Origin of the sequence: Streptomyces griseomycini, from assembly GCF_014203535.1 — a bacterium.
GTDB lineage: Bacteria > Actinomycetota > Actinomycetes > Streptomycetales > Streptomycetaceae > Streptomyces > Streptomyces griseomycini.
In genome coordinates, this window is the sequence record NZ_JACHJI010000004.1 from 1 (window position 1) to 57493 (window position 57493).

At 72.1% G+C, this 57493-nt stretch carries 46 protein-coding genes, 1 tRNA gene, 1 rRNA gene and 1 pseudogene (1 of these 49 cut by a window edge); 31 read left to right on the forward strand and 18 right to left on the reverse strand.

The genetic code is table 11. The features are described from left to right. Positions 1-160 precede the first annotated feature (160 nt). From rrf to FHS37_RS11990, 3 genes are all read left to right on the forward strand, one after another. A 5S ribosomal RNA gene (rrf, locus tag FHS37_RS11980) occupies positions 161-277 on the forward strand. 115 nt (positions 278-392) lie between these two features. Then, positions 393-1055, forward strand: coding sequence for a DegT/DnrJ/EryC1/StrS family aminotransferase (locus FHS37_RS11985; RefSeq protein WP_184821107.1), 663 nt, complete (start codon positions 393-395; stop codon positions 1053-1055). A gap of 76 nt (positions 1056-1131) precedes the next feature. After that, positions 1132-1204, forward strand: a tRNA-Thr gene (locus tag FHS37_RS11990). 61 nt (positions 1205-1265) lie between these two features. On the opposite strand, the gene FHS37_RS11995 is transcribed toward FHS37_RS11990, so the two are convergent. Next, entirely contained in the window at positions 1266-4019 is a 2754-nt protein-coding gene (locus FHS37_RS11995; protein WP_184820069.1) for a SpoIIE family protein phosphatase, read from the reverse strand. A 441-nt stretch (positions 4020-4460) separates the two neighbouring features. Here FHS37_RS11995 and FHS37_RS12000 point away from each other — a divergent pair, with 441 nt between their 5' ends. From FHS37_RS12000 to FHS37_RS12045, 10 genes are all read left to right on the forward strand, one after another. Further along, positions 4461-9653, forward strand: coding sequence for a HAMP domain-containing protein (locus tag FHS37_RS12000; RefSeq protein WP_184820071.1), 5193 nt, complete (start codon positions 4461-4463; stop codon positions 9651-9653). Between the two features lie 304 nt (positions 9654-9957). Beyond that, a complete protein-coding gene (locus FHS37_RS12005; protein ID WP_184820073.1) occupies positions 9958-10635 on the forward strand; it encodes a response regulator in 678 nt (225 codons plus the stop codon). A 206-nt stretch (positions 10636-10841) separates the two neighbouring features. After that, on the forward strand, positions 10842-13607 hold the full coding sequence (locus FHS37_RS12010) for a DNA translocase FtsK (protein ID WP_184820075.1): 2766 nt from the start codon (positions 10842-10844) through the stop codon (positions 13605-13607). A 252-nt stretch (positions 13608-13859) separates the two neighbouring features. Beyond that, on the forward strand, positions 13860-14693 hold the full coding sequence (locus FHS37_RS12015; RefSeq protein ID WP_184820077.1) for a helix-turn-helix domain-containing protein: 834 nt from the start codon (positions 13860-13862) through the stop codon (positions 14691-14693). 93 nt (positions 14694-14786) lie between these two features. After that, entirely contained in the window at positions 14787-16262 is a 1476-nt protein-coding gene (rimO, locus tag FHS37_RS12020; protein ID WP_184820079.1) for a 30S ribosomal protein S12 methylthiotransferase RimO, read from the forward strand. Then, positions 16259-17092 carry a CDP-diacylglycerol--glycerol-3-phosphate 3-phosphatidyltransferase gene (gene pgsA / locus FHS37_RS12025; protein WP_184820081.1) on the forward strand — a complete coding sequence of 278 codons (834 nt, stop codon included), beginning with the start codon at positions 16259-16261 and terminating at the stop codon, positions 17090-17092. The genes rimO and pgsA overlap by 4 nt, the downstream gene beginning before the upstream one ends. Next, positions 17089-17634, forward strand: coding sequence for a CinA family protein (locus tag FHS37_RS12030; RefSeq protein WP_184820083.1), 546 nt, complete (start codon positions 17089-17091; stop codon positions 17632-17634). The genes pgsA and FHS37_RS12030 overlap by 4 nt, the downstream gene beginning before the upstream one ends. 109 nt (positions 17635-17743) lie before the next feature. Next, entirely contained in the window at positions 17744-18124 is a 381-nt protein-coding gene (locus FHS37_RS12035; RefSeq protein WP_003993396.1) for a helix-turn-helix domain-containing protein, read from the forward strand. A 181-nt stretch (positions 18125-18305) separates the two neighbouring features. Continuing rightward, positions 18306-18776 carry a Dps family protein gene (locus tag FHS37_RS12040; RefSeq protein ID WP_184820085.1) on the forward strand — a complete coding sequence of 157 codons (471 nt, stop codon included), beginning with the start codon at positions 18306-18308 and terminating at the stop codon, positions 18774-18776. 151 nt (positions 18777-18927) lie between these two features. Beyond that, the gene (locus FHS37_RS12045; protein WP_184820087.1) at positions 18928-19212 is read left to right on the forward strand and encodes a hypothetical protein; all 285 of its coding nucleotides are present in this window, start codon (positions 18928-18930) and stop codon (positions 19210-19212) included. 34 nt (positions 19213-19246) lie between these two features. Here FHS37_RS12045 and FHS37_RS12050 read toward each other — a convergent pair whose 3' ends face one another. Both FHS37_RS12050 and FHS37_RS12055 read right to left on the reverse strand, forming a co-directional pair. Continuing rightward, positions 19247-20074, reverse strand: coding sequence for an Fpg/Nei family DNA glycosylase (locus FHS37_RS12050; RefSeq protein WP_184820089.1), 828 nt, complete (start codon positions 20072-20074; stop codon positions 19247-19249). Positions 20075-20143: 69 nt separating this feature from the next. Further along, positions 20144-25084, reverse strand: a complete 4941-nt coding sequence (locus FHS37_RS12055) for an ATP-dependent helicase (RefSeq protein WP_184820091.1) — start codon at positions 25082-25084, stop codon at positions 20144-20146. Between the two features lie 103 nt (positions 25085-25187). Between FHS37_RS12055 and FHS37_RS12060 the strand changes: the two are divergent. From FHS37_RS12060 to FHS37_RS12070, 3 genes and pseudogenes are all read left to right on the forward strand, one after another. Further along, positions 25188-26045: pseudogene (locus tag FHS37_RS12060) on the forward strand (AraC family transcriptional regulator); the annotation flags it as partial. Between the two features lie 8 nt (positions 26046-26053). Next, positions 26054-26803 carry an AzlC family ABC transporter permease gene (locus FHS37_RS12065; RefSeq protein ID WP_184820095.1) on the forward strand — a complete coding sequence of 250 codons (750 nt, stop codon included), beginning with the start codon at positions 26054-26056 and terminating at the stop codon, positions 26801-26803. After that, positions 26800-27108, forward strand: coding sequence for an AzlD domain-containing protein (locus tag FHS37_RS12070; protein ID WP_184820097.1), 309 nt, complete (start codon positions 26800-26802; stop codon positions 27106-27108). Before FHS37_RS12065 ends, FHS37_RS12070 begins: the two co-directional genes overlap by 4 nt. 60 nt (positions 27109-27168) lie before the next feature. Here the strand turns inward: FHS37_RS12070 and FHS37_RS12075 are convergent, their stop codons facing one another. Beyond that, positions 27169-28116: a hypothetical protein gene (locus FHS37_RS12075; RefSeq protein WP_184820099.1), complete on the reverse strand. Its 948-nt coding sequence runs from the start codon at positions 28114-28116 to the stop codon at positions 27169-27171. Between the two features lie 79 nt (positions 28117-28195). On the opposite strand from FHS37_RS12075, the gene FHS37_RS12080 reads away from it, so the two are divergent. The 4 genes from FHS37_RS12080 (at position 28196) to recX (ending at position 32085) form a co-directional block, all read left to right on the forward strand. After that, a complete protein-coding gene (locus FHS37_RS12080; protein WP_159536105.1) occupies positions 28196-28390 on the forward strand; it encodes a DUF3046 domain-containing protein in 195 nt (64 codons plus the stop codon). A gap of 59 nt (positions 28391-28449) precedes the next feature. Continuing rightward, complete coding sequence (locus FHS37_RS12085) at positions 28450-29712, forward strand: AI-2E family transporter (RefSeq protein WP_184820101.1); 1263 nt, start codon at positions 28450-28452, stop codon at positions 29710-29712. Between the two features lie 438 nt (positions 29713-30150). Then, positions 30151-31269, forward strand: coding sequence for a recombinase RecA (gene recA / locus FHS37_RS12090; protein ID WP_184820103.1), 1119 nt, complete (start codon positions 30151-30153; stop codon positions 31267-31269). A gap of 3 nt (positions 31270-31272) precedes the next feature. Next, positions 31273-32085: a recombination regulator RecX gene (recX, locus tag FHS37_RS12095; RefSeq protein WP_184820105.1), complete on the forward strand. Its 813-nt coding sequence runs from the start codon at positions 31273-31275 to the stop codon at positions 32083-32085. A 64-nt stretch (positions 32086-32149) separates the two neighbouring features. Here the strand turns inward: recX and FHS37_RS12100 are convergent, their stop codons facing one another. The 8 genes from FHS37_RS12100 to FHS37_RS12130 all read right to left on the reverse strand — a co-directional run bounded on the left by FHS37_RS12100 (position 32150) and on the right by FHS37_RS12130 (position 38674). Further along, complete coding sequence (locus tag FHS37_RS12100; protein WP_184820107.1) at positions 32150-32569, reverse strand: rhodanese-like domain-containing protein; 420 nt, start codon at positions 32567-32569, stop codon at positions 32150-32152. Beyond that, positions 32566-33114, reverse strand: coding sequence for a cupin domain-containing protein (locus FHS37_RS12105; protein WP_184820109.1), 549 nt, complete (start codon positions 33112-33114; stop codon positions 32566-32568). Before FHS37_RS12105 ends, FHS37_RS12100 begins: the two co-directional genes overlap by 4 nt. 79 nt (positions 33115-33193) lie before the next feature. Next, positions 33194-33307 carry a putative leader peptide gene (locus FHS37_RS41000; protein ID WP_373304269.1) on the reverse strand — a complete coding sequence of 38 codons (114 nt, stop codon included), beginning with the start codon at positions 33305-33307 and terminating at the stop codon, positions 33194-33196. Between the two features lie 84 nt (positions 33308-33391). Then, positions 33392-35023: an FAD-dependent monooxygenase gene (locus tag FHS37_RS12110; protein ID WP_184820111.1), complete on the reverse strand. Its 1632-nt coding sequence runs from the start codon at positions 35021-35023 to the stop codon at positions 33392-33394. A 301-nt stretch (positions 35024-35324) separates the two neighbouring features. Next, a complete protein-coding gene (locus FHS37_RS12115; protein ID WP_184820113.1) occupies positions 35325-36227 on the reverse strand; it encodes an amino acid ABC transporter permease in 903 nt (300 codons plus the stop codon). Beyond that, positions 36224-36889 (reverse strand): amino acid ABC transporter permease, encoded by a 666-nt coding sequence (locus FHS37_RS12120; RefSeq protein ID WP_184820115.1) that lies wholly within the window; start codon positions 36887-36889, stop codon positions 36224-36226. The genes FHS37_RS12115 and FHS37_RS12120 overlap by 4 nt, the downstream gene beginning before the upstream one ends. An 84-nt stretch (positions 36890-36973) precedes the next feature. Continuing rightward, positions 36974-37816 (reverse strand): glutamate ABC transporter substrate-binding protein, encoded by an 843-nt coding sequence (locus FHS37_RS12125; protein WP_184820117.1) that lies wholly within the window; start codon positions 37814-37816, stop codon positions 36974-36976. An 81-nt stretch (positions 37817-37897) separates the two neighbouring features. Then, positions 37898-38674, reverse strand: coding sequence for an amino acid ABC transporter ATP-binding protein (locus FHS37_RS12130; RefSeq protein ID WP_184820119.1), 777 nt, complete (start codon positions 38672-38674; stop codon positions 37898-37900). 285 nt (positions 38675-38959) lie between these two features. Here FHS37_RS12130 and FHS37_RS12135 point away from each other — a divergent pair, with 285 nt between their 5' ends. Next, a complete protein-coding gene (locus tag FHS37_RS12135) occupies positions 38960-39646 on the forward strand; it encodes a response regulator transcription factor (protein WP_184820121.1) in 687 nt (228 codons plus the stop codon). Positions 39647-39655: 9 nt separating this feature from the next. Continuing rightward, positions 39656-41089, forward strand: coding sequence for a HAMP domain-containing sensor histidine kinase (locus tag FHS37_RS12140; protein WP_184820123.1), 1434 nt, complete (start codon positions 39656-39658; stop codon positions 41087-41089). On the opposite strand, the gene FHS37_RS12145 is transcribed toward FHS37_RS12140, so the two are convergent. Then, entirely contained in the window at positions 41068-42063 is a 996-nt protein-coding gene (locus FHS37_RS12145) for a TAXI family TRAP transporter solute-binding subunit (protein ID WP_184820125.1), read from the reverse strand. The genes FHS37_RS12140 and FHS37_RS12145 overlap by 22 nt on opposite strands. A 119-nt stretch (positions 42064-42182) precedes the next feature. On the opposite strand from FHS37_RS12145, the gene FHS37_RS12150 reads away from it, so the two are divergent. Further along, positions 42183-42611, forward strand: a complete 429-nt coding sequence (locus tag FHS37_RS12150) for a pyrophosphohydrolase domain-containing protein (RefSeq protein WP_184820127.1) — start codon at positions 42183-42185, stop codon at positions 42609-42611. A gap of 933 nt (positions 42612-43544) precedes the next feature. Here FHS37_RS12150 and FHS37_RS41005 read toward each other — a convergent pair. Next, positions 43545-43670 (reverse strand): hypothetical protein, encoded by a 126-nt coding sequence (locus tag FHS37_RS41005; protein WP_373304270.1) that lies wholly within the window; start codon positions 43668-43670, stop codon positions 43545-43547. Between the two features lie 675 nt (positions 43671-44345). On the opposite strand from FHS37_RS41005, the gene miaB reads away from it, so the two are divergent. Together miaB and FHS37_RS12160 are read left to right on the forward strand one after the other, a co-directional pair. Beyond that, positions 44346-45872, forward strand: coding sequence for a tRNA (N6-isopentenyl adenosine(37)-C2)-methylthiotransferase MiaB (gene miaB, locus FHS37_RS12155; RefSeq protein ID WP_184820129.1), 1527 nt, complete (start codon positions 44346-44348; stop codon positions 45870-45872). Positions 45873-45923: 51 nt separating this feature from the next. Further along, positions 45924-46649: a class III extradiol dioxygenase subunit B-like domain-containing protein gene (locus FHS37_RS12160; protein ID WP_184820130.1), complete on the forward strand. Its 726-nt coding sequence runs from the start codon at positions 45924-45926 to the stop codon at positions 46647-46649. 75 nt (positions 46650-46724) lie between these two features. On the opposite strand, the gene FHS37_RS12165 is transcribed toward FHS37_RS12160, so the two are convergent. Beyond that, positions 46725-46994 (reverse strand): antitoxin, encoded by a 270-nt coding sequence (locus tag FHS37_RS12165; RefSeq protein WP_184820132.1) that lies wholly within the window; start codon positions 46992-46994, stop codon positions 46725-46727. A gap of 23 nt (positions 46995-47017) precedes the next feature. Continuing rightward, the gene (locus tag FHS37_RS12170) at positions 47018-47302 is read right to left on the reverse strand and encodes a hypothetical protein (RefSeq protein ID WP_184820134.1); all 285 of its coding nucleotides are present in this window, start codon (positions 47300-47302) and stop codon (positions 47018-47020) included. Between the two features lie 182 nt (positions 47303-47484). Between FHS37_RS12170 and miaA the strand changes: the two genes are divergently transcribed. The 6 genes from miaA (at position 47485) to hflX (ending at position 55850) form a co-directional block, all read left to right on the forward strand. Further along, complete coding sequence (miaA, locus tag FHS37_RS12175; RefSeq protein WP_184820136.1) at positions 47485-48423, forward strand: tRNA (adenosine(37)-N6)-dimethylallyltransferase MiaA; 939 nt, start codon at positions 47485-47487, stop codon at positions 48421-48423. A gap of 107 nt (positions 48424-48530) precedes the next feature. After that, positions 48531-49034, forward strand: coding sequence for a hypothetical protein (locus tag FHS37_RS12180; protein ID WP_184821109.1), 504 nt, complete (start codon positions 48531-48533; stop codon positions 49032-49034). 59 nt (positions 49035-49093) lie between these two features. Next, on the forward strand, positions 49094-49972 hold the full coding sequence (gene dapF / locus FHS37_RS12185; RefSeq protein WP_184820138.1) for a diaminopimelate epimerase: 879 nt from the start codon (positions 49094-49096) through the stop codon (positions 49970-49972). Positions 49973-50264: 292 nt separating this feature from the next. Beyond that, on the forward strand, positions 50265-52427 hold the full coding sequence (locus tag FHS37_RS12190) for a RelA/SpoT family protein (RefSeq protein ID WP_184820140.1): 2163 nt from the start codon (positions 50265-50267) through the stop codon (positions 52425-52427). A gap of 154 nt (positions 52428-52581) precedes the next feature. Beyond that, on the forward strand, positions 52582-54153 hold the full coding sequence (locus FHS37_RS12195) for a M1 family metallopeptidase (protein WP_184820142.1): 1572 nt from the start codon (positions 52582-52584) through the stop codon (positions 54151-54153). Between the two features lie 203 nt (positions 54154-54356). Further along, the gene (hflX, locus tag FHS37_RS12200; RefSeq protein ID WP_184820144.1) at positions 54357-55850 is read left to right on the forward strand and encodes a GTPase HflX; all 1494 of its coding nucleotides are present in this window, start codon (positions 54357-54359) and stop codon (positions 55848-55850) included. Positions 55851-55918: 68 nt separating this feature from the next. On the opposite strand, the gene FHS37_RS12205 is transcribed toward hflX, so the two are convergent. Together FHS37_RS12205 and FHS37_RS12210 are read right to left on the reverse strand one after the other, a co-directional pair. Beyond that, entirely contained in the window at positions 55919-57136 is a 1218-nt protein-coding gene (locus FHS37_RS12205) for a trypsin-like serine peptidase (RefSeq protein WP_184820146.1), read from the reverse strand. Between the two features lie 132 nt (positions 57137-57268). Next, on the reverse strand, positions 57269-57493 hold the final stretch of the coding sequence (locus FHS37_RS12210; RefSeq protein ID WP_184820148.1) for a trypsin-like serine peptidase. The gene runs 996 nt beyond the window's last position; 225 of the gene's 1221 nt are visible here — the last part of the coding sequence; its start codon lies beyond the right edge, outside the window; its stop codon occupies positions 57269-57271.

A 57493-nucleotide genomic window follows, 5' to 3' on the forward strand; every position in this document is an offset into this window, starting at 1 on the left:
GGTTGATAGGCCGGATATGGAAGCACGGTAACGTGTGGAGTTGACCGGTACTAATAGGCCGAGGGCTTGTCCTCAGTTGCTCGCGTCCACTGTGTTGGTTCTGAAACCACGAACGATCGGGCCCGTAGGGGCCGGCCGGTTGTTGTCTGTTTCATAGTGTTTCGGTGGTCATAGCGTAGGGGAAACGCCCGGTTACATTCCGAACCCGGAAGCTAAGCCTTACAGCGCCGATGGTACTGCAGGGGGGACCCTGTGGGAGAGTAGGACGCCGCCGAACAATTCTTCAGAAGGGTTGGACCCCGAACTTCGGTTCGGGGTCCAACCCTTTTTTGTTCTGCGTCACTTGAAGTTCACGTTGCGCAACGAGCATCCACCCCATGGGTACTGCTGCGCTGCTCAGGGCCGCTGGTGTCGGAGTCGGTGACGAGGTCGTCGTACCGGCCTTCGGGAACGTGGAAGTCGCCGATGCCGTGACGACGGTGGGCGCGCTGCCGGTGTTCGCCGACATAGACCCGGTGTCGTACTGCCTCGAGCCGGCCGCCGCGGAGGCGGCCGTAACTCCCCGGACGGCGGCCGTCGTTGCCGTACACCGCTTCGGCAGGCCCGCCGATCTCGAGCGGTTGCACGCCCTCGGCCGACGGCACGGACTGCTGGTACTGGAACGGGGGGAGTCCGAGGCGCCGTACGACGAGATAGCCCAGCGCAGGGAGCGGGCGGCGTTCCTCGACGCGAAGCTGAGGGGGGTGCGGACGCCCGAGGGCGGGGCCGGCCACACCTATCAGCAGTACGTCGTGCGGGTGCCGGGGAACGGACGACCTGATCGGGACGCCTTCGCACGGGCGGTACGCGCCAAGGGCGTTGACTGTCGGGTGCCGGTGAAGACGCCCGTGCACCGCCTGCCCGAATTCCGGCGGTGCGTGTCCCTGCCCGAGACCGAGCGGGCCGCCGACGAGACGCTCGCGCTCCCGGTGGACGCCTCGCTGACCAAGCGGGACATGCAGCGGATCGCGTCCGCGTGCAATGCGCTGGGCGGGCTGCTGCAGCCGGCTCTGTGAGCGTGGTTGGGAGCACGGCTCTGTTCGGGGTATGATCTATTCCGTTGCCGCGGGGGAAACCTCGGAACAGCAACAGGCCCCTATAGCTCAGTCGGCAGAGCGTCTCCATGGTAAGGAGAAGGTCAACGGTTCGATTCCGTTTGGGGGCTCGAACAGAAAGGCCCCGCCCATTCGGGCGGGGCCTTTCTCGTGCCCGGGTTCCGACGCCTTCTAATCCTTGTGCAGGCCCGGAACGCGCATGGCCAGAATGGCCATGTCGTCGGACGGAGCGTCGGAGGCGAAGCGTTCCACGGCGCGCATGATGCGGGCCGCGACGGCGCCGGCCGTCAGGCCCGTGCAGGTCGTCAGGACGTCGGCGAGGCCGTCGTCGCCCAGCATGCGGGTGCCCTCACGGCGTTCGGTGACGCCGTCCGTGACGCAGAGCAGGACGTCACCGGGGTCGAGGGTGACCGTCTGCTCGTACAGCTCCAGGTCCTCCAGGACGCCGAGGAGCGGCTGGGGCTCGGCGGCCGGTTCCACCGTGCCGTCCTGGCGCAGGCGCAGCGGAAGGGGGTGGCCGGCGCAGACCACCTTCAGTTCCGCGCTGCCGTCCTCCTGCGGGCGCAGCTCGCCGTAGAGCAGCGTGAGGAAGCGGCTGCGGGCGCCCTCGTCGAGGATCGCGGAGTTCAGGCGCTCCAGGACCGCGGGACCGCTCAGGCCCTCGCGGGCCAGCAGCCGGAGTGCGTGCCGGGCGAGGCCGGTGACGGCCGCCGCGTTGGGGCCCGTACCGCAGACGTCGCCGATGGCGAAGCCGTAGGCGCCGTCGCTGATGGGGAAGAGGTCGTAGAAGTCGCCGCCGACCTCGTTGCCCTCGCCGGCCGCGCGGTAGATGACCTCCACCTCGACGCCCTCGATCGTCGGCAGCTCAGGGGGCAGGAGGCTGCGCTGGAGGGACTGGCTGATCGCCGTGCGCTCGGAGTAGAGGCGGGCGTTGTCCAGGGCCAGGGCGGCCCGTCGGGAGAGGTCCTCGGCGAGTTCCAGGATTTCCTGGCGGAAGTGCTCGTCGGTCGGCTTGCCGAGGGTCAGCATGCCGATGACGCGGTTGCGGGCGACCAGGGGGAGGACCACGATCTCGCCGCCGACGGCGGAGGCCGTGGCGAGGGTCGGGCCGATGCCCGGGGTGACCTGGCGGGTCGGGCCGCCGCTGAGGCCGAGGCTGCGCATGGAGGTGCGCAGGGCCGCCTGGTGGGCGACCTCCGTGGGGGCCGACCAGACGCGGGCACCGGGAGTGGGGACCGGGTCGGGCGGGGGGATCTTCGACAGCAGGGACTTGATGCCGTCGATGAGCTCCTCGTCCTCGTGCAGCACGTAGGACAGGTACGGCTCGGAGGCCTGGTCGGCGATCGTGTAGACGGCGCACCAGGTGGCGAGGGTCGGGACCGTCATCTGGGCCATGAGGGCCAGCGTCTGGTCCCTGTCCAGGGTGCCGGCCAGCAGGTCGGAGGCCTCGACGAGGAAGCTGAGCGAGCCCCGGCGCAGACGCTCCAGCTCGCCCAGGCGGGCCGACTCGACGGCGAGCGCGATGCGGTCGGCCGCGAACTGCAGGCGCAGGGCCTCCTCGTTGGAGTACCTGCGGGGGGCCTCGGCGGCGACACCGAGGGAGCCGGTGAGGCGACCCTCGACCTTCAGCGGGACGGTGACGACCGAGCGCATGCCGGTGCCGTTGAGCAGGGGGACCGCGCCGGGCACGGCGGTGAGGTCCTCGTGGACGGCCGGCATGCGGGCGGACCCGTAGCGGCCGGAGCCCGCCTCGACGGGGACGCGGGCGAAGCGCTGGCGGGCCGAGGGCAGACCGGTGGAGGCGCGGACCTCCAGTTCCGTCTCGTCGTCGGTGGCGAGGAGCAGGAAGGCGGAGTCGCCGTCGAGCATGTCGCGGGCGCGTTCCACCGTGCGCTGGAGCAGGCCGTCGAGGTCGTCCGGGGCGGGGGAGCCGATGAACACCTCGAAGGGGTCGGTGCTCTGGCCCTCGGAAGCGCTGGAGGTCTCGGAGGCCGGACCGCGCAGGGGGGTCTGCAGAACCGCCCGTTCGTGGTCCCTCACCAGGAGGCAGACCGTTGACGGATCGCCGTCGGTGTCGCGGACCCGCAGGTGGGAGGCGTACACCGGGATCACGCGGCCGTGGGCGCCCCTGATGCCGTAGCTGCCCTCCCAGCGGGAGAGCTGGAGCGCCTCGGCGATGCCGGTGCCGGTGCCCGGGGTGTGCGGCCAGGCGGCGAGGTCGGTCAGGGGCTTTCCGGTGACCTGCTCGGCCGTGTAGCCGAAGAGTTCCTCCGCGTCCTCGTTCCAGGCGGTGATGGAACCGATCCGGTCGATCTGGACGACGGCCACGCGGACCCGGGTGTCGGCGAGCGGGAGGAGGTCGACGGGCAGGGACGGGCCGGCGGCGCGGGTCCCCACCGGGCGTTCGGGAAGGCCGAGCTGGAACCAGACGGTCTTGTGGGTGGGGGTGTACTCCACTCCCCAGCGGCCGGCCAGGGCCGCGCACAGCTGGAGGCCGCGGCCCCCCTCGCGGTCGGGGCTGCCCATGTTGACGGCCGAGCCCTGGACGGGGACCTCGCGCTCCGGATACCGGTCGGCCACCTCGATCCGCACGCCGTCGTCGCCGCGCAGGCACAGCAGGTCGGCGGAGGTGCCCGCGTGGACCACGGCGTTGGTCACCAGTTCGCTGGTGAGGACCACCGCGTCGTCCACGATGTCGCCGAAGCCCCAGCCCTGGAGGGTGTCGCGGACGAAGGAGCGGGCGCTCGCGACCGATCGTCCGACGGGCTCGAAGCTGGCGGCCGCGCGCGCGGTGATCACAGAACTCCTCGACCGGTTGTCGGCGGGCATGGTTCCATGGCCGTCGGGCTCGTGCCGCTGTTGCGGCAGGCCACCCGTCGGCCGTGGTTCCGGGGGCTGCTCCCCGGGGATCAGTCCGGTGGTCATGTGTGCGGCCGCCCCTCCGATGCCCGCTCGTCTCCGTGCCACCGCCCAGGCCGGACGGACCGGCGCGGCTGGACAGCCGGATGCAAGGTTACTTACCTTCGCGGCCCCAGCGGATGCCGGTCTGCTGTGTTTCCGTCCGGAGGTGTCTCACGTCCGGAGGGTGTGCGGACGATGTGCGAAGCTGCCGAACTGTTATGGCCTGGTTCGGCAGGGGTGAAACACTGGGCAGGCTTGCCGTGAGGTCCGGGCGGGCCGAGTGTCCTCCTCGTCGGGTGGGCAGCAGCCGCCTGGCGGCGTCCTGGTACACCGGACGGACATCGCAGCAGATCGCAGTGGTGCGACGTCACAGTCGTACAGGGAACAGGCAGTAACAACCGGTACCGCTCCTGGGGGCGGTACCCGAGCACAGCAGTAACGGTCGACCCCTGCGGGAGGGACACAGTGGAGTCTGGCGCAGCGACGCGGGGCACGAAGACGCGCGCGAAAGGCGGACAGTCCCTGAGTAACCCACGCAAGGCGCGGGGCGGGACCACCGTGGTGGACACGGCGGCCCTGAACCGGCTGCTGGCGGCTCTCGTGGCGATGCGGGACGGGAACTTCCGCAAGCGGCTCACGGTGGCCGGCGACGGCGTGATGTCGGAGATCGCGGCGGTCTTCAACGAGGTGGCCGACCGCAATCTGCACCTGACGGGTGAGCTGGCGCGGGTGCGGCGCATGGTCGGACGTGAGGGAAAACTCACCGAGCGGCTGGAGACGGGGGCCTCCGAGGGCTCCTGGGCGACGGCGATCGACCACTCGAACGCGCTGGTGGACGATCTCGTGCGGCCCGTCTCCGAGGTCAGCCGGGTGCTGTCCGCGGTGGCCGAGGGCGATCTGTCGCCGCGCATGGAGCTGCGGACGCAGGGGCCGGACGGGACCGGGCATCCGCTGCGCGGCGAGTTCCTGAAGGTCGGGCGCACCGTCAACAACCTGGTCGACCAGTTGTCGACGTTCACCGACGAGGTCACGCGCGTGGCCAGCGAGGTGGGCACCGAGGGCAAGCTGGGCGGCCAGGCCCGGGTGCGCGGCATGTCCGGCTCGTGGAAGGACCTCACGGACTCCGTCAACACCATGGCGGAGCGGCTGACGGCACAGGTGCGCGACATCGCGCTGGTGACGACGGCCGTCGCGCGCGGTGACCTGTCGCGCAAGGTCACCGTGCACGTCGAAGGCGAGATGCTCGAGCTGAAGAACACCGTCAACACGATGGTGGACCAGCTCTCCGCGTTCTCCTCCGAGGTGACCCGGGTCGCGCGCGAGGTGGGTACCGAGGGCGCGCTGGGCGGCCAGGCGCAGGTGCCCGGGGTGGACGGGGTCTGGAAGGAGCTCACCGACTCCGTCAACACCATGGCCGGGAACCTCACGGCGCAGGTGCGCGGGATCGCCGAGGTGACGACCGCGGTCGCCAACGGTGACCTGTCGCGGAAGGTGACGGTGCCCGCGCGCGGCGAGGTCGCGCAGCTCGCCGAGACGATCAACCAGATGACCGAGACGCTGCGGATCTTCGCGGACGAGGTCACACGGGTCGCCAACGAGGTCGGCGCCGAGGGCCGGCTGGGCGGTCAGGCGAACGTGCCGGGTGCCGCGGGCACCTGGAAGGACCTGACGGATTCCGTCAACACGGTGTTCCGGAACCTGACCACCCAGGTGCGGGACATCGCCGCGGTGACGACGGCGGTGGCCAACGGTGACCTGTCGCAGAAGGTCACCGTGGACGTGGCCGGCGAGATGCTGGAGCTGAAGAACACCGTCAACACGATGGTCGACCAGCTGTCCTCCTTCGGCGCGGAGGTCACGCGCGTGGCGCGCGAGATCGGTGTCGAGGGTGAGCTGGGCGGTCAGGCGCAGGTGCCGGGGGCGGCGGGGACGTGGAAGGACCTGACGGACTCCGTCAACACGGCGTTCCGCAACCTCACCGGACAGGTGAGGAACATCGCCCAGGTGACCACGGCGGTGGCCAACGGTGACCTGTCGCAGAAGGTCACGGTCGACGTGTCCGGCGAGATGCTCCAGCTGAAGAACACCGTCAACACGATGGTGGACCAGCTGTCGAGCTTCGCCGATCAGGTCACGCGGGTGGCCCGCGAGGTGGGCACGGAGGGGCGTCTGGGCGGTCAGGCGCAGGTGCCGGGGGTCGCCGGTGTGTGGCGGGACCTGACGGACTCCGTGAACGGCATGGCCGGCAATCTCACCGCGCAGGTCCGCAACATCGCCCAGGTGGCGACCGCGGTGGCCCGCGGCGACCTGTCGCAGAAGATCACCGTGGACGCGCGCGGGGAGATCCTGGAGCTGAAGAACACGCTGAACACGATGGTGGACCAGCTGTCGTCGTTCGCCCAGGAGGTCACGCGGGTGGCCCGTGAGGTGGGTACGGAGGGCATCCTCGGCGGTCAGGCCGAGGTGCAGGGCGTCTCCGGCACCTGGAAGGACCTCACGCAGTCCGTGAACGGCATGGCGAACAACCTGACCCTGCAGGTGCGCAACATCGCCGAGGTCACCACCGCGGTCGCCAAGGGCGACCTGTCGAAGAAGATCACCGTCGACGCCAAGGGCGAGATCCTCGAGCTGGTCACCACCGTCAACACGATGGTGGACCAGCTGTCGTCGTTCGCCGAGCAGGTGACCCGGGTGGCCCGTGAGGTGGGCACCGAGGGCATCCTGGGAGGTCAGGCGCACGTGCCCGGCGTGACGGGCATCTGGAAGGACCTGAGCGACAACGTCAACCTGATGGCCAAGAACCTGACCACTCAGGTACGGAACATCTCCCAGGTCTCCGCCGCCGTCGCCAACGGCGACCTGACGCGGCAGGTCAGCATCGAGGCGCGCGGTGAGGTGGCGCAGCTCGCCGACACCATCAACATCATGGTGAAGACGCTGAGCGCGTTCGCCGAGCAGGTCACCAAGGTGGCCCGCGAGGTGGGCACGGACGGCATCCTGGGCGGCCAGGCGCACGTGCCCGGCGTGGCCGGCACCTGGAAGGACCTCACCGAGTCGGTGAACCAGATGGCGTCCAACCTGACCGGTCAGGTGCGCAACATCGCCATGGTGACGACGGCCATCGCCAAGGGCGACCTGACGAAGAAGATCGACATCGACGCGCGCGGGGAGATCCTCGAGCTGAAGACCACCATCAACACGATGGTGGACCAGCTCTCCTCCTTCGCGGAGGAGGTCACGCGGGTGGCCCGCGAGGTGGGTACGGAGGGCCAGCTGGGCGGCCAGGCACGCGTGCGCGACGTCGACGGCACCTGGCGGGACCTGACCGAGTCCGTGAACGAGATGGCCGGGAATCTGACCCGGCAGGTGCGGGCCATCGCGCGGGTGGCGACCGCGGTGACCCGCGGCGACCTGAACCTGAAGATCGACGTGGACGCGTCCGGGGAGATCCAGGAGCTCCAGGACTACATCAACAAGATGATCGCCAACCTGCGCGACACCACGATCGCCAACAAGGAGCAGGACTGGCTCAAGGGCAATCTCGCCCGGATCTCCGCGCTGATGCAGGGCCGCCGCGACCTGGAGGACGTGGCCTCGCTGATCATGAGCGAGCTGACCCCGGTGGTCTCCGCGCAGCACGGCGCGTTCTTCCTCGCCATGCCGCTGGTCGACGGCGAGGACGTGAGCGCCGAGGACGACGACCAGTTCGAGCTGCGCATGCTCGGCTCGTACGGCTACTCCATGGGTTCCATGCCGACGTCGTTCCGGCCCGGTGAGGGGCTCATCGGGACCGCGGCGGTGGAGAAGCGCACGATCCTCGTGGGGAACGCGCCCAGCGGCTACCTGAAGATCTCCTCGGGGCTCGGGGAGGCGCCGCCGGCGCAGGTGATCGTGCTGCCGGTGCTGTTCGAGGGGAAGGTGCTCGGCGTCATCGAGCTGGCGTCGTTCACGCCGTTCACGGCGATCCAGAAGGACTTCCTCAACCAGATCGCCGAGATGATCGCGACGAGCGTCAACACCATCTCGGTCAACACCAAGACCGAGCGGCTGCTGGCGCAGTCGCAGGAACTGACCGAGCAGCTGCGCGAGCGGTCGGCGGAGTTGGAGCAGCGGCAGAAGGCGCTCCAGGCGTCCAACGCCGAACTGGAGGAGAAGGCCGAGCTGTTGGCCCGGCAGAACCGCGACATCGAGGTGAAGAACACCGAGATCGAGGAGGCGCGTCAGGTCCTGGAGGAGCGCGCCGAGCAGCTCGCGGTCTCCATGCGCTACAAGAGCGAGTTCCTGGCCAACATGTCGCACGAGCTGCGCACACCGCTCAACTCGCTGCTGATCCTGGCCAAGTTGCTCGCCGACAACGCGGAGGGGAACCTCTCGCCGAAGCAGGTCGAGTTCGCCGAGACCATCCACGGCGCCGGGTCCGACCTGCTCCAGCTCATCAACGACATCCTCGACCTGTCCAAGGTCGAGGCGGGCAAGATGGACGTCTCCCCGACGCGCATCGCGCTCGTCCAGCTCGTGGACTACGTGGAGGCCACCTTCCGGCCGCTGACCGCGGAGAAGGGCCTGGACCTGTCCGTACGCGTGTCCCCGGAGCTGCCGGCCACCCTGCACACCGACGAGCAGCGGCTGCTCCAGGTGCTGCGGAACCTGCTGTCCAACGCGGTGAAGTTCACCGATTCCGGATCGGTCGAGCTGGTCATCCGGCCGGCCCGGGACGACGTCCCGCAGGCCATCCGGGAGCAGCTGCTGGAGGCCGGTTCGCTGACCGAACCGGACGCGGACCTGATCGCGTTCTCGGTGAGCGACACGGGCATCGGCATCGCGGCCAGCAAGATGCGGGTGATCTTCGAGGCGTTCAAGCAGGCCGACGGGACGACCAGCCGCAAGTACGGCGGTACGGGGCTGGGGCTGTCCATCTCGCGGGAGATCGCGCAGCTGCTCGGCGGTGAGATCCACGCGCAGAGCGAGCCGGGCCGCGGCTCGACGTTCACGCTGTACCTCCCCCTGCACCCGAGCGAGCTGCCCCCGCACGGCTACCAGCAGCCCATGCCCGCCCTGGAGGCCGGTGACCTCGTGGCGTCGGCCGAGCCGGCGGGGCCGGAGGCCGGGACACCCGCCGAGGTGACGTCGTACCGGGAGACCCAGAACGGTCCGGCCGCGTTGTTCCGGCGCCGTCGCAGGATCCTGCCCCAGCCGGAGCAGCGGCCCGCGCCGGAGCCGGAGCTGTGGTCGGGCGCGGAGCAGCAGGAGCCGGCGTCCCGGCCGCACCGCGGCATCCGCTTCGGCGGGCAGAAGGTGCTGATCGTCGACGACGACATCCGCAACGTCTTCGCGCTCACCAGCGTCCTGGAGCAGCACGGCCTGTCCGTGCTGTACGCGGAGAACGGCCGCGAGGGCATCGAGGTGCTGGAGCAGCACGACGACGTGGCGGTCGTGCTGATGGACATCATGATGCCCGAGATGGACGGATACGCGACGACCACGGCGATCCGCCGGATGCCGCAGTTCGCCGGGCTCCCGATCATCGCGCTCACCGCGAAGGCGATGAAGGGCGACCGGGAGAAGGCGATCGAGTCGGGCGCCTCCGACTACGTCACCAAGCCGGTCGACCCCGATCACCTGCTGTCGGTGATGGAGCAGTGGATGCGGGGGGAGTGAGGGCGGCGCCGGAGGGGCGTACGACGTGCCGGGGCTTCGGCGTTCGCACGGAGTCGCTCATGAGGTGTGCGCGAAGCCGTGTAGAAGTGCGGGATTCGGGGAACCTTCTGGTCTCCCGCCGCGTTTCTGCTACGTGCACAGTGACATCACGGTGACAGGGTGTGGCGACGGGCGGGGTGCGGCTACGATGACCGGCACAAGGACGGGCGGCGCAAGGGAGTCGTCCCCTGGGGCGGCACCCACCGGTGCTTCCCCAGGTCCTGCGGACAGGGGAGGCCCCACGCCGGGGCGAGGAGGGCGGGCCATGGTGCAGAAGGCCAAGATCCTCCTGGTCGATGACCGGCCGGAGAATCTGCTGGCGCTGGAGGCGATCCTCTCGGCGCTCGATCAGACGCTGGTGCGGGCATCGTCCGGGGAGGAAGCGCTCAAAGCACTGCTCACGGACGACTTCGCGGTCATTCTGCTGGACGTCCAGATGCCGGGCATGGACGGTTTCGAGACCGCCGCGCACATCAAGCGGCGGGAACGGACCCGGGACATCCCGATCATCTTCCTCACCGCGATCAACCACGGTCCGCACCACACCTTCCGCGGTTATGCGGCGGGTGCGGTCGACTACATCTCCAAGCCGTTCGACCCGTGGGTGCTGCGGGCGAAGGTCTCGGTGTTCGTCGAGCTGTACATGAAGAACTGTCAGCTGCGGGAGCAGGCGGCGCTGCTGCGGCTCCAGCTGGAGGGCGGCGAGAAGGACGCGGACGAGTCGAAGGAGTCGGTGGGACTGCTCGCCGAGCTCTCGGCGCGGCTCGCGGCCGTCGAGGAGCAGGCCGAGGCGCTCACCAAGCAGCTCAACGACGAGTCGACCGACGCGGCCGCGGTGGCCACGGCGGCGCACCTGGAGCGCAAGCTCACGGGGTTGCGGCGGGCGCTGGACGCGCTGGAGCCGGGGACCGGCAGCGCCTCGTCGGTGCCGTCGCAGAACTGAACCCGGACGCAAGGACTTTGCCCCGCCTCCGGGCGGGGCCCGGGAGTGATGCCGTGTCAATTCCGCGGGTCCCCGCGCCTCTCCGTGCCTTTCCGTGTCCGTCTGCGGCCCTCGACGTCAGCTTCGCGCCGCTGTGAGGGCGACACGAACGGGTGAAGCATCCGTCACGCGTGTCCCCCGCCCCCTCCACCGGTAATCTCACACCCATGGCCTCACGTCCCTCCGCAGCCAAGAAGCCGCCCGTGAAGAAGGCGGCCGCTTCCGCGAAGGCTCCGGCGAGGAAGGCCGCCGCCAAGAAGACCGCGGTGAAGAAGGTTCCCGCCAAGAAGGCCCCTGCCAGGAAGGCGACGGCGAAGAAGCCCGCGCCCCCGCCGGCACCGAGCCCGACCGGGGGCGTCTACCGCCTCGCGCGCGCCCTGTGGCTGGGACTGGCGCACGCCGTCGGCGCGGTCTTCCGCGGCGTAGGGCAGGGCGCCCGGAACCTCGACCCCGCGCACCGCAAGGACGGTCTGGCGCTGCTGCTGCTCGGCATCGCGCTGATCGTCGCCGCGGGCACCTGGGCCGATCTCGAGGGACCGGTCGGCGACCTCGTGGAGATCCTGGTCACCGGCGCCTTCGGCCGACTGGACCTGCTTGTGCCGATCCTGGTCGCGGTCATCGCCGTGCGTCTCATCCGGCACCCGGAGAAACCGGAGGCCAACGGCCGGATCGTCATCGGCCTGTCCGCGCTCGTCGTCGGCGTGCTCGGCCAGATCCACATCGCCTGCGGCTCACCCGCCCGCGGCGACGGCATGCAGCCCATAAGGGACGCCGGCGGCCTCATCGGCTGGGGCGCGGCCACCCCGCTGTCGGCCACCATGACCGACGTGCTCGCCGTGCCGCTGCTGGTGCTGCTCACGGTCTTCGGCGTGCTGGTCGTCACGGCCACCCCGGTCAACGCCGTCCCGCAACGGCTGCGGCTGCTCGGCGTGAAGCTCGGGCTCGTCCAGGAGCCCGAGCCGGAGGAGTTCGGCGAGGACGACGAGCGCTACGAGGAGCAGTGGCGCGAGGCGCTGCCCGCGAGTCGCCGCAGGCGGCAGCCCGCGCCCCGGGAGTACGACCCGGACGGCGCGGAGCAGGAGGCGCCGTCCCGGCGCCGTGGTCGGCCCCGCAGGTCCGCGGTGCCGCAGCCCGACATGCACCGGCCCATGGACGCCGTGGACGTGGCCGCCGCCGCGGCCGCCGCGCTCGACGGCGCCGTCCTGCACGGGATGCCGCCCTCGCCGGTCGTCGCCGACCTGACCCAGGGCGTGCGCGTCGGGGACCGCGAGCCGACCGCGCCGACGCCGGTCCCGGCCGCCCGCCCCCGGCCGGAGAAGCCGAAGGCGGACACGGGGAAGAAAGCGGACGGTCCCGGACGGGGCCAGCCCGGGGCCGGCGTCCCGGACCTGACGAAGACCCCGCCCTCCGAACCCCGGGACCTGCCCCCGCGCGCGGAGCAGCTCCAGCTGTCCGGCGACATCACGTACGCCCTGCCCTCGCTCGACCTGCTCACCCGAGGCGGTCCCGGCAAGGCGCGCAGTGCCGCCAACGACGCCGTCGTCGAGTCGCTCACCACCGTCTTCACCGAGTTCAAGGTCGACGCGCGCGTCACCGGCTTCACCCGCGGGCCGACGGTCACGCGCTACGAGGTCGAGCTCGGCCCCGCCGTGAAGGTGGAGCGGATCACCGCGCTGACCAAGAACATCGCGTACGCCGTCGCCAGCCCGGACGTGCGGATCATCAGCCCGATCCCCGGCAAGTCCGCGGTCGGTATCGAGATCCCGAACACCGACCGGGAGATGGTCAACCTCGGCGACGTGCTGCGGCTCGCGGAGTCCGCCGAGGACGACGACCCGATGCTGGTCGCCTTCGGCAAGGACGTCGAGGGCGGCTACGTCATGCACTCGCTGGCGAAGATGCCGCACATGCTGGTCGCCGGCGCCACCGGCTCCGGCAAGTCGTCCTGCATCAACTGCCTGATCACGTCGGTCATGATGCGGGCGACCCCGGAGGACGTCCGGATGATCCTGGTCGACCCCAAGCGCGTCGAGCTCACGGCGTACGAGGGCATCCCGCACCTGATCACGCCGATCATCACCAACCCCAAGCGGGCCGCCGAGGCGCTCCAGTGGGTCGTGCGCGAGATGGACCTGCGCTACGACGACCTGGCCGCCTACGGCTACCGGCACATCGACGACTTCAACCGGGCGGTGCGCGAGGGCAAGGTGAAACCGCCCGAGGGCAGCGAGCGCGAGCTCCAGCCGTATCCGTACCTGTTGGTGATCGTGGACGAGCTGGCCGACCTGATGATGGTCGCCCCGCGCGACGTCGAGGACGCCATCGTGCGCATCACGCAGCTCGCGCGGGCGGCCGGCATCCACCTGGTGCTCGCCACGCAGCGGCCGTCGGTCGACGTCGTCACCGGCCTGATCAAGGCGAACGTGCCCTCCCGGCTCGCGTTCGCCACCTCCTCGCTCGCCGACTCGCGGGTCATCCTCGACCAGCCCGGCGCCGAGAAGCTCATCGGCAAGGGCGACGGGCTGTTCCTGCCGATGGGGGCGAACAAACCCACCCGTATGCAGGGCGCGTTCGTGACCGAGGAGGAGGTCGCGGCCGTCGTCCGGCACTGCAAGGACCAGATGGCGCCCGTCTTCCGGGACGACGTGGTCGTCGGGACCAAGCAGAAGAAGGAGATCGACGAGGACATCGGCGACGACCTCGACCTGCTGTGCCAGGCGGCCGAGCTGGTCGTCTCCACCCAGTTCGGGTCGACGTCCATGCTCCAGCGCAAACTGCGCGTGGGCTTCGCCAAGGCCGGCCGGCTCATGGACCTCATGGAGTCCCGGAACATCGTCGGACCGAGCGAGGGTTCGAAGGCGCGTGACGTTCTCGTGAAGCCTGACGACCTGGATGGCGTGCTCGCGGTGATCCGGGGGGAGTCTGAGGGGTAGGCGAACGGGAGGCGGTTGTCGCCCCGGGGCATCCGGGCGGTCGATCGTGACCCACTCGTAAGGGACCGGTGGGCAACCGTTTCCCCCCGGCGTACGTCAAGTTGAGGGAAGCGACAAGCAGCAGGTCCACCATCGGGATGTCGGGCCATTCCGATGGCGTACAAAGTCCGCCCGCCCGGTTGCCCCACCCTTTTGCACCCCCCCTACACTGAACCTCCAGCACAGGCGGCTACACGCTCGAAAGGCGCCCCCGTGTCCATCGGCAACTCCCCTGAAGACGAGCGTCCGTTCGAAGACGTTTCCGAGGAAGCCCGCCCCTCCGTCGGCCGTGCGCTGCAGCAGGCGCGCATCGCGGCCGGGCTCACCGTCGACGACGTCAGTACCGCCACCCGGGTCCGTATCGCCATCGTGCACGCCATCGAGGCGGACGACTTCGAGCCCTGCGGCGGTGACGTCTACGCGCGCGGGCACATCCGGAGCCTGGCCAAGGCCGTGCACCTCGATCCGGCCCCCCTGATCGCCCGGTACGAGGCCGAGCACGGCGGCGGCCGTCCGGCCCCGACGCCGGCCGCGCCCCTCTTCGAGGCGGAACGCATCCGTCCGGAGCGACGCGGGCCGAACTGGACCGCGGCCATGGTCGCCGCGATCGTCGTGGTGATCGGTTTCGTCGGGTTCACGGTGGTCAGGGGCGGTGACGACGGTGGCAAGGAGAACGTCGCCGACGGCACCGCGCCCACCGAGTCCGCCTCGCCCACGCCCAAGTCCAAGAAGCCCGCCGACCCCAAGCCCGAGCCGTCGGACAGCGCCATCGCCGCCGCGCCGCAGGACAAGGTGACGGTCCAGGTGAGCGCCGCCGACGGACGCAGCTGGATCTCGGCCAAGGACCACAACGGTCGGCTGCTGTTCGACGGCCTGCTCAAGCAGGGCGAGTCCAAGACCTTCCAGGACAGCTCGAAGATCAACCTGGTGCTCGGCGACGCCGGCGCGATCGACCTGTTCGTGAACGGAAAGAAGATCGAGGACGACTTCCGGCCGGGAGCCGTCGAGCGCCTCACCTACACCAAGGGCGACCCGCAGGCCGGATAAACGGTCCCAGGTGGTACATCGACGACGGGGTTGGCCAAGATCGGCCAACCCCGTCGACGTGGGCCGTCGCCGGGACGAAGTAGTCTTGAGCCCATGCCTGAACGCCGTACCGTCGCACTCGTCACCCTTGGCTGCGCCCGTAACGAGGTGGACTCGGAGGAGCTCGCAGGCCGTTTGGAGGCGGACGGCTGGCAGCTCGTCGAGGACGCCGCCGATGCGGACGTCGCCGTCGTGAACACCTGTGGTTTCGTTGAGGCCGCCAAGAAGGACTCGGTCGACGCCCTCCTGGAGGCCAACGACCTCAAGGGACACGGGAGAACGCAAGCCGTCGTGGCGGTGGGCTGCATGGCCGAGCGGTACGGCAAGGAACTCGCCGAGGCCCTTCCCGAGGCCGACGGCGTGCTCGGCTTCGACGACTACACCGACATCTCGGACCGGCTCCAGACCATCCTGAGCGGCGGCGTCCACGCCTCCCACACCCCGCGCGACCGGCGCAAGCTGCTGCCCATCAGCCCGGTGGAGCGGCAGGACGCGGGCGCGTCCGTCGCGCTGCCCGGCCACGGTCCGGTGGACCTGCCGGAGGGCCTGGCCCCGGCCTCCGGACCCCGTGCGCCCCTGCGCCGCCGACTGGACGGCTCCCCGGTCGCCTCGGTGAAGCTCGCCTCGGGCTGCGACCGGCGCTGTTCCTTCTGCGCCATCCCGTCCTTCCGCGGCTCCTTCATCTCACGCCGCCCCAGCGACGTGCTGAACGAGACGCGGTGGCTGGCCGAACAGGGCGTGAAGGAGATCATGCTGGTCTCCGAGAACAACACCTCCTACGGCAAGGACCTCGGAGACATCCGTCTGCTGGAGTCCCTGCTGCCGGAACTCGCCGAGGTCGACGGCATCGAGCGGGTGCGCGTCAGCTACCTCCAGCCGGCCGAGATGCGGCCCGGCCTGATCGACGTCCTGACCTCCACCCCGAAGGTCGCCCCGTACTTCGACCTGTCCTTCCAGCACTCCGCGCCCGACGTGCTGCGCGCGATGCGCCGCTTCGGCGACACCGACCGGTTCCTGGAACTGCTCGACACGATCCGGAGCAAGGCGCCGCAGGCGGGCGTGCGCTCCAACTTCATCGTCGGCTTCCCCGGTGAGTCCGCGGCCGACCTCGCCGAACTGGAGCGGTTCCTGAACCACGCGCGGCTGGACGCCATCGGCGTCTTCGGCTACTCCGACGAGGAGGGCACCGAGGCGGCGACGTACGACCGCAAGCTGGACGAGGAGGTCGTCGCCGAGCGGCTGGCCCGTGTCTCCCGGCTGGCCGAGGAACTGGTCTCCCAGCGCGCCGAGGAGCGGGTCGGCGAGACCGTGCACGTGATGGTGGAATCCGTCGACGAGACGGAGGGCGTGTACGGCCGGGCGGCGCACCAGGCCCCCGAGACGGACGGCCAGGTGCTGCTCACGAGCGGCGAAGGTCTGAGCGTCGGCCGTATGGTCGAGGCGAAGGTGGTCGGCGCGGAAGGCGTCGACCTGGTGGCCGAGCCGCTCTTCCACGGCTCGTCCGCGCGGAGTGAGGAGGCGGGCAGATGACGGGTGTCCCGGCATCGGCGGCAGGAGGCCCCTCCGGCGCGAGGAGGGCGGCGGCGAACGCGGCCCCCGGAGGCGTCCCCGGCTCGGCGGCCGGCCGCACGGCCGCACGGGAGGCCCGGGACGCGGCTCCGAGGCCGTCCGGCGACGCGGTCTCCCGGGGTTCGGCTTCCGGGGGCGCGTCCGACGCGGAGGGCGGTGCGAAGCCGCCGCGCGGCGGGAAGATCGCGGCGGCGGCCGTCAACCAGGCCAGCGTCTGGAACATCGCCAACCTGCTGACCATGCTCCGGCTGCTGCTCGTACCGGCCTTCGTCGCGCTGATGCTCGCCGACGGCGGATACGACCCGGCGTGGCGGTCGCTCGCCTGGGCGGCCTTCGCCATCGCCATGATCACCGACCTGTTCGACGGTCACCTGGCGCGCACGTACAACCTCGTCACCGACTTCGGGAAGATCGCCGACCCCATCGCCGACAAGGCGATCATGGGGGCGGCGCTGATCTGTCTCTCGGCGCTGGGGGACCTGCCCTGGTGGGTCACCGGAGTCATCCTCGGCCGGGAACTCGGTATCACGCTGCTGCGTTTCCTGGTCATTCGCTACGGCGTGATCCCGGCCAGTCGCGGGGGCAAGCTCAAGACCCTCACCCAGGGCGTGGCCGTCGGCATGTACGTGCTGGCGCTCACGGGGTGGCTGGCCACGCTGCGGTGGTGGGTGATGGCCGCCGCGGTCGTGCTGACCGTGGTGACCGGGCTCGACTATGTGAAACAGGCCATTGTGCTCCGCAGACGGGGAATCGCCGAGCGCAAGGCGGCGTTGGAGGAGACGGGAGCGTGAGTTCCACGGCCACCGAGGTGGTGCGACTACTCACCGTGAACGGCGGGACGCTCGCCGTCGCCGAGTCGCTGACGGGTGGCCTGGTGGCGGCGGAGATCACCTCGGTCCCCGGGGCCTCCAAGGTCTTCCGGGGGTCGGTGACGGCGTACGCCACCGAGCTGAAGCACGAACTGCTCGGCGTGGACGCCACTCTGCTGGCTCAGCACGGAGCGGTGGATCCGCAGGTGGCGGCCCAGATGGCGGCCGGTGTCCGCGAGGCGCTGGGTGCCGACTGGGGCGTCGCGACCACCGGTGTCGCCGGTCCGGACCCGCAGGACGGCCAGGCCGTCGGGACGGTTTTCGTGGCCGTGGACGGCCCCTGCGAGAGGGGTGCCGGTTCCGCCTCCGGCGGAAAAGTGGAGCACCTGCGGTTGAACGGCGACCGTGCGGAAATTCGTATGGAGAGTGTACGGAGCGTGCTCGCACTGCTCCTCGGGGAGTTGGCGGGCGAACAGACCGGGAATGAGCTGGCACAGGATACGGAACGGAACGGGGGGTTTTGATGTTTGCAGCCCTGAGTGAACACGACATCGCTCCCCGCACGGCCGCGGCGCAAGGCGGTACGGTGGGGCGAGAAGGATGCGGCTACGCGGTCCGAGGAGGGAGCCACCGATGATTCTGCTCCGTCGCCTGCTGGGTGACGTGCTGCGTCGGCAGCGCCAGCGCCAGGGCCGTACTCTGCGCGAAGTCTCCTCGTCCGCCCGAGTCTCACTCGGCTATCTCTCCGAGGTGGAGCGGGGGCAGAAGGAGGCTTCCTCCGAGCTGCTCTCCGCCATCTGCGACGCGCTGGACGTACGGATGTCCGAGCTCATGCGGGAAGTGAGCGACGAGCTCGCCCTTGCCGAGCTGGCCCAGTCTGCTGCAGCGACCCCCAGCGAGCCCGTACCCACGCCGGTTCGTCCGATGCTGGGTTCTGTTTCGGTGACCGGCGTGCCACCGGAACGGGTGACCATCAAGGCGCCCGCCGAGGCGGTGGACGTCGTCGCCGCGTGACGCGGTTTCCGTGTACGCGCGGTGTGAAGTGTGAGAGGCCCCGGTCAGGGCCCCTCCGGGAGATCCGGAGGGGTGCCGCCGGGGTTTTCGCATGCGTGGACCGGCTCCGTGTGCGTTTGCCGGTGCGGCCCGTGGCGGTCATCGTTGAGGGACGAGGCGGGGGACAGCCACGGAGGTGCGGATGTACGTCGTGAAGAGCCCGTTGTCCGACGCGAACCTGAAGACGGTGTCCGAGGCGCTGCAGGGTGCCCTGGTGGACCTGGTGGATCTCGCCCTCGTCGCGAAGCAGATCCACTGGAACGTGGTCGGGCAGCGCTTCCGTTCCGTGCACCTCCAGCTCGACGAGGTCGTGTCCCTCGCGCGCACGCACTCCGACACCGTGGCGGAGCGCGCCGCGGCCCTGGGCATCTCGCCCGACGGGCGTGCCGCCACCGTGGCCGTCGGCAGCGGGATCGGGGTGACGCCCGAGGGCTGGGTCGACGACACGGCCGCGGTGGGAGCGCTCGTGGACGCCCTGGGTGCGGTGATCGCCCGTATGCGGGAGCGGATCACGGCGACCGGGGAGCCGGACCCGGTGACCCAGGACATCCTCATCACGGTCACTGCGGACCTGGAGAAGCAGCACTGGATGTTCCAGGCCGAGAACGGGTGACGTGGTCCCGGAGGGCCACGAGGCTCTCGCCGAGGCGCGTGGGGAGCGCGGCAGGCGCCGTGCGCCCGTGTGCCGTCGGGGCGCCCCGTGCGGGAGCCCGAGCCGCCTCCCGGCCTCCGGCAGGAGGCCTCACGGCGACCGGGCGGGGCGGGTGGTGCGCTGGGGGGTCGTCCTGGGACTCGGGACGCTGTGGTGGTGGGCCGTGGCGCGGCTGCTGCTGGTGCCCGGCGCCGGTGCGCTGGAAGGGGCGGTCGCGGCCGGCGGGTGGGGGCTGAGCCTGCTGCCGGTGCACTGCAGGCCCAAGGCCCGGGCGGAAGGGGCGCTGGCCGCCGGTCGCTGGCGACGGGCCTGGCGTGCGGCGGCCGGCGCCCCCGCGACGGCGGTGACCGCGGAACCGCCGGGACCCCGTTCCGACGGAGGAGCCGGCCGGCGGTGAAGGCCGCGGCGGCACGGGCCGGGTGCACAGCCGCCTACGGCGAGGCGGTGCGGCGTGACCGGGATGGTGCGGGGGCCGGTCCCGGCTGACAGGCCGGGCACCAGTAGGTGGGGCGCTCGCGGGAGCCGTCGCCCTGGTCGGCGAGACGGACCGGGGTGCGGCAGCGCAGACAGGGGCGGGACGCGCGGCCGTACACGAACAGGTCCTGGCCGCGGCGGCCGGTCGTGCTGCGGACCGGGCGCTCGCGGTTGAACTCCAGCAGCTTCCTGGCGAGTCCGGGCAGCTTCGCGGCACGCTCGGCGGGCAGTTCGCCCACGGGGAGCCACGGGGTGACGCCGAGCAGGAAGCAGAGCTCGCTTTTGTATATGTTGCCGATGCCGGCGAGGTTGCGCTGGTCCAGCAGGGCCTCGCCGAGGGGGCGGGCCGGGTCCTTCAGGAGGTTGGCCAGCGCCCGGTCCGGGTCCCAGTCCGGTCCCAGGAGATCGGGTCCGAGATGACCGACCGCGCGGTCCTCGTCGGCGGTGCGCAGGAGTTCCAGGACGGGGAGCCGGTATCCGACGGCCGTGCGGTCGGTGTTGCCGAGGATCGCGCGGATCTGGTGGGCGGGGCCGCCGTTCCAGCGCTGCCCGTTCGCGTACACCCTCCAGGAGCCGTCCATCCGCAGGTGCGAGTGCAGGGTCAGGCCGCCCTCGACGCGCGCGAGCAGGTGCTTGCCGCGCGGGGTGACGTCCAGGACGGTCCGGCCGGTGAGGTCGGCCGTGGCGTACCTCGGTACCCGGAGGTCGCTGCGGGTCAGCACCTTGCCCGCGAGGGCGTCGTGCAGCCGCCGCGCGGCCTGCCAGACCGTGTCTCCTTCGGGCATGTGTCAAGAGTGGCACGTCGGGGCGGCGTCGGTGCTCCCGGGCGGCGGGACCGGGGCGTCGCGGTCGGGTCAGGTGCGCAGACGCAGGCCGCGTGGTGTGGCGACGAAGCCCGCGGTCTCCAGGAGGGTGCCGAGCGGGGACGTCAGCGCGGAGGCGCCGTTGACGCGCTCCACCGTGACCGTGCCGAGGGAGCCCGCGCGGGCGGACGCGGCGAGGGCCTCCGCGGCGGCGGGGAGACGGGGATCGTCGGCGGGCTCGCCGTCGGGGTCGGCGGGCCAGGCCAGCAGCGTCTTTCCGCCGCGTTCCATGTAGAGCGTCAGCTCGCCGTCGACGAGCACCACCAGGGAGCCCGCCTTGCGGCCCGGCTTGTGTCCCGCGCCGGTCGGTGGCTCGGGCCAGGCCAGGGCGGCACCGTACGCGTTGGCCGGGTCGGCGGCGGCGAGGACGACGGCCCGGGAGGCGGAGCCGGTCCGACGCCCCGCGAAGGGGTCGTACGGCGGACGCCAGCCGTTCCACCGGGGCGGCGGGGCCTGTGGGGCGAGGTCGCGGGGGGAGACGTAGTCACCCGGTGCCGGAGCGGGACGGGGCGCGTCACCGGGGCCGGGGAAGCCGTCGTGCCCGAGGGCGGTCGCGTGGGAATCGTCGGCGGAGGCGGCGAAGCCGTGGGCGGCGAACGGGTCGGATCCGACGTCGAACGGGTCGGAACCGGCGCCGAACAGGCCGGGGGCCCGGCCCTCGGGGGTGCCGGGGAAGGGAGGACCGTCGCCGCGCTCGCGGGCGCCCGCCACCGCGCGGAGGCGGTCCACCGCACCGTCCATCGCGAACTGGGCGGCGCCCAGACCCTCCACCACATAGCCGCGACGGGCCTGGCCCGTCTCCTCGAAGGCGGACAGGATCCGGTACGTCGCCGAGAAGCCGCCCTCGACGCCCTCCGCGGCGACGGCGCCCCGGGTCACCACACCGTGCCGGTCGAGCAGGGTGCGGGCCAGCGCGTGGGCGCGGACCGTCGGGTCGGCCTCCCGGGCCGGGAGCAGGGACCAGCGGCCGGCGACGGTCGGCGGGCCGGTGCGGGAGGCGGTGCGGGCGGCCGCAGTGAGCGAGCCGTAGCGCCCGCGCGGGACCGCGCGCTTCGCGCGGTGGGCGGTGGAGCCCGCGGTGCGGCCCGAGCCCAGCAGGGAGCGCATGGGGGCGAGCGTGTCGTTGGTCAGCCGCCCCGACCAGGCCAGGTCCCAGAGGGCGGCGGTCAGTTGCGGATCGGTGACCTCCGGATGGGTGGTGGCGCGGACCTGGTCGGCGATCTGGCGGAAGAACAGGCCGTAACCGCCGGAGAGGGCGTCCAGGACGGACTGGTGGAGGGCGGTCGGCTCCAGGGGGTGCGGGGGCGGCAGGAGCAGCGGAGCCGCGTCCGCCAGGTACAGGGAGACCCAGCCGTCCTTCCCCGGCAGCGAACCGGCGCCGGCCCACACCACCTCCCCGGTGGCGGTGAGCTCGTCCAGCATCGCGGGGGCGTAGTCGGCGACCCGGGACGGCAGGACCAGCTTTTCCAGGGCGGACGCGGGCACGGACGCGCCCTGCATCTGCTCGATGGCGCGCACCAGGCCGTCGACGCCGCGCAGCGCGTGTCCCTTGCCGACGTGCTGCCACTGGGGGAGGAACTGGGCGAGCGCGGCCGGCGGGACCGGTTCCAGTTCGTGCCGCAGGGCGGCCAGGGAACGGCGGCGCAGCCGACGCAGCACGGCCGCGTCGCACCACTCCTGTCCGATGCCGGCCGGGTGGAACTCGCCCTGGACGACCCTGCCCGCCGCCGCGAGCCGCTGGAGGGCGCCCTCGGTGACCGCCACGCCCAGTCCGAAGCGGGCCGCCGCGGTGGCCGACGTGAAGGGGCCGTGGGTGCGCGCGTACCGCGCGAGGAGGTCACCGAGGGGGTCCTTGACCGGCTCGGTGAACGCCTCCGGGACACCGACCGGCAGCGCCGTGCCCAGCGCGTCGCGCAGCCGTCCGGCGTCCTCGATCGCCGCCCAGTGGTCGGCGCCGGCGACCCGGACCCGGATGGCACGCCGAGCGGAGGCCAGTTCCCGCGCCCACTGCGGCTCGGCGCCCCGCTCGGCCAGTTCGGCCTCCGTGAGCGGACCGAGCACGCGCAGCAGGTCGGCCACCCCCTCCACGTCCTTGACGCGCCGGTCCTCGGTGAGCCACTGCAGCTCGCGCTCCAGCTCGGTCAGCACTTCGGCGTCGAGCAGCTCGCGCAGTTCCGCCTGGCCGAGCAGCTCGGCCAGCAGGCGCGAGTCCAGGGAGAGGGCGGCGGCGCGGCGCTCGGCGAGCGGGGAGTCGCCCTCGTACAGGAACTGGGCGACGTACCCGAAGAGGAGGGATCGGGCGAAGGGGGACGGCTCGGGAGTGGTGACCTCGACGAGCCGCACCCTGCGGGCCTCCAGATCGCCCATCAGCTCGACGAGTCCCGGAACGTCGAAGACGTCCTGGAGACATTCGCGGACCGCCTCCAGGACGATCGGGAACGAGCCGAACTCGCCTGCCACCTGGAGCAGCTGGGAGGCCCGCTGGCGCTGCTGCCACAGCGGGGTGCGCCGGCCGGGATTGCGGCGCGGCAGCAGCAGCGCGCGGGCGGCGCACTCGCGGAACCGGGACGCGAACAGCGCCGAGCCGCCCACCTGGTCGGTGACGACCTGGTCGACCTCGCCCTTGTCGAAGACGACGTCCGCCGCACCCACGGGCGCCTGGTCCGCGTCGTACTCGGTGCCGGCCCGCACCGGCTCCTGGTCGAGCAGGTCCAGGCCCATCAGATCGGCGTCCGGCAGACGCAGCACGATGCCGTCGTCGGCGTGCATCACCTGGGCGTCCATGCCGTACCGCTCGGAGAGCCGGGCACCGAGCGCGAGCGCCCACGGGGCGTGCACCTGGGCGCCGAACGGGGAGTGCACGACGACCCGCCAGTCGCCGAGCTCGTCACGGAAGCGCTCCACGACGATCGTGCGGTCGTCCGGTACGTGACCGCAGGCCTCGCGCTGCTCGTCGAGGTAGGACAGGACGTTGTCCGCGGCCCAGGCGTCCAGCCCCGCCGCGAGGAGCCGCAGGCGGGCGTCCTCCCGGGAGAGCGAGCCGACCTCGCGCAGGAAGGCGCCCACCGCGCGGCCCAGCTCCAGCGGGCGGCCCAGCTGATCGCCCTTCCAGAACGGCAGCCGGCCCGGCACCCCCGGCGCCGGGGAGACCAGGACGCGGTCGCGCGTGATGTCCTCGATGCGCCAGGAGCTGGTGCCGAGCGTGAAGACGTCGCCCACGCGGGACTCGTACACCATCTCCTCGTCGAGCTCGCCGACCCGTCCGCCGCCCTTCTTGGGGTCGGCGCCCGCGAGGAACACCCCGAACAGGCCCCGGTCGGGGATCGTGCCCCCGGACGTCACGGCGAGGCGCTGGGCGCCCGGGCGGCCGGTGATCTCGCCCGTGATCCGGTCCCACACCACGCGCGGACGCAGCTCCGCGAAGGCGTCGGACGGGTAGCGGCCGGCGAGCATGTCCAGAACGCCCGTGAAGGCGGACTCGGGCAGCGAGGCGAAGGGGGCCGCCCGGCGGACCGTGGCGAGCAGGTCGTCGAACTGCCACGTGTCCATGGCCGTCATCGCGACGAGCTGCTGGGCCAGGACGTCCAGGGGGTTCGCGGGGACGCGCAGGGACTCGATGGCGCCCGTGCGCATCCGCTCGGTGACCACGGCCGCCTGCACGAGGTCGCCCCGGTACTTCGGGAACACCACGCCCGTGGAGACCGCACCCACCTGGTGCCCCGCGCGGCCGACGCGCTGGAGCCCGGAGGCGACGGACGGCGGCGACTCGACCTGGACCACCAGGTCGACGGCGCCCATGTCGATGCCCAGCTCCAGGCTGGAGGTGGCGACCACCGCGGGCAGCCGTCCCGCCTTGAGGTCCTCCTCGACCAGGGCGCGCTGCTCCTTGGACACCGAACCGTGGTGGGCACGGGCGATGACCGGGGGCGCGCCCTGGGCGGCCCCGGAGCCGCCCATGAGCTCGGCGGGGGCGTGGTGCTCGTCCAGGGGCTCCCCGGTGGCCCGCTCGTAGGCGATCTCGTTGAGCCGGTTGCACAGCCGCTCGGCGAGGCGTCGCGAGTTCGCGAACACGATCGTCGAGCGGTGGGACTGGACCAGGTCGGTGATCCGCTCCTCGACGTGCGGCCAGATCGACGGGCGTTCGGCACCCTCCGAGCCGTCGGCGACCGGAGAACCGCCCAGCTCGCCCAGGTCCTCGACCGGCACCACGACGGAGAGGTCGAACTCCTTGCCCGACTCCGGCTGGACGATCTCCACCCTGCGGCGGGGGGAGAGGAAGCGGGCGACCTCGTCGACCGGGCGGACGGTCGCCGAGAGGCCGATGCGGCGGGCCGGCTCGGGCAGCAGTTCGTCCAGCCGCTCGAGGGACAGCGCGAGGTGTGCTCCGCGCTTGGTGCCGGCGACCGCGTGCACCTCGTCCAGGATCACCGTCTCCACGCCCGTCAGCGCCTCGCGCGTGGCCGACGTCAGCATCAGGAACAGGGACTCGGGGGTGGTGATCAGGATGTCCGGCGGGCGGGTGGACAGGGCGCGGCGCTCGGCGGGCGGGGTGTCGCCGGAGCGGATCCCGACCTTCACCTCGGGCTCGGGCAGGCCCAGACGCACGGACTCCTGCCGGATGCCGGTCAACGGGCTGCGGAGGTTGCGCTCGACGTCCACGGCCAGGGCCTTGAGGGGGGAGACGTACAGGACGCGGCAGCGCTTCTTCGGGTCGGCGGGCGGGGGCGTGGAGGCCAGTTGGTCCAGGGCCGCGAGGAAGGCGGCCAGGGTCTTCCCGGAACCGGTGGGGGCGACCACCAGCACGTCCGAGCCCTCCCGGATGGCCTGCCACGCACCGGTCTGGGCGGCGGTGGGTGCGGAGAACGCCCCCGTGAACCAGCCGCGGGTCGCGGGGGAGAAGCCGTCCAGGGCGCGGTGCGGATCGCTGACCATGCGTCCATCGTGCACCCGGGCACTGACAACGGGGCCGAGCCGGGCGGACGGGGGTGCCCCGGCCCTTTGACCCGCGAGACCGGGGCCGCGTGACAATGGCCGCATGGCGGAAGCGGGCAGGGAACGCGCACGGCACTGGCGGTACGCCGAACTGCCCGGTGTCGATCTGCTGCGCGCCCGGTACATACGGAAGACGTTCGTACGGCACACCCACGAGCACTTCGTGATCGCCGCCATCGCCGACGGCGTGGAGGTCTTCCACCACGGCGGCGGGGACGTGTACGCGGGCGCCGGGGCCCTGGCGCTCGTCAACCCGGACACCCCGCACACCGGCCGGGCGGGCGTCCCCGAGGGATGGCGGTACGGGGCGGTGTACCCGTCGCCGGAGGTGGTGGCCGCGATCGCCGCCGAGACCACCACGCTGCGCGGCACGCCGGGGTTCGTGTCGCCGGTGCTCGACGATCCGTACACCGTCCACCTCGTGCACCAGGTGCTGCGGGCCACCGACGAGGGCAACGCGCTCGCCGCCGACACCCTGCTCCGGGTGGCCGTGACCCGGCTGCTGCGGCTGAACGGCGGGTCGCTGCCGCGCCGGGAGGTGCGGACGGCGGGCGCCCGGACCGCGGCACGCGCGCGTGCCCTGCTGGAGGAGCGGATGGCCGCGCCGCCGACGCTGGAGCAACTGGCCGGTGAGCTGGGCACCGGCCCGTTCGCCCTGCTGCGCGCCTTCCGGGACACCTACGGGATGCCACCGCACGCCTGGCTCACCGACGCACGGGTACGGCGGGCACGGCGGCTGCTGGACGCGGGGACGGCGCCGTCGGAGGCGGCCGTCGCGGTCGGGTTCACCGACCAGCCGCACCTGAACCGCCACTTCGGCCGGATCGTGGGCGTGCCCCCGGGCGCCTACCAGCGCGAGCGCAAGAACGTACAAGACGTGTGGCGCGGCACGCCCGTACCGTGCGGGGCGTGACAGCAGAACAGACAGCCCTCGCAGACGTACGGGACACCGGGGGAGGGAAGCCGGACGGCGCCGTCGTACGGGACGCCCTCGGGGTCGGGGTCGCCGTCGGGCTCTCCGGGTTCGCCTTCGGAGTGACCTCGGCCGGCAGCGGACTCACGCTGCTCCAGACCTGTGCGCTGAGCCTGCTGGTGTTCACCGGTGCGTCCCAGTTCGCGCTGGTGGGGGCGCTGGCGGCCGGCGGGAGCCCGTTCACGGCCGCCGCGGGGGCGTTCTTCCTGGGGGTGCGCAACGCGTTCTACGGGCTCCGCCTGTCCCAGTTGCTGGCCCTCCCGCGCGTGGTGCGGCCGTTCGCCGCCCAGTGGGTCATCGACGAGACGGCCGCCGTCTCGCTCGCCCAGCCCGACCGGCGCGGCGCGCGCATCGGGTTCCTGGTGACCGGACTCAGCCTGTACCTCCTGTGGAACCTCACGACGCTGCTCGGCGCGCTGGGCGCCGAAGCCATCGGGGACACCGACGCGTGGGGCCTGGACGCGGCCGGTCCCGCGGTCTTCCTGGCGCTGCTCGCGCCGATGCTGCGGACCGGCACCGAGCGGACCGTCGCCGGGCTCGCCGTCCTCCTGGGGCTCGGTCTGCTGCCCGTCCTGCCCGCCGGTGTGCCGGTCCTGATCGCCGCCCTCGCGGCACCGGCCGTCCTGTGGGCGCAGGGCCGCCGGAAGAGCGCACCGCGCGGTGACGTACCGGAGGAGGACCGTTGAACATCTGGATCGCGATCGGCGCGACCGCCCTCGGCTGCTACGCCGTCAAACTGGCCGGGCTGCTGGTGCCCGCCGGAGTCCTCGAGCGCCCTGTCGTCAGGCGGCTCGCCGCGCTGCTGCCGGTCGCCCTGCTCGCCGCGCTGACCGCCCAGCAGACCTTCGCCGACGGCCGGGCGCTGGTGCTGGACGCGCGGGCGGCGGGGCTGGCGGCCGCCGCCGTGGCGCTGGTGCTGCGCGCTCCGTTCCTCGTCGTCGTCGGGGCGGCCGTGGTCGTCACGGCGGGAGTGCGCGCCCTGGGCGGATGAGGCGGTCGCGGGCCGACTTCTCCCTGCGGCGCTGCGCGGCAAGGACACCGGACTCCGAGGTCAGCCGACGGGGCGGCCGTACGCCCTCAGTGTGCGCAGGGCCTCGATCGTCACCACGGGCCGGGCCTCCAGCGCGGGGGCCGGCGCCCACTGACGCCATCGGACGGGCCAGCCGCCGTCCTCCCGCTGCTCGGCCGCGAGGAAGTCGAGGGAACGGGCCATCTCCCCGTCCGTGAACCACGCGCGTGCGAGCGACTGCGGTGTGGTCGCGTAGTCGTGGGGGAAGTGGTGCTCGCCCGGGGCGTAGCCGGGTGCGACCGGGTAGGCGTCGAGGTCGTCCGGGTCGAGCGCCGCGAGCCGCTGCCTCCGCACCAGGCGGCCCAGCCGCTCGGCGGCGGCCTCCGCGCGGGGGCGGTCGGGAGCCCGGTCCAGGAAGGCCACGGCGGCCCGGATCTCGTACGGATGGGACCTCTCCAGTGACTCGGCGGCCTGCCAGCAGAAGTCCGTGGCCCGGAACAGCCAGGCGTGCCACACCTCGTTGCGGTGCAGCAGGCCCACCACCGGACCGGTGGCCAACAACTGGCTGGGCGGGTCGTCCACGACCGGTACGAAGGGTGCCGTCGGGTAGCCGCGCTGGCTGGGGTGGATCGCCGGAAGCGCGCCGTCCGGCGTGGAGACGGACGTCAGGTAGCGGCACACCTGCTCCGCGCGCCGTCCGCCGCACCGCCCCACGGCGTCCAGCACGCCCAGGGCGCGGGCGGTGTGCAGCGGCTGGCTGACCGGGCCGCGCAGGTCGGGCTCCAGGCCGTGGCCGTACCCGCCGTCCTCGTTGCGGTAGGCGTCCAGTGCCGTCTCCACCGGGTCGGCGGCGCCGTCCCGGAAGTGGTGGGCGAAGAGGCGCTGTTCGAGCACGCGCGCGGTGAGCCAGACGAACCGCTCCGCCCGCGCGAGCGGGCTGTCGTGCGCCGGGGAGGTCGGGGGCGGCGGGGTAGCTCCGGAATCGGCCATGGGTCCGACCGTAGGGCGGGAAGCGGTCCCGGGAGGCCGCCCGGCTCGGGGCCACCCCCGCACGCGGGATACTGGGGCCATGCGGTTGACGGTCTTCTGGGAGCGGATGGCGGAGCACTTCGGGTCGGGCTACGCCGACACCTTCGCGCGCGACCACGTCATGTCGGAGCTCGGCGGGCGCACCGTGCACGAGGCGCTGGCGGCCGGCTGGGACGCCAAGGACGTCTGGCAGGTGGTCTGCGCGGTGATGGGCGTCCCCCCGGAAAAGCGCTGATCGTCACAGAGATCGCAGGGGGGCGGACGACCGGCGGGGGCGTGGGTCAGACTTGCCCCGTGGCACCCACTGATGAGACCGGGCAGGCAGCTCAGCACCCCTCCGCCCCAGGCGCACCGCCGCCCGTCGGCCCTCCGGTGGACCCCGTGGCCGGGCCGGGCGCCCGCATGCCGCGCTGGCTGCCGCGCGCCATGGTGCTCGCCCTTGCCCTGATCGCCGTGTTCCAGCTGGGCAGCTGGGCCTTCCACCAGCTCACCGGTCTGCTGGTCAACATCCTCATCGCGTTCTTCCTGGCGCTCGCCGTCGAGCCCGCGGTGAGCTGGATGGCCGCGCGCGGGGTGCGCCGGGGGCTGGGCACCTTCCTGGTCTTCCTGGCGGTGCTGATCGTGGCGGCGGGGTTCATCACCCTGCTCGGTTCCATGCTGGCGGGACAGATCATCAAGATCGTCGAGGACTTCCCGGACTACCTCGACTCCGTCATCAACTGGATCAACACGCACTTCCACACCGAGCTGCGGCGGGTGGACATCCAGGAGGGCCTGCTGCGCTCCGACTGGCTGCGCAACTACGTGCAGAACAGCGCCACCGGTGTCCTGGACGTCTCCGCGCAGGTGCTCGGCGGTCTCTTCCAGCTGCTGACCGTCGGTCTGTTCTCGTTCTACTTCGCCGCCGACGGCCCGCGGCTGCGGCGCACCATCTGCTCCGTCCTGCCGCCCGCCCGCCAGGCCGAGGTGCTGCGCGCGTGGGAGATCGCCGTGAACAAGACCGGCGGCTACCTGTACTCGCGCGGGCTGATGGCGCTGGTCTCCGGCCTGGCGCACTACGTACTGCTGGAGATCCTCGAAGTGCCCTACGCACCCGTGCTCGCGGTGTGGGTGGGCCTGGTGTCGCAGTTCATCCCCACCATCGGCACCTATCTCGCAGGCGCCCTGCCCATGCTGATCGCCTTCACGGTCGACCCCTGGTACGCGCTGTGGGTGCTGGTCTTCGTGGTGGTCTACCAGCAGTTCGAGAACTACGTCCTGCAGCCCAAGCTGACCTCCAGGACCGTGGACATCCACCCGGCGGTCGCCTTCGGCTCGGTCGTCGCGGGCACCGCCCTGCTCGGTGCCGTCGGCGCGCTGATCGCCATCCCCGCGATCGCCACCCTCCAGGCGTTCCTCGGCGCGTACGTGAAGCGGTACGACGTCACGGACGACCCCCGTGTGCACGGTCATCGAGGTCCCGGCCGTGGGCCGGGGCCCATCACGCGCGCCCGGCGCCTGTGGATCCGGCGGCCTGGGGCGGCGGACGTCCGGGGCGGGGGCACCGGGGCCGGCTGACGGGGGAGGCTGACGGGGAGGCGGTGCCGTGCCGGCTCCCCTCGGGGGAGCCCGCCGCCGTCGCGATCCGGCCGCGGCCGGTTCCCTCTCGCCCGCGTAGCGGGTGCGCTGCGACGGGGCGGGAGCCCCGCCCGGTACGGGGCCACCGGCGCCCCCGCGCTCCGGGGCGGCGGCACGGGCCTCGCGCTCCGGCGCCGGGCCGCTCCCCGGCGGCGCAGGACACCGGCGCGGGTGCCGTGCGGCGCGCTTGACACGAAAATCGAACATCCATTCTCATGGAGTCGCCGGTGAGACCCAACAGTGGACGGTATGTCCTGATTTGAAGGGATGTGCAGCCGGGTTATCCACAGGCCGGACGTGCGTCGGGACGCGTTGTCAGTGGCAGGCGTTAGCGTTTTTGACGTGAAGCGATCGACTCAAGCAAATCGGGTGGAACCCATGGCAGGAACCGACCGCGAGAAGGCGCTCGACGCCGCGCTCGCACAGATTGAACGGCAATTCGGCAAGGGCGCGGTCATGCGCATGGGCGAGCGGTCGAAGGAGCCCATCGAGGTCATCCCGACCGGGTCGACCGCACTCGACGTGGCCCTCGGCGTCGGCGGCCTGCCGCGCGGCCGTGTGGTGGAGATCTACGGACCGGAGTCCTCCGGTAAGACGACCCTGACCCTGCACGCGGTGGCGAACGCGCAGAAGGCCGGTGGTCAGGTGGCCTTCGTGGACGCGGAGCACGCCCTCGACCCCGAGTACGCGAAGAAGCTCGGCGTCGACATCGACAACCTGATCCTGTCCCAGCCGGACAACGGCGAGCAGGCCCTGGAGATCGTGGACATGCTGGTCCGCTCCGGCGCCCTCGACCTCATCGTCATCGACTCCGTCGCGGCGCTCGTCCCGCGCGCGGAGATCGAGGGCGAGATGGGCGACAGCCACGTGGGTCTCCAGGCCCGCCTGATGAGCCAGGCCCTGCGGAAGATCACCAGCGCGCTCAACCAGTCCAAGACCACCGCGATCTTCATCAACCAGCTCCGCGAGAAGATCGGCGTGATGTTCGGCTCCCCGGAGACCACCACCGGTGGCCGGGCGCTGAAGTTCTACGCCTCGGTGCGCATCGACATCCGCCGCATCGAGACCCTGAAGGACGGCACCGAGGCGGTCGGCAACCGCACGCGTTGCAAGGTCGTCAAGAACAAGGTGGCGCCGCCCTTCAAGCAGGCCGAGTTCGACATCCTCTACGGCCAGGGCATCAGCCGCGAGGGCGGCCTGATCGACATGGGCGTGGAGCACGGCTTCGTCCGCAAGGCCGGTGCCTGGTACACGTACGAGGGCGACCAGCTGGGCCAGGGCAAGGAGAACGCCCGCAACTTCCTGAAGGACAATCCCGACCTCGCCAACGAGATCGAGAAGAAGATCCTGACGAAGCTGGGCGTCGGCGTACGGCCCGAGGAGTCCGCCGCCGAGCCGGGCGCGGACGCCGCGGGCACCGCTCCGGCCGAGCCGGCCGCCGTACCGGCACCGGCGGCCAAGGCCACCAAGTCCAAGGCCGCGGCGGCCAAGAGCTGACCCGTGACCCGACGAACCGACTGGGCCGAGTACGAGTTCGCCGCCACCGGTGTCCCACGGGGGAGGGGCACCGAGGGCGGCGAACAATCGGCCGTGGGCGGTGACGAGGCGCACGACGACATCACCGGTGTGGACGGCCTCCGCACCCCGGGTTCCGGCAGCGGTCGGCGGCATGGGGGCGGCTCACGGACGGGCGGCTCGCGTGACGGCGGGGCGCGCGGTGGACGCGGGCGCAGACGCCGGGCCTCCGGCGAGGCGGCCGCGGAGGGCGGGGGCGACTCCTCCTCGTCGAGGGCCGAGCAGGAGGAGCCTCCGGGGGACCCGGTGGAGCGGGCACGGGCGATCTGCCTGCGCCTGCTCACCGGGACCCCGCGCACGCGGAAGCAGCTCGCCGACGCCCTGCGCAAGCGGCAGATCCCGGACGAGGCCGCCGAGGAGGTGCTGTCCCGGTTCGAGGAGGTCGGACTGATCAACGACAGTGCCTTCGCGGACGCCTGGGTGGAGTCCCGGCACCACGGCCGGGGGCTGGCCCGGCGCGCGCTCGCCCAGGAGCTGCGGACCAAGGGGGTCGACCCCACGCTGATCGACGCGGCCGTCTCGCAGCTCGACTCCGAGCAGGAGGAGGCGACCGCCCGTGAACTGGTCGCCCGTAAGCTGCGCTCCACCCGAGGGCTCGACCGCGACAAGCGGATCCGACGCCTCGCGGGCATGCTGGCCCGCAAGGGCTACTCCGAGGGCCTCGCCCTCCGCGTGGTCCGGCAGGCGCTGGAGGAGGAGGGCGAGGACACGGAGTTCCTCGGCGACGAGGGATTCTGAGGAGGCCGGGCAGCGGACGCCGCCGGAGGGGACGGCGCAGGAACCGCCGTCCCCTCCGGCGGCCCTACTCCGACACGGGCAGGACCGGCAGTCCCGCCGCACGCCAGGCCTGGAAACCGCCGATCAGGTCGGTGGCCCGGTGCAGTCCCAGGCGGTGCAGGGACTCCGCCGCCAGGCTGGAGGCGTACCCCTCGTTGCAGATCACGACGGCGCGCAGGTCGTGGCTCGTCGCCTCGGGGACGCGGTGACTGCCCTGCGGGTCGAGGCGCCACTCCAGTTCGTTGCGCTCGACGACGACAGCGCCGGGGACGAGCCCGTCCCGGTCGCGCAGGGCGGCGTAGCGGATGTCCACCAGCAGTGCATCGCCGGTACGGGCGGCCTCGTAGGCGTCCCGCGGCCCGATGCGCCGGTAACCCGACCGCACCCGCTCCAGCAGCTCGTCGATCCCCACGGCACCGGTGGTCCGCTCGCCCGTTCCGCTCATCGCCAGTCCTCCGGGCGTTCGACCTGCTCCAGGCGGAGAATCCGGCCGCTGCGGCTGTAGCGGCGGATCCGCGGCAGGGGTGGACAGTAGGCGTGCACGGAGACGGCGTGCCGGTCCGGGGACTCGTTGAGCACCTCGTGCACGTGATGCCGCCCGAAGGCGCGGCCCTGCCCGGCCGGCAGCCGGCGTTCCCGGTCCACGCCATCGGTCAGTTCCAGGGTTCTCCAGCCGTCGGAGGGCAGCCGTGCGGCGAGCGAGTTCTCCTTCAGCGCACCCGAGGCGGTCATGAAGGCGCCGACGGAGTCGGCGTGGTCGTGCCAGCCGGTTCCGGTGCCCGGCGGCCAGCCGATCAGCCAGGCTTCACTGCCACCGGGCCCGTCGAGCCGCACCCAGGTGCGGCACTCCGGGTCGAGCGGGAGCGAGGCGACCAGCGCGGCGTCGGCAGCGACACGGCGGACGAAGCGGAGGAGGTCCGCCCGGGTGGGTGCGGGGACGGGAGGCGGGGCCGGGGGAGGAGGGGAAGAGGCTGCGGGGGAGACAGACATGTGCACCGTCCTGAAGAAGGTTCGCGGAGGCGCGCCGCAGCGGCATGCGAGGCGGCGAGCGGGAGGGGAGGGCGCGAAGTCAGCGGGACGGGCGACACACGCAGCCCGCGTAGCGGACGAGGTCCATATGGACCCTCCGCCACAGGCGCACACAGGTGTCGGTCACGATCCGGAGTAGACCACGAAGCGGCACATCGCTTCAACTCACCGTAACCGTGCGGGTCGCGCCGCGGCCGGTTCGACCGGTGCCGGTGGCGGTCTGCCCGGCTCCGGCACCTCAGCCGGTCGCGGCCCCGGCTCCGGCCCTGGCTTCGGCCTCTGACTCCGCATCCGTCTCCGTCTTCGTCGCCCCCCCGACGACCGCCTCCGCCGCCGCGTACAGGTCCGCCGGGCGGACCCCGCCCAGCGCCGTGACCAGATGGCCGTCGGGGCGCACCAGCAGCACGGTGTGGGCCGCCGCACCCGGATAGTCCTCGGCGACCAGCAGTTCGGCCGGGTGCGGCAACGCCGAGACGGCCGCCGCCAGCCGGGGCATGATCCCGGCGGACACCCAGTGCCTGCGCTCCCACACCCCTGTGCCCGGTGCGATCAGCACCACCAGCAGCGCACCCCGGCCGAGCCGGTCCCGCAGCCGGACGAAGGTGCCGTCCTCCGCCGTGACGCGCACGTCCGTCACCGCCGTCCCGGGGGGCGTTCCGACGGGCACCTCGCCCTCGAGGCGCCCGGGCGCGAGCGGCGAGTCGGCGTACGTCCCCGGCGCACCCAGCGCCCCCTGCCCCAGATGACCGTCCATCAGCAGGGCGTCGTGTCCCCGGGCGGCTCCCGGGACGTAGGAACGCAGCCCTCCGCCGCCCCGCAGCAGCGGCAGCGCCTGGTCGGCGGCGCGCAGCCGGGCGGCGACGACCGCGCGGCGCTCGGTCTGGTAGCTGTCGAGCAGCGCCTCGTGCGGACCGTGGTGCCAGGCCAGTGCCAGCTTCCAGGCGAGGTTGTCGACGTCGCGCAGCCCCTCGTCCAGTCCGTGTGTGCCCAGCGCGCCGAGCAGGTGGGCCGCGTCCCCGGCGAGGAACACACGGTCGGCCCGCCAACGCCGGGCCAGCCGGTGGTGGACGGTGTGGACCCCGGTGTCCAGCAGCTCGTACGGCGGTGCCGCACCGTGGTTCCAGCCGGCCAGCGTCTCCCGGACACGGGCCAGCAGCAGCTCGGGGGTGACCAGCTCCTTGCCCGGCGGCAGCAGCCAGTCCAGCCGCCACACCCCCTCCGGCAGCGGACGTGCGGTGATCTCCCCGGCCGAGGGACCGGACGCACGCCACGGCGGCATGCGGTGCAGCAACACCTCGTCGTGCCACGGGAGTTCCGTCCGCAGCGCGGCCACGGCGTATCGTTCCACCGCCGTGCGGCCCGGGAAGCGGATGTCCTGGAGCTTGCGCACGGTCGAGCGGGGCCCGTCGCAGCCGACCAGGTAACTGCCGCGCCACCAGGTTCCCTCGGGGCCGCGGGTGTGGGCGGTGACGCCCGAGGGCTCCTGTTCCAGGGAATCCAGGCGGCTGTTCAGGGCGATCCTGACCAGCCGTTCGCCGGTGAGGGCGGCGCGCAGAGCGCCCGTCAGGACGTGCTGGGCGATGTGCAGGGGCGCGGGCCGGGCGTCGTCGTAGGCGATCTCGTGCACCACCTGCTTGCGCCGCATCGACCGCCATCCGGCCGGGCGGGCACCGGCCCGGGCGAGCGGTACCCCGGTCAGCCGTTCCATCAGCGCGGCGGTGTCCTCGCGCAGCACGACGGTGCGCGCGGGGCGCGGCTCGTCCTTGCCCGGCCCCTCGTCGAGGAGCACGCACGGCACCTCCTGACGCGCCAGCGCCAGGGCGAGCGCGAGCCCGACGGGCCCCGCTCCGACGATGATCACCGGGTCCACGGCGCGGCGCCCCCTGCTCGACGTGACGTCCGAAGGGACGGGGAGGAACAGGAAGATGGAGCAGGGTGCACGATCACAGAACGTATGCAACCTATTGCCGGTGCTTGCGTCAAGTGACCGAAGGTCGGCGGCGATCATGAGGCGGCGCGAAGGCCGTCCCGTTACTTGACTGTTCATCACACGAGCCCGGGGTGCACCGCTCACCCGTCCCGGTGATGGCGGCCGGTCACCCGACATGACTGTGGCCCGCCGGGGAACGGCGGGCCACAGTCATGTCGTGGGCGGGCACGGGTCAGACGGTTCACCCATCGGCCTTGTGGGGACCCCCGACCTCGGCCGCGTTGATGTCGTCGACATCGTCGGCGCCGAGCACCGCACCCGTGCTGCGCTTGCTGCGGCGCAGCCGTGCCTCGAGCCAGGAGGCGAAGGAGGTGAGCGCGAAGTTGAGCGCGATGAAGATGACGGCCACCACTGTGAAACTGGCGATGACGTTGGCGCCGTAGTAGCCGCTCATCGTGTTGGCCGAGGCGAGCAGCTCGGGGAAGGTGAGGACGGCGCCGCCGAGGGCGGTGTCCTTCACGATGACGACGAGCTGGCTGACGATGGCCGGGAGCATCGCGGTGACCGCCTGCGGCAGCAGGACCAGCCGCATCAGCTGGTTCTTGCGCAGGCCGATCGCCATCGCGGCTTCGGACTGGCCCTTGGGCAGGGACAGGATGCCGGCGCGCACGATCTCCGCGAGGACGGAGGCGTTGTAGAGCACCAGACCCGTGACGACCGCGTACAGCGGGCGGTCGTCGGAACTGACGTCGGTGTACTCGGCGAACAGAGCCAAGCCGAAGATCATCAGGACCAGCACGGGGATGGCGCGGAAGAACTCGACCACGATTCCGGCCGGGATCCGGACCCAGGCGTGGTCCGACAGGCGGGCGATGCCGAGGACCGCGCCGAGCGGCATCGCGATGAGCACCGCGAGCACGGCAGCCTTCAACGTGTTCTGCAGACCCGGCCAGATGTACGTGGACCAGGCTTCACCGCTGGTGAAGAACGGCTTCCACAGAGCCCACTCCAGCTGCCCCTTGTCGTAGAGGGTGCTGAACACCCACCACAGCAGAGCGGCGAGGCCGACCAGGAAGACCGCCGTGAAGACGATGTTCCGCCGCTTGGCGCGAGGGCCCTGGGCGTCGTACAGAACGGAGCTCATCGCTTCACCGCCACCTTCTTGCCCACCCAGCCGAGGATCAGGCCGGTCGGCAGCGTCAGAACCACGAAACCGAACGCGATGACCGCGGAGATCAGCAGCAGCTGCGCCTCGTTCTCGATCATCTCCTTCATCAGCAGGGCCGCCTCCGCGACGCCGATGGCGGCGGCCACCGTGGTGTTCTTGATGAGCGCGATGAGTACGTTCGCCAGCGGACCGACGGACGAACGGAACGCCTGGGGCAGCACCACCAGGCCCAGCACCTGGTTGAAGCTGAGACCGAGCGCGCGGGCGGCTTCAGCCTGGCCGACCGGCACGGTGTTGATGCCGGAGCGCAGTGCCTCGCACACGAAGGCCGAGGTGTAGAGGATCAGGCCGAGGACGGCGAGCCGGAAGTTGATCGTCTCGAAGTCGTCCGCGCCCAGGGTGACGCCCAGGGTCTGGTTCAGGCCGAGCGACGTGAACAGGATGATGACGGTCAGCGGGATGTTCCGCACGATGTTCACATATGCGGTCCCGAAGCCACGCATCAGCGGCACCGGGCCGACGCGCATGGCGGCCAGCAGGGTGCCCCAGATCAGGGAGCCGACGGCGGAGAGCACAGCGAGCTGCACCGTCGTCCAGAAGGCCCCCAACAGGTCGTAATCTTCAAGAAAGTCGAACACGATCTCCCGCGCTTCCGCGTGTAGGGATGCACGCCCCGGTGCGCCGCCCCGGATCCGGGGCGGCGCACCCTGTCAGGCGCTGCCTCAGCTCTTGATGTCGCCGATCTTCGGCGCGGGCTCGTTCTGGTAGTTGGCCGGGCCGAAGTTGTCCTTCACGGCCTTCTCCCAGGAACCGTCGGAGACCATCTCCTCGAGGGCCTTGTTGATCTTGTCCTTGAGGTCGCTGCCCTTCTTGACGCCGATGCCGTAGTTCTCGTTGGTCAGCTTGAAGCCGCCGAGCTTGAACTTGCCCTTGAACTGCTCCTGGGCGGCGTAGCCGGCGAGGATCGAGTCGTCCGTGGTCAGCGCGTCGACGGCACCGTTCTGCAGACCGGGCAGGCAGGCCGAGTACGTCGGGTACGGCTGCAGCTGCGCCTTGGGCGCCAGCTTGTCCTTGACGTTCTGCGCCGAGGTCGAACCGGTGACCGAGCACAGCTTGGCGTTGTTCAGGTCCTCCGGCGACTTGATCTTGTCGTCGTCGGCGCGGATCAGCACGTCCTGGTGGGCGAGCAGGTACGGGCCGGCGAAGTCGACCTTCTCCTGGCGCTCCGGGGTGATCGAGTAGGTGGCGGCGATGAAGTCGACGTCACCGCGCTGCAGCATGGTCTCGCGGTCGGCGCTCTTCGACTCCTTCCACTCGATCTGGTTCTCGTCGTAACCGAGCTTCTTGGCGACGTACGTGGCGACGTCCACGTCGAAGCCCTCGTAGCCCTGCGGGGTCTTCTGGCCGAGGCCGGGCTGGTCGAACTTGATGCCGATGGTGATCTTGTCGCCGCCTCCCGAGCCCGAGCCGTTGGAGTCGCCGCCGTCGTCACCACCACAAGCGGTAGCGGTCAGAGCGAGCGCGAACACGGCGGCCGAGGCGGCGGTGACCTTGCGGAGCTTCATGGTGCACATCCTTTGGCTGGTGAAGTGATGCGGCCCGGTCAATGTCCGGTGACGCAAGTCGTCAGGGCGCGAGGGGCGCCGTCAGTGGTGAAGGATCTTCGACAGGAAGTCCTTGGCGCGGTCGCTGCGCGGGTTGCTGAAGAACTGGTCCGGCGCGGCCTGTTCGACGATGCGGCCGTCCGCCATGAACACCACGCGATTCGCGGCCGAGCGGGCGAACCCCATCTCGTGGGTGACGACGATCATGGTCATGCCGTCGCGGGCGAGCTGCTGCATGACCTCCAGGACCTCGTTGATCATCTCCGGGTCGAGAGCCGACGTCGGCTCGTCGAAGAGCATGACCTTGGGTTCCATCGCCAGGGCCCGCGCGATGGCGACACGCTGCTGCTGGCCACCGGAGAGCTGTGCGGGGTACTTCTCGGCCTGCGCGCCCACGCCGACCCGGTCGAGCAGGGCACGGGCACGCTCCTCGGCCTGCTTCTTGTCCTTCTTGCGGACCTTGACCTGGCCCAGCGTCACGTTCTCGAGCACGGTCTTGTGCGCGAAGAGGTTGAAGGACTGGAAGACCATCCCGACGTCGGCCCGCAGCCGGGCGAGCTCCTTGCCCTCGTGGGGCAGGGGCTTGCCGTCGATCGTGATCGCCCCGGAGTCGATCGTCTCCAGACGGTTGATGGTGCGGCACAGGGTGGACTTCCCGGACCCGGAGGGTCCGATGACCACGACGACTTCGCCGCGGGCGATCGTCAGGTCGATGTCCTGGAGTACGTGCAACGCGCCGAAGTGCTTGTTGACGCTCCTCAGGACGACCAGGTCGCCGGTCGCGGCCACATCTTCCTTGGCCACCGATACTTCGGTCATCGCTCTCAGGCTCCGTCCTCCTCGGTTTCGGAGGACAGTAGTAATCCTCCGGACCTGCGTCATTACATCTGAGGGGAATCTGAGCATCACGATCCGATAGCAATCGGACACATGTCGTAGCACTTGTGAGCAGGGCGTATTTCGGCCGGGTAACGGTACGAAAGCGCAACCGGAACCCCCTTGACGCCGTCCTCGTCCATCGGCGTCACTGCAAGGTGCACGCGCGCGTGCACGCGTCTGTGTACACACGGAGAGCGTACGGCCGATGAACAGAAGGGGGCCCCGGTGAGGCTGCTCCTCGTCGAGGACGACAACCACGTCGCCGCCGCCCTGTCGGCGGTGCTGGCCAGGCACGGGTTCGACGTCACCCACGCGCGCAGCGGCGAGGAGGCACTCCAGGCGCTCGTCCCCGAGGGAAACGGCTTCGGCGTCGTCCTGCTCGACCTGGGCCTGCCCGACCAGGACGGCTACGAGGTCTGCGGCAAGATCCGCAAGCGCACCAGCACGCCGGTGATCATGGTCACCGCGCGTTCCGACGTGCGCTCCCGCATCCACGGCCTCAATCTCGGCGCCGACGACTACGTGGTCAAGCCGTACGACACGGGGGAGCTGCTCGCCCGGATCCACGCCGTCAGCCGGCGCACCACCCACGAGGAGGCCACCGGCGGCGCCGAGACCGAGCTGCGCCTGGGCCCGGTGCACATCGAGCTGCCGACCCGCCGGGTCAGCGTGAACGGTTCGGTCGTCCAGCTGACCCGCAAGGAGTTCGACCTGCTGGCCCTGCTCGCCCAGCGGCCCGGGGTCGTCTTCCGCCGGGAGCAGATCATCAGCGAAGTGTGGCGCACCAGTTGGGAGGGGACCGGCCGCACCCTGGAGGTGCACGTCGCGTCCCTGCGCGCCAAGCTGCGCCTGCCGGCCCTCATCGAGACCGTCCGCGGCGTCGGCTACCGGCTCGTCGCACCGACGGCCTAGCGGGGTCGGGTGCACACTCGTCTGCTTCCGCTGCTCATCGTCCTGATGGCGGCCGTCCTCCTCGCTCTCGGCGTCCCGCTCGCCGTGAGCCTGGCCGGCGCGCAGCAGCAGAAGGTCATCGTCGACCGGATCGACGACACGGCACGCTTCGCGGCCCTCGCCCAGTTCGTCACCGAGCCGTCCGACCCGGCCGCCGGGGACGTCAACGAGCGCCAGGAGACGCTCAGCAGCGAGCTGCGCAGCTACCACGAGGTCTACGGCATCCGCGCAGGCGTGTTCTACCGCAACGACTCGCCCATGGCGCACGCCCCGGACAGCTGGTTCCTCCCCCGGTCGGGCGAGGTGCGGGACGCCTTCGAGGAGGCGCTGCTCAGCCGCCGCAGCCACGACCCCGAGCAGGTGTGGCCCTGGCAGCGGCGCAGCCTCGTGGTGGCCTCGCCGGTCATCCGGGACGGTGACGTCGTCGCGGTCGTCGTCACCGACTCGCCCACCGGGCCCATGCGCTCCCGCATCCTGCAGGGCTGGCTGATCATCGGCGCGGGCGAGGCCGCCGCCATGCTGCTGGCCGTCGGCGCGGCCCTGCGGCTGACCGGCTGGGTGCTCAGGCCGGTGCGGATCCTGGACGCCACCACCCACGACATCGCCACCGGGCGGCTGAAGTCCCGGGTCGCCGTGGCGGGCGGACCCCCGGAGCTCAGGCGCCTCGCACGGTCGTTCAACGAGATGGCGGACAACGTCGAGAGCGTGCTGGAGCAGCAGCGCGCCTTCGTCGCCGACGCCTCCCACCAGCTGCGCAACCCGCTCGCGGCGCTGCTGCTGCGCATCGAGCTGCTCGCCCTCGAACTGCCCGAGGGCAATGAGGAGATCGCCTCGGTCCAGGCCGAGGGCAAGCGTCTGGCGCAGGTCCTGGACGACCTGCTCGACCTGGCGCTCGCCGAGCACAGCGAGGCCCACCTCCAGGTCACCGACATCGGCGAGGTGGCCGGCGAGCGCGTCGCGGCCTGGGCGCCCACCGCCGAGGCCAAGGGCGTCCGCCTGACCGGGGACTGCCCGCCGACCACGGCATGGGCCGACCCGGTCGCGCTCTCCAGCGCGCTGGACGCGGTCATCGACAACGCGGTGAAGTTCACCCCCGAGGGCGAGACCGTCGAGGTGGTGGTCACCTCCAACGGCGACACCGTCACCGTCGTCGTCACCGACAACGGCCCGGGGCTGACCGACGAGGAGCTGACCCGCGTCGGCGACCGGTTCTGGCGCAGCGGCCGGCACCAGAACGTCAAGGGCTCCGGCCTCGGTCTGTCCATCTCCCGGGCCCTGCTCGCGGCGGGCGGCGGTTCCATCGACTACGGCCACCACGAGCCGCACGGACTGACGGTCACGGTGACGGTGCCGAGGAACGCGCCCACGGAGGAGGCGACGGCTCAGGGCTTGACGGACCGGTAGTAGCGGCGGGCGCCCTCGTGCAGCCGGAGCGGGTCCGTGTAGATGGCGGTGCGCACGTCGACCAGCTGCGCGGAGTGCACGTGCGCACCGATGCCGTCCCGGCTCTTGAGCACGATGCGGGTCAGCCACTCGGTGAGCCGGGGATCCATGTCCGCCCTGGTGATCAGGAGGTTGGACACCGCCATCGTCGGGACGGCCGAGCCGAACTGACTGCCGGGATAGGCCGACTCCGGCATGTTGGTGGCCCGGTAGTGGCGCGTGGCCCCGCCCTGCTCGTGCAGCTCGGCGACGAGGTCGGCGTCGATCGGCACGAACCGCAGCGCGGAGTCCTCGGCGAGCGTCTTCAGGCCGTCCGTGGGCAGCCCGCCCGACCAGAAGAACGCGTCCAGGCCGTGTCCCAGCCGCCCCGGACCGGTGTCGATGCCGTCCGAGGAGGGCTCGATGTCCGTCTCCGGGTCGATGCCGGCCGCCCTGAGGATCCGGTTGGCGATGAGCCGGACCCCCGACTTGGGCGGCCCTATGGCGACCCGCTTGCCCCGCAGGTCCGCGACGGAGCGGATGCCCGAGCCGGGCGCGACCGCGAGCTGGACGTAGTCGTCGTACAGGCGCGCCACCCCGCGCAGCCGGTCGGCGCCCGACCGGTGGCTCAGTCGGTACGTCTCCACCGCGTCGGCCGCGGCGATCGCGAAGTCGGCCTGTCCGGTCGCCACGCGCCGCACGTTCTCCTGCGAGCCGTCACTCGTCTTCAGCCGGACCTCGAGATCGGGCATGTGCCTGCCGAGCGAGGTGCGCAGCAGCTCGCCGTACTCCTGGTAGACCCCCGAACGCGTCCCCGTGCTCAGGGTGATCGTTCCGCCGGGCGGCTCCTCGCTCCAGGGCGCCAGCCACCACAGCAGCAGCCCGAACGCCACGAGGCCGGCGGCCGCGCCCCGCAGGGCCCGGCGCCTGCCGATCCGGGACAGCGCGTGGGACATGCGCGTGATCCTGCCAGCCCGGTGCCCCGCTGACCAGGGCGGAGCTCACAGCCCGGGCCCGTGCGCGGCCCGGGTGGAGTGTCCGGGGCGGCCGCTGCAGTCGCCACTACAGTCGCCGCATGAGCTCTTCGCCCGCCGACCTGGTCCGTGCCTTCCACCGTGCCTTCGGACTGGACGTCCGCGACACACCGTCCGAGATCCCGCCGGACCTGGCCGCCCACCGCGGCGAACTGCTGGCCGAGGAGGCCGCGGAGGTCGCCGAGGTGTCGGTGGACGGCCCGCTCGACCGGCTCGCCCACGAACTGGCCGACGTCGTCTACGTCGCCTACGGCACGGCGCTCGTCCACGGGATCGACCTCGACGCGGTCATCGCCGAGATCCACCGCTCCAACATGACCAAGCTCGGCCCCGACGGCAGGATCAGCCGCCGCGCCGACGGCAAGGTCCTCAAGGGCGACCACTACGAGGCCCCGGACGTGGCGGCGGTACTGCGGCGGCAGGGCTGGGCACCGGACGGGCGGGCCGGGCGGGAGGCCGGACCGCGGTGAGCGGTGAACGGTGCGTGAAGCGTGACACGGGGTCGTCCGGCCGGGACCAGGACGCGCGGCGGCCGGCGGCACGGTCGGGGCATGGCTGAGGCACTCACCGGACGCCGCGGGGCAGCGGACGAAGTGCCCGCCCGGCCCGGGCCACAGGCGCACCAGCCGCTCGAGGACCCCCGCCGACAGCACGTCCGCGGGGACCGGACCGCGGTGGCCGCCCGGACCCAGGCGGTCCCGGCCGATCAGGGAGAGCAGCGCCTCGTGCAGGTGCGCCCGGTGGATCGTCGGACAGGGGAGCGGCGAACACGCGCGCACTCCGCGCCGAGCGGTGCGCGCGTGACGGGCCGCCCGTTCCAGCCGCGCACCTCCATCGCCTCGACGCGCACCGCGTGCTCCTCCGGCGCCGGGCCGGCCAGGCCGGTGTCACCGGCATCCGAGTGTGGGGCCGCCCCCGTCAGGCCGGCGGAATCCGGCCTCACGGCACCGCGCTCCGGAGCGCCGACCACCATGTCCCTCGCGCCTTCCGAGACGAACGTGAAGTGAATCCGAGCACGTCCTCCACATCGCTCGACCGTTCACCCGGGCCTCGGCCCTTGCGGGTGCCGGCTGACATCCGTCGCGGGCCGAATGGCATTCCTCCGTTGCCCGGCTTTTCGCCGGCCCGCCGGAAGCGCCCGTTCAGGGCCGTTCGCCGTGTGCCGTTCCTCGCCCGGCTCGGCGGAGATCCCGGTTCCGGCCGCCGACGTGCCGGCAGGGAGTCGCCGACCGACGGCTTCCGCAGGTGGTCCGGGCCCGGTTCGCGCGCCGTCGACGCGCGTTCGCCGAGGACGCGGTGGGGGCGACGGCCCTCGACGGCGGCGGCCGGGGACGGGTCACGGGCGCCGATGTCCGTGCGCCGCGGGCGGCACAGCTCGGTCACGGGGCCGCCCGGTGCCGGGTTCACGGCGGGCTGCGGGCCGACCGGGCCCCGCGGCAGGGGCAGACCGCGCCGAAGCCCTCGTCGTGGCGCCCGGAACGGACGCGCGAGTGGAACAGCGGGTCGTGGAAGTCCCACTGGCGCAGCACCGGCTCGCTGCCGGAGGCGAAGGCGCCGCCCGGGGCGGCGCCTTCGGCGAAACCGGTGCCGACGAGACGGGCCGGGTCCCCGGGGGCCTCCGCCCCGCTCAGCCCGGTGCCCTCGCCGGCCGGGTCCGCCGGACCCGGCTGCCCCAGGGGGCGGCGAGCTCACGGGCGGTGCGGTCGACGAGCACGGCGCGGAACCCCACGGGCGGGGACTCCGGCACGAGCACGCCCTCGCGCGTACGGCGGAAGGCGAACCGCGGCACACGGACGCGCGCGTCGGGGGCCGGCCACCGTCCCCGTCGCCGCGGCGACGACAGCGAGATCCGTACGTCCCGACCCTGCCGGTGCGGCCGCTGATCGTCGGCACGACCGCGACGGTCGCGGAACGTGGCTGGTCTCCATTCCGTTCCATGCGTGAGCCGGCCCGTCGCGGTGAGGCGCATGGAGCTGGTGGTGTCTGCAGCTCCCCCGGGCCGGTCCGCGTTCCCCGCGCTCTTCGGCCGCTGACAGGAGAGAACCGTCACCCTGCCCCGTTGTCCGCATCCGGGCAGGCCAGGAAGCCGCCCGGCAGGGAGTTGCCCGCGGGGACGGACCGGCCCGGCCGGGAGCCCGGGGCGCGTCCGCGGGACCGCGGCCTCGGCGGCGGGGGCCACTCGCGGTACCGCCTACCCTTATGGCATGAGCAGCATCGACCGGAGCCAGTCAGTGGGCGGCACGCGCACCTACGAAGTACGCACCTACGGGTGCCAGATGAACGTCCACGACTCCGAGCGGTTGGCCGGGCTGCTGGAGGACGCGGGCTACGTCCGCGCCCCCGAGGGCTCCGACGGCGACGCGGACGTCGTCGTCTTCAACACCTGCGCGGTGCGCGAGAACGCCGACAACAAGCTGTACGGCAACCTGGGCCACCTCGCCCCCAAGAAGGCGAGCCGTCCCGGCATGCAGATCGCGGTCGGCGGCTGCCTCGCGCAGAAGGACCGCGACACCATCGTGAAGCGCGCGCCCTGGGTGGACGTCGTCTTCGGCACGCACAACATCGGCAAGCTGCCCGTCCTGCTGGAGCGCGCCCGCGTCCAGGAGGAGGCGCAGGTCGAGATCGCCGAGTCGCTGGAGGCGTTCCCGTCCACGCTGCCGACCCGCCGCGAGAGCGCGTACGCGGCCTGGGTGTCGATCTCCGTCGGCTGCAACAACACCTGCACCTTCTGCATCGTCCCCGCGCTGCGCGGCAAGGAGAAGGACCGCCGCCCCGGCGACATCCTCGCGGAGATCGAGGCCCTGGTCGCCGAGGGGGTCTCCGAGATCACCCTGCTCGGCCAGAACGTCAACGCCTACGGTTCCGACATCGGCGACCGTGAGGCGTTCAGCAAGCTGCTGCGGGCCTGCGGGAAGATCGACGGCCTGGAGCGCGTCCGCTTCACCTCCCCGCACCCGCGCGACTTCACCGACGACGTCATCGCCGCCATGGCCGAGACGCCGAACGTGATGCCGCAGCTCCACATGCCGCTGCAGTCCGGCTCGGACACGGTCCTGAAGGCGATGCGCCGCTCCTACCGGCAGGAGCGCTACCTCGGCATCATCGAGAAGGTCCGCGCCGCCATCCCGCACGCGGCGATCAGCACCGACATCATCGTGGGCTTCCCCGGCGAGACCGAGGAGGACTTCGAGCAGACCCTCCACGTCGTCCGCGAGGCCCGCTTCGCGCAGGCGTTCACCTTCCAGTACTCCAAGCGCCCGGGCACCCCGGCCGCCGAGATGGACGGCCAGATCCCCAAGAAGGTCGTCCAGGAGCGCTACGAGCGGCTGGTCGCCCTCCAGGAGGAGATCTCCTGGGAGGAGAACAAGAAGCAGGTGGGCCGCACCCTGGAGTTGATGGTCGCCGAGGGCGAGGGCCGCAAGGACGACACCACCCACCGTCTCTCCGGCCGCGCCCCCGACAACCGCCTGGTGCACTTCACCAAGCCGGAGCAGGAGGTCCGTCCCGGCGACGTGGTCACCGTCGAGATCACCTACGCCGCCCCGCACCACCTGCTCGCCGAAGGGCCCGTGCTGGACGTGCGCCGCACGCGCGCGGGGGACGCCTGGGAGAAGCGGAACACCGAGAAGGCGGCGAAGGCCGCACAGTCGGCGGGCGTGATGCTGGGCCTGCCGAAGATCGGCGTCCCCGAACCGCTCCCGGTGGCCACGAGCGGCTGCGGCTGCGACTGACGCGGCCGGGCCGTGGCGGCGAGCGGCTCCGCGGGGGTTACGCTGCCGATCATGCTAGTCGCCGCCGCAGTCTGCCCCTGCCCGCCGCTGCTCGTCCCCGAGGTCGCCGCGGGCGCCGCTCCCGAGCTGGACGCCGCGCGTGCCGCGTGCACGGACGCGCTGGGTGTGCTCGCCGCCGCCCGGCCCGACCGGCTCGTGGTGGTCGGCCCGGCGGCGGCCGCCGGACCCGAGATCTACCCGGAGGGCACCCCGGGGTCCTTCCGCGGCTTCGGCGTCGACCTGGACGTACGGCTGGGACGGGACGGAGCGGGCGAGGACGCGCCGGCCGGGCGGGAACTCCCGTACGGGCTCGCCGTGGGCGCGTGGATGCTGGGCAGGGCCGGGTGGGCGGACGCCCCCGTCGAGGGGCTGGGAGTGGGGGAACCTCTCGCGGCCGAGCGGTGTATCGAAGAGGGAAGGGCGATCGCCACGCGAGCGGAGCGGCTGGTGATGCTGGTGATGGGTGACGCCAGCGCCTGCCGCACGCTCAAGGCCCCGGGCTACCTCGACGAACGTGCGGCCCCCTTCGACGCGGAGGCCGCGCGCGCGTTGGGCACGGCCGACACCGCGGCGCTGCGTGCGCTGGACCCCGGCCTGGCACGCGAGCTGAAGGTGTCCGGGCGTGCCCCCTGGCAGGTCCTCGCGGGCGCCGCGGCCGGGAACCCGGACCTGCGGGGGGCGTTGCTCTACGAGGACGCCCCCTACGGGGTGGGGTACGTCGCGGCCACCTGGTCGTAGGGACCGGACGGCCGGAGGAACGGCGGACGGCCGGGAGCCCTCGGTGTGCTCCACGGCCGTCCGACGGCGTGCCGCTCAGGAAGTGGGCGGCGGCCCGGCCGGCGGCGTCGTGCCGCCCGCGTCCGGGCCGGGGTCGTTCTTGTGCGCGAGCCGGTCCATGGCGTCCTTGGCCTTGCCCGTACCCGTCTGGATCCTGTCGCTGTACTTGCCCTTGGTCCGCTCGTCGACGGCCCGCGCGGCCTTGTCCAGACCGTGCTGGATCTTGCCCCCGTGCTGCTGCGCGAGATGGGAGACCTTGCCCTTGGCCGGATCGAGCTTGGTCTTCAGACTGTCCAGGAGACCCATGATGTACCTTCCCTCGCGGGCGTCTACGTGCGTGCGCCCTTGCCTGACTCGCTGTCGGACGCCCCGGAGGACTGCTGCTTCGGGATCTCGACGCCGTCGGTGCCGGTGACCTCGCCGGTCTCCTCCACCGCTGGTTCGGCGGTCTTCGACGCCTCGGCCGGCGCCGTCACCTCCGCGGCCCCGGTCGGGTCCTCCGCCCTCGGCTCGGCTGCCGCCTCGCCGCCCCGGGCCTCGCCGGTCCGGACCTCATCGGTCCGCGTCTCCTCCGTGGCCTTCGACCTCCGGAAAATTCGTGCAAAAACACCCATATCCACTCCATACGGTACTCGTGCGAGCGAAATTCCGCGTGACCCGGTGCGTCCGTTTGCGTGCCCCGGGGTACCGCCGCCGTGATCCGGCGGCAGGAAACTCGCAACGGGCAACGACCCCGCGCCGGTCGCGTCACGTAACTCGTTCGAGGGCGGGCCGAGAGGTTTGCGAGACTGGATCAGTGAGCAGCGCACCCCCCGCCCCCCGCGTCATCGCCGTCGTCGGCCCCACTGCGGCCGGAAAGTCCGATCTGGGTGTTTTCCTGGCCCAGCGGCTGGGCGGTGAAGTCGTCAACGCCGACTCCATGCAGCTCTACCGGGGGATGGACATCGGCACCGCCAAGCTGACGCCCGAAGAGCGCGGTGGCGTGCCGCACCACCTGCTGGACGTCTGGGACGTGTCCGTCACCGCGTCCGTCGCCGAGTACCAGCGCCTGGCGCGGGACCGGATCGACGCGCTGCTCGCCGAGGGACGCTGGCCCGTCCTGGTCGGCGGCTCCGGCCTCTACGTCCGCGGAGCCATCGACAACCTGGAGTTCCCGGGGACCGATCCCGAGATCAGGGCCCGTCTGGAGGAGGAGCTCACCCTGCGCGGCCCGGGGGCGCTGCACGCGCGCCTCGCCGCCGCGGACCCCGAGGCCGCGCGGGCCATCCTGCCGAGCAACGGCCGCCGCATCGTCCGTGCGCTCGAAGTGATCGAGATCACCGGCCGGCCCTTCACCGCCAACCTCCCCGGCCACGACTCGGTCTACGACACCCTCCAGATCGGCGTCGACGTGGCCCGGCCCGAGCTGGACGAGCGCATCGCCCGCAGGGTCGACCGGATGTGGGAGGCGGGCCTCGTGGACGAGGTGCGCGCACTGGAGGCGCGGGGGTTGCGCGAGGGGCGTACGGCCTCGCGCGCGCTCGGCTACCAGCAGGTACTCGCCGCGCTCGCGGGCGAGTGCACCCTGGAAGAGGCACGGTCCGAGACCGTGCGCGCCACCAAGCGCTTCGCGCGCCGTCAGGATTCGTGGTTCAGGCGCGATCCCCGGGTGCACTGGTTGAGTGGGGCCGCGGCGGACCTCCGGGAACTTCCGCGGCTCGCGATGTCGTTGGTCGAACGACCGGTTACAGCCTGATCACGTCCTGGCATCGGGACGCCCAGGCCGCCGTCGGGGCCTGTGGCGCCGTGCCATCATCGAGCTTCGATCGACCAGTGGAGTCCAAGTTGGGAGGGCGCGTGGCGATGGAGGCCGGCCCTCGCGACACCGCACACGGCACCGAGCACCTCACCACCGAGCGGGGTGAGCCGGAGCAGGAGACCGACCGTCTCAGCCCCGACGGGCCCGAGGAGGCGCAGGGCGGTGTGAGCGACGACGGCCCCGAGCCGGACGAGATGTTCGCGGGCGGTGACGAGGTCGAGGTCGAGCTGCGACCGCAGCGCCGACTGCGCATCTGGCAGCTCGCGCCCATCGTCGGCCTGGCCGCGGTCGGTTCCCTGATGTTCGCCTTCCCGCTCGCCTTCGACTTCGGCGACAGCGGGGCCGTGATCGCCATGCTGGGCCTGCTGATCTGCTCCTGCTCGGCCGGCTGGGGGATGATGGCCGCCCGCAAGGTGGGTCACACCTGGCCGGGCCTGCCGGCCAGGGGCTCCGGACGCAGACCCGACTGGCGGGTCGTGGCCGGCTACGCCGTGACGGTCGCCGCGGTGGTGGCCCTGGCCGTCTGGCGGGTCGCCCGGCTCCGCTGACGCCCGTCCCGGTCACCGGCGGGGAGGGCGTCGCCGTGCCCACCCCGTACGATCGAGGAATGAGCACGCGGATCGCCTTCCTCAAGGGCCACGGCACCGAGAACGACTTCGTGATCGTTCCGGACCCGGAGAACGCCGTCGACCTGTCCCCGGCCGCCGTCGCCGCCCTGTGCGACCGCCGCGCGGGCATCGGCGGCGACGGACTGCTGCACGTGGTGCGGTCCGCGGCGCACCCCGAAGGCCGGGCCATGGCGGACGAGGCCGAGTGGTTCATGGACTACCGCAACGGCGACGGCTCGGTCGCCGAGATGTGCGGCAACGGGGTGCGCGTGTTCGCGCGCTACCTGCAGCGCGCCGGACACGTGGCCGAGGGTGATCTCGCGGTCGCCACGCGCGGGGGTGTGAAGGCCGTGCACATCGCCAAGGACGGCGACATCACCGTCGGCATGGGCAAGGCGCTGTTCCCCGAGGGCGACGTCACGGTGAGCGTCGGCGAGCGCAGCTGGCCCGCGCGGAACGTGAACATGGGCAACCCGCACGCGGTGGCCTTCGTGGACGACCTCGCCCACGCCGGTGACCTGCGCACCCCGCCCCCCTTCAGCCCGGCCTCCGCCTACCCGGACGGCGTGAACGTCGAGTTCGTGGCCGACCGCGGCCCGCGGCACGTGGCGCTGCGGGTGCACGAGCGCGGGGCCGGCGAAACCCGTTCGTGCGGCACGGGCGCCTGCGCGGTGGCCGTGGCCACCGCCCGCCGGGACGGCGCCGACCCGAGCGTCACCGGCACCCCGGTCACCTACACCGTGGACGTGCCCGGCGGCACCCTGGTGATCACCGAACAGCCCGACGGCGACATCGAGATGACCGGACCCGCGGTGATCGTCGCCGAGGGCGTGATCGAGGCGGAGTGGCTGGAAAGCGCTCTTCGTCGAGCGGAGTGACGGAGCGGTATCCCAGTCCCCGGTCGACGGAACGCGGACATCAGCGGGGTGCGGGGCCGGATTCCGCTTCGAGATCACGGTGGACCGCCGATCGGGTGGCGTGAAACCGCCACGGGAGGGACCTTCCCTCGAAGGAGTGATCCGTTTCACGCTCGGCGAGAGGCGGTCAACCACACCGGGCCGGGCTCGGTAGCATCAAGCACCGGCCCGGACGGGGGAGCGAACACCGCTCCCCGAGCCCGAGTCCGCCACGGGGCGCGTCGTCCGCCGGTCCACGCAGCCGGAGGTGCCCATGAACGCGGAGGCCGTCAATCCTGCGACCCCGGGCCCTGTGACATCTGGTCATGTCACACCCACGGGGTCGCGCAGGAAGGCCCGCCCCCGGCTCGACCTGCGCCGACTGGGGCGCGCGGCGCTGCTCGGCCCCGGCACCCGCGACCGGCTCCCCGACGCCATCGGCCACGTGGTCGACGCCCACCGCGCCCACCATCCCGACGCCGACATCGAACCCCTGCGCCGCGCCTACCTCCTGGCCGAGTCCTCCCACCGCGGCCAGATGCGCAAGAGCGGTGAGCCGTACATCACCCACCCGCTCGCGGTGACCCTGATCCTCGCCGAACTCGGCGCGGAGACCACGACCTTGACGGCCTCCCTGCTCCACGACACCGTCGAGGACACCGAGGTGACGCTCGACCAGGTGCGGGAGCAGTTCGGCGAGGAGGTGCGCTACCTCGTCGACGGCGTCACCAAACTGGAGAAGGTCGACTACGGCGCCGCCGCCGAGCCCGAGACCTTCCGCAAGATGCTCGTCGCCACCGGCAACGACGTCCGCGTGATGTCGATCAAACTCGCGGACCGCCTGCACAACATGCGCACCCTCGGCGTGATGCGCCCCGAGAAGCAGGAACGCATCGCCAAGGTCACCCGGGACGTCCTGATCCCCCTCGCCGAACGCCTCGGGGTCCAGGCGCTCAAGACGGAACTGGAGGACCTGGTCTTCGCGATCCTCCACCCCGGGGAGTACGAGCACACACGGGAGCTGATCGTCCGCAACGCCGCCCGCGCGGACGACCCGCTCGCCGAGGTCGCCGACGAGGTGCGCAAGGTGCTCCGCGAGGCCGACCTCACCGCGGAAGTCCTCATCCGTCCACGTCACTTCGTCTCCGTGCACCGCGTGTCCCGCAAGCGCGGGCGGTTGCGCGGCGCCGACTTCGGCCGCCTGCTGGTGCTGGTGAACGAGGACGCCGACTGCTACGGCGTCCTCGGCGAACTGCACACCTGCATGACGCCCGTGGTGTCGGAGTTCAAGGACTTCATCGCCGTACCGAAGTTCAACCTGTACCAGTCGCTGCACACCGCCGTGGCGCGCGAGGACGGCCAGGTCGTCGAAGTCCTCATCCGCACCCACCAGATGCACAAGGTCGCCGAGGCCGGGGTCGTCGCCCTCGGCAACCCCTACGCGGCCCCGCCGGAGGAACAGTCCGCGAGCGACGGCGAGCGCGTCGACCCCACCCGGCCCGGCTGGCTCTCCCGGCTGCTGGACTGGCAGCGGGCCGCGCCCGACCCCGACACCTTCTGGTCCACCCTGCGCGAGGACCTCGCCCAGGACCGCGAGATCACCGTCTTCCGCCCCGACGGCGGCACGCTCGGCCTGCCCGAGGGGGCGACCTGCGTGGACGCCGCGTACGCGCAGTACGGCGAGGACGCCCACGCGTGCATCGGCGCCCGGGTCAACGGCCGTCTGGCGACACTGAGCACCGTCCTGAAGGACGGTGACACCGTCCAGCTCCTCATGGGTCAGGACCCCGCCTCGGAGCCCTCCAGGGAGTGGCTGAAGCACGCCCACACCCCCGCGGCCCGCATCGCCATCCAGCGCTGGCTGGCCACCCACCCCGTGCCGGACACCGCGTCCGCGACGGAACCCGCGGCTCAGCGGCCCGCCGACGACCCCGCCGCTCCGCAGGCCCCCCCGGCTCCGGACACGGCGCCCGATCGCCCCACCGCGGCCCAGGTCCTGGCCGACCGGCCCGGCGCGTCCGTACGGCTCGCCCGCTGCTGCACGCCCGTGCCGCCCGACGAGGTGACCGGTTTCGTCGTGCGCGGGGGAGCGGTCACCGTGCACCGGGCCGAGTGCGCCGCGGTCGCGCGCATGAAGAACTCCGGACGCGCGGAGGTCGGGGTGCGCTGGGGGGAGGGCGCCGAGTGCCGGGTCACGCTGGTCGCGGAATCGTTCGTCCGGCCCCACCTGCTCGCGGACCTCACCGAGGCCATGGCCCTCGAGGGCGCCGAGATCGTCTCCGCCACCGTCGAACCGCCGACCCAGCAGCAGGTGCGGCACACGTACACCGTGCAGCTGCCGGACGCCGCGGGGCTGCCCGCCCTCATGCGCGCGATGCGCAACGTGGCCGGCGTGTACGACGTGAGCCGGGCACAACCGCCGGCCCCGGGCGCCTGACGCGTCCCGCGCGGGAACGGGCCTCGCGCACATCCGGCGGGCCGCCGCGGGCGCGGGCAGCCGGTGCACCGGAGCGGAACCCCCGCTGACCCGGTCGGGTGGGCCGGGAGCGCGCCGCCGCCGCAGCGCACGCGCGCGCTGGTAGCCGTGGGACATGCCGCTCACCTCCCACCGCCAGGCCGTTCCCACGCCGGTCCGTCACGCCCACCGCCGTCGACGGGCGGCCACCGCGCTGCTCGCCTCCGCCGTCTCCGTCTGCCTCCTCGCCGCGAGCGCCCCCGCCGTCCCGCTGGGCATCGGCGACCGCCTCTTCCCGCACCTGGGCAACCCCGGGTACGACGTGGTGTCGTACGACCTCGCCCTCGGCTACTCCGGCGCCAACGACCAGCCGCTCCGGGCCGTCACCACGATCGACGCCCGGATGACCGCCGACCTGGAGCGGCTCAACCTGGACTTCGCCCGCGGAACGGTCCACTCGGTCGAGGTCGACGGCGCTCCGGCCGCCTTCGCCGGCGCCGGCGAGGACCTCGTGATCACTCCCGAGGACCCTCTCGACGCGGGCGAGCGGACCCGCATCACCGTGTGGCACACCAGTGACCCCGTGGCCGCCGGGGACCGCGAGGGCGGCTGGGTGCGCACCGCGGACGGCCTCGTCATGGCCAACCAGGCCGACGCCGCCCACCTGGTGTTCCCGTGCAACGACCACCCCTCCGACAAGGCGATGTTCACCTTCCGGATCACCGCCCCCGACGGCCACACGGCCGTCGCCGGCGGACTGCCGGCCGGGGTCGACCGCACGCGCGGGGCCACCACGTGGACGTACCGCACCGGGCACCCCATGGCCACCGAACTCGCCCAGGTGTCCATCGGCCGCTCCACGGTCCTGCGTCGCACCGGCCCGCACGGCCTGCCGCTGCGCGACGTCGTCCCCGCGGAGCACCGCGCGGAGCTCGAACCCTGGCTGGCGAAGACCTCCGGCCAGATCTCCTGGATGGAGGACAAGGTCGGACGCTACCCGTTCGAGACCTACGGCCTGCTCATGGCCGACGCGTCCACCGGCTTCGCACTCGAGACGCAGACGCTCCCCCTCTTCGAGCGGGAACTCTTCACCGACCCCGCCCGACCCGAGTGGTACGTCGAGTCGGTCATGGTGCACGAGCTGGCCCACCAGTGGTTCGGCAACAGCGTCAGCCCCCGCACCTGGTCCGACCTGTGGCTCAACGAGGGGCACGCCACCTGGTACGAGGCGCTGTACGCGCAGGAGAGGGCCGGCAGGTCCCTCGAGGCCCGGATGAAGGCCGCCTACGCGTCCTCCGACCACTGGCGCGCGACCGGCGGACCGCCCGCCGCGCCCGAGGTCCCCGAGCCCGGCCGGCAGCTGGGCATCTTCCGGCCGAACGTCTACGACGGCGGTGCCCTCGTGCTGTACGCCCTGCGCCAGGAGATCGGCCGCGCCGCCTTCGAACGCCTGGAGCGCGACTGGGTGACCCGTCACCGGGACGGCACGGCCACGACCGCCGACTTCGTCCGGCTCGCCTCCGCCGTCGCCGGACGCGACCTGACCGGTTTCCTGAACCCCTGGCTCTACGGGGCCACGACCCCGCCGATGCCCGGACACCCGGAGTGGAGGTCCACGGCGCGGGCCGCGGCGCCCGCCCACGGGCCGGAGGCGTCCGCGCACCGGCCTGGCGGGTCCGCGCATCGATCGGGCGGGGGACGGGAATAACACGATGACGAGACGGGCCGTACCGTGCGACCATCGTCAGGTCCGCGCGGCACGGGACACGGGAATCTCCCGGGGTACCCGTACGTTGAGGACAGTGACGGAAGGTCTCACGGACAGGTCCCACCGACCGGATCCGGAGCCCGGAGGGCAGCCGAAGCCCCACTCCGTCGCCGCAGACGGTTTCCCATCGACGTAAGGACCCAATGACCTCCTCTTCTTCCCCTTCCCAGGACACCAAGCGCTTCGCGCACACCTATCCCGAGGGTCTTCGGGCCGATGCCCTGATGGAAGAGGACGTCGCCTGGAGCCTCGAGATCGACGGAGAGCGGGACGGCGACCAGTTCGACCGCTCCGAGCGCGCGGCCCTGCGCCGTGTCGCCGGCCTCTCCACCGAGCTCGAGGACGTCACCGAGGTCGAGTACCGGCAGCTCCGCCTGGAGCGCGTCGTGCTCGTCGGGGTGTGGACCTCGGGCACCGTACAGGACGCGGAGAACTCCCTGGCGGAGCTCGCCGCCCTCGCGGAGACGGCCGGCGCCCTCGTCCTCGACGGCGTGATCCAGCGCCGCGACAAGCCGGACGCCGCCACCTACATCGGCTCCGGCAAGGCCGCGGAACTGCGCGACATCGTGCTCGACACGGGCGCGGACACCGTCATCTGCGACGGTGAGCTCAGCCCCGGCCAGCTGATCCACCTCGAGGACGTCGTCAAGGTCAAGGTCATCGACCGTACGGCCCTGATCCTGGACATCTTCGCCCAGCACGCCAAGTCCCGAGAGGGCAAGGCGCAGGTCGCGCTCGCGCAGATGCAGTACATGCTGCCGCGGCTGCGCGGCTGGGGTCAGTCGCTGTCCCGGCAGATGGGCGGCGGCAAGGGCGGCGGCCTCGCCACCCGTGGTCCCGGTGAGACCAAGATCGAGACGGACCGGCGCCGGATCCGCGAGAAGATGGCGAAGATGCGCCGGGAGATCGCGGAGATGAAGACCGGCCGCGAGATCAAGCGCCAGGAGCGCAGGCGCAACAAGGTGCCGTCCGTGGCCATCGCGGGCTACACCAACGCCGGCAAGTCCTCGCTGCTCAACCGCCTCACCGGCGCGGGCGTCCTGGTCGAGAACGCCCTGTTCGCGACCCTCGACCCGACCGTGCGCCGGGCCGAGACCCCGAGCGGACGGCTGTACACACTGGCCGACACGGTCGGATTCGTCCGGCACCTGCCGCACCACCTGGTCGAGGCGTTCCGCTCCACCATGGAGGAGGTCGGCGACTCCGACCTGATCCTGCACGTGGTGGACGGTTCGCACCCGAACCCGGAGGAGCAGCTGGCCGCCGTGCGCGAGGTGATCAGGGACGTCGGCGCCACCGACGTACCCGAGATCGTCGTGATCAACAAGGCCGACGCGGCCGACCCGCTGACCCTTCAGCGGCTGCTGCGGACGGAGAAGCGCTCCATCGCGGTCTCGGCCCGCACCGGCCGGGGCATCGAGGAGCTGCTCGCGCTCATCGACAACGAGCTTCCCCGCCCGTCGGTGGAGATCGAGGCACTCGTGCCGTACACCCACGGCAAGCTGGTCGCCCGCGCCCACGACGAGGGCGAGGTGATCTCCGAGGAGCACACCCCGGAGGGCACCCTGCTCAAGGTGCGGGTGCACGAGGAGCTGGCGGCGGAACTCACGCCGTACGTTCCGACCCCGACCGGCTGATCCCTTCCGGCACTGCGAGGGCCCGCCCCCTGCCCATGGGCAGGGGGCGGGCCCTCGTCATCCATGGATCACTGACCGCCGTAGGTCTTGCTCATGTTCTGGTACAGCGCCTCGGCGTCCTCGCCCAGCTGCGGGCCCGCCAACCAGGTGTTGTCGGTCGGGCCGATCGAGGTGTTGGAGACCAGCACGGTCTCACCGTCCACCACCCGGAACCAGCCGCCGCCGGACGAGCCGCCCGTCATGGTGCAGCCGATGCGGTACATCGTCGGCAGGCTCGGGCTGAGCGAGAACCGGCCCGGAGCGTCGACGCACTTGAACATCTGCAGCCCGTTGTAGGGCGGCGCGGCCGGGTAGCCCCAGGCACCCATGGCGCCCGCCTCGGCCACCGGGGGAGCGGAGAAGTCCACGTCGAGCGCGGCGCCGACCGTCTCCTCCAGGGACTTGGCCCCCTGCTCCGGCTTCACGTGCAGCACCGCGTAGTCGTACGCCGCCCCGTCACCGCCGGTCTCCGAGCCGCCCTGGATCCAGCCGTTGGACGTCGAGGCCCAGTCCGCCCACCAGTTGCCGTAGGGCGCGATCTCGGAGGCACTCGCGTTGCCCAGGTCCGCCTCGGACTTGCCGAGGTCGTTGTAGGCCGGGACGAAGACGATGTTGCGGTACCAGCCGCCGCTGCCGCCGGCGTGCACGCAGTGGCCGGCCGTCCACACGAGGTTGGACTTGCCCGGATGGTTCACGTCCTTGATGACCGTGCCGGAGCAGACGCTCGGGCCCTCGGGGGAGTCGAAGAAGACCTTGCCGACCGGCGCCGCGTTGTCGTGGTACGGCGTCTTCTCGGCCTCGGCCCGCACCGGGGCCGGCTCCGGGTCACTGACCTCCTGGGCCGCCGCCGCGTCCTTCGTCGAGACGGTCTTGTCGGCCTCCTCGGCGGAGCGCATCCGCTCCGGCTTCCACAGGCCCTCGATCACCGGGTTGACGAAGTCCTTGGCCTCTCTGAGCCACTTGTCCTTGTCCCAGTCCTCCCAGCCGCCGTCCTTCCACTTGTCGACGTCGATCCCGTGCTCCTCGAGCCTGTCCGCGATGTCGGACGGGATGCTGATCCTGCCGTCGCCGTCACCGCTGCCGTCGGCGGCCTGTGATGCGGTGGCGTCGGGCTTGTCGCTCGCCGTGTCCTCCTCGGAGCCGCCGCACGCGGTCGCGGTGAGCGCCAGGGCGGCGACGAGCCCGGTGGCGGCGAGGACGGTGCGCCGTCCACGCCCGAGTGGTGCGGACGTACGTATGGAACGCATGGTGCGATGACCCCCGTTGAAGCAGATGAAATGTCGTGCCGCACATGAAGGCGTGCGGCGGTGTCGGCGGTTCCGCGCCGCCACGGTGTCCCTTCCCGCGTGCGCGGCGGCGCGCGGGAAGGGACCGGCCGGTCACTGTCCGGCGAACTTCTCGCTGACCGCGTCGTACACGCCCTTGGCCTCGTCACCCAGCCGCGGACCGGCCAGCCAGCCCGACGTCACCGGGCCGATCGAGGTGTTGGACACCAGGGCCGGCTCGCCGTCCGAACCCGTCGCGACCCAGCCGCCCCCGGACGAGCCGGCGGTCATGCTGCACCCGATGCGGTACATCGTCGGGTCGGACGCTTCGATGGACAG

Excerpts from the sequence above, each read along its gene's own strand:
- FHS37_RS11995 (WP_184820069.1), bottom strand. The coding sequence starts at position 4,019 with ATGACCACCGGACTGATCCCCGGGGAGCAGCCCCCGGAACCACGGCCG.
- FHS37_RS12005 (WP_184820073.1), top strand. The coding sequence starts at position 9,958 with ATGGTGCAGAAGGCCAAGATCCTCCTGGTCGATGACCGGCCGGAGAAT.
- FHS37_RS12010 (WP_184820075.1), top strand. The coding sequence starts at position 10,842 with ATGGCCTCACGTCCCTCCGCAGCCAAGAAGCCGCCCGTGAAGAAGGCG.
- rimO (WP_184820079.1), top strand. The coding sequence starts at position 14,787 with ATGCCTGAACGCCGTACCGTCGCACTCGTCACCCTTGGCTGCGCCCGT.
- pgsA (WP_184820081.1), top strand. The coding sequence starts at position 16,259 with ATGACGGGTGTCCCGGCATCGGCGGCAGGAGGCCCCTCCGGCGCGAGG.
- FHS37_RS12035 (WP_003993396.1), top strand. The coding sequence starts at position 17,744 with ATGATTCTGCTCCGTCGCCTGCTGGGTGACGTGCTGCGTCGGCAGCGC.
- FHS37_RS12040 (WP_184820085.1), top strand. The coding sequence starts at position 18,306 with ATGTACGTCGTGAAGAGCCCGTTGTCCGACGCGAACCTGAAGACGGTG.
- FHS37_RS12050 (WP_184820089.1), bottom strand. The coding sequence starts at position 20,074 with ATGCCCGAAGGAGACACGGTCTGGCAGGCCGCGCGGCGGCTGCACGAC.
- FHS37_RS12055 (WP_184820091.1), bottom strand. The coding sequence starts at position 25,084 with ATGGTCAGCGATCCGCACCGCGCCCTGGACGGCTTCTCCCCCGCGACC.
- FHS37_RS12075 (WP_184820099.1), bottom strand. The coding sequence starts at position 28,116 with ATGGCCGATTCCGGAGCTACCCCGCCGCCCCCGACCTCCCCGGCGCAC.
- FHS37_RS12080 (WP_159536105.1), top strand. The coding sequence starts at position 28,196 with ATGCGGTTGACGGTCTTCTGGGAGCGGATGGCGGAGCACTTCGGGTCG.
- recA (WP_184820103.1), top strand. The coding sequence starts at position 30,151 with ATGGCAGGAACCGACCGCGAGAAGGCGCTCGACGCCGCGCTCGCACAG.
- FHS37_RS12100 (WP_184820107.1), bottom strand. The coding sequence starts at position 32,569 with ATGAGCGGAACGGGCGAGCGGACCACCGGTGCCGTGGGGATCGACGAG.
- FHS37_RS12105 (WP_184820109.1), bottom strand. The coding sequence starts at position 33,114 with ATGTCTGTCTCCCCCGCAGCCTCTTCCCCTCCTCCCCCGGCCCCGCCT.
- FHS37_RS12115 (WP_184820113.1), bottom strand. The coding sequence starts at position 36,227 with ATGAGCTCCGTTCTGTACGACGCCCAGGGCCCTCGCGCCAAGCGGCGG.
- FHS37_RS12125 (WP_184820117.1), bottom strand. The coding sequence starts at position 37,816 with ATGAAGCTCCGCAAGGTCACCGCCGCCTCGGCCGCCGTGTTCGCGCTC.
- FHS37_RS12130 (WP_184820119.1), bottom strand. The coding sequence starts at position 38,674 with ATGACCGAAGTATCGGTGGCCAAGGAAGATGTGGCCGCGACCGGCGAC.
- FHS37_RS12145 (WP_184820125.1), bottom strand. The coding sequence starts at position 42,063 with ATGTCCCACGCGCTGTCCCGGATCGGCAGGCGCCGGGCCCTGCGGGGC.
- FHS37_RS12150 (WP_184820127.1), top strand. The coding sequence starts at position 42,183 with ATGAGCTCTTCGCCCGCCGACCTGGTCCGTGCCTTCCACCGTGCCTTC.
- miaB (WP_184820129.1), top strand. The coding sequence starts at position 44,346 with ATGAGCAGCATCGACCGGAGCCAGTCAGTGGGCGGCACGCGCACCTAC.
- FHS37_RS12160 (WP_184820130.1), top strand. The coding sequence starts at position 45,924 with ATGCTAGTCGCCGCCGCAGTCTGCCCCTGCCCGCCGCTGCTCGTCCCC.
- FHS37_RS12165 (WP_184820132.1), bottom strand. The coding sequence starts at position 46,994 with ATGGGTCTCCTGGACAGTCTGAAGACCAAGCTCGATCCGGCCAAGGGC.
- FHS37_RS12170 (WP_184820134.1), bottom strand. The coding sequence starts at position 47,302 with ATGGGTGTTTTTGCACGAATTTTCCGGAGGTCGAAGGCCACGGAGGAG.
- FHS37_RS12180 (WP_184821109.1), top strand. The coding sequence starts at position 48,531 with ATGGAGGCCGGCCCTCGCGACACCGCACACGGCACCGAGCACCTCACC.
- dapF (WP_184820138.1), top strand. The coding sequence starts at position 49,094 with ATGAGCACGCGGATCGCCTTCCTCAAGGGCCACGGCACCGAGAACGAC.
- FHS37_RS12190 (WP_184820140.1), top strand. The coding sequence starts at position 50,265 with ATGAACGCGGAGGCCGTCAATCCTGCGACCCCGGGCCCTGTGACATCT.
- FHS37_RS12195 (WP_184820142.1), top strand. The coding sequence starts at position 52,582 with ATGCCGCTCACCTCCCACCGCCAGGCCGTTCCCACGCCGGTCCGTCAC.
- hflX (WP_184820144.1), top strand. The coding sequence starts at position 54,357 with ATGACCTCCTCTTCTTCCCCTTCCCAGGACACCAAGCGCTTCGCGCAC.
- FHS37_RS12205 (WP_184820146.1), bottom strand. The coding sequence starts at position 57,136 with ATGCGTTCCATACGTACGTCCGCACCACTCGGGCGTGGACGGCGCACC.